At 70.9% G+C, this 57353-nt stretch carries 49 protein-coding genes and 2 pseudogenes (2 of these 51 running past the window's edge); 28 read left to right on the forward strand and 23 right to left on the reverse strand.

Features of this window, described 5'->3' with window-relative positions; all coding sequences use genetic code 11:
* Window positions 1-2772: the 3' portion of a PKD domain-containing protein gene (locus AC1DUE_RS09275; RefSeq protein ID WP_477039115.1), read on the forward strand. Its footprint begins 711 nt before the window's first position; 2772 of the gene's 3483 nt are visible here — the last part of the coding sequence; its start codon lies off the left edge, out of view; the stop codon is at window positions 2770-2772.
* Window positions 2773-2778: 6 nt separating this feature from the next.
* Here the strand turns inward: AC1DUE_RS09275 and AC1DUE_RS09280 are convergent, their stop codons facing one another.
* Window positions 2779-3222, reverse strand: a complete 444-nt coding sequence (locus tag AC1DUE_RS09280; protein ID WP_477039116.1) for a hypothetical protein — start codon at window positions 3220-3222, stop codon at window positions 2779-2781.
* A 69-nt stretch (window positions 3223-3291) separates the two neighbouring features.
* On the opposite strand from AC1DUE_RS09280, the gene AC1DUE_RS09285 reads away from it, so the two are divergent.
* A complete protein-coding gene (locus tag AC1DUE_RS09285; protein ID WP_477039117.1) occupies window positions 3292-3951 on the forward strand; it encodes a hypothetical protein in 660 nt (219 codons plus the stop codon).
* A 3-nt stretch (window positions 3952-3954) separates the two neighbouring features.
* Here AC1DUE_RS09285 and AC1DUE_RS09290 read toward each other — a convergent pair whose 3' ends face one another.
* Window positions 3955-5760 (reverse strand): PKD domain-containing protein, encoded by a 1806-nt coding sequence (locus AC1DUE_RS09290; RefSeq protein WP_477039118.1) that lies wholly within the window; start codon window positions 5758-5760, stop codon window positions 3955-3957.
* Window positions 5761-5904: 144 nt separating this feature from the next.
* On the opposite strand from AC1DUE_RS09290, the pseudogene AC1DUE_RS09295 reads away from it, so the two are divergent.
* A pseudogene (locus tag AC1DUE_RS09295) lies at window positions 5905-6917 on the forward strand (zinc-dependent alcohol dehydrogenase family protein).
* Here the strand turns inward: AC1DUE_RS09295 and AC1DUE_RS09300 are convergent.
* Entirely contained in the window at window positions 6895-7299 is a 405-nt protein-coding gene (locus AC1DUE_RS09300) for a nuclear transport factor 2 family protein (protein WP_477039119.1), read from the reverse strand. The pseudogene AC1DUE_RS09295 and the gene AC1DUE_RS09300 overlap by 23 nt on opposite strands.
* Window positions 7300-7377: 78 nt before the next feature.
* On the opposite strand from AC1DUE_RS09300, the gene AC1DUE_RS09305 reads away from it, so the two are divergent.
* Together AC1DUE_RS09305 and AC1DUE_RS09310 are read left to right on the forward strand one after the other, a co-directional pair.
* Window positions 7378-8322 carry an RNA polymerase subunit sigma-70 gene (locus AC1DUE_RS09305; RefSeq protein WP_477039120.1) on the forward strand — a complete coding sequence of 315 codons (945 nt, stop codon included), beginning with the start codon at window positions 7378-7380 and terminating at the stop codon, window positions 8320-8322.
* 45 nt (window positions 8323-8367) lie between these two features.
* Entirely contained in the window at window positions 8368-8859 is a 492-nt protein-coding gene (locus AC1DUE_RS09310) for a MarR family winged helix-turn-helix transcriptional regulator (RefSeq protein WP_477039121.1), read from the forward strand.
* 6 nt (window positions 8860-8865) lie between these two features.
* On the opposite strand, the gene AC1DUE_RS09315 is transcribed toward AC1DUE_RS09310, so the two are convergent.
* Window positions 8866-9141, reverse strand: a complete 276-nt coding sequence (locus tag AC1DUE_RS09315; protein WP_477039122.1) for a hypothetical protein — start codon at window positions 9139-9141, stop codon at window positions 8866-8868.
* 170 nt (window positions 9142-9311) lie between these two features.
* On the opposite strand from AC1DUE_RS09315, the gene AC1DUE_RS09320 reads away from it, so the two are divergent.
* Entirely contained in the window at window positions 9312-11147 is a 1836-nt protein-coding gene (locus AC1DUE_RS09320) for a bifunctional metallophosphatase/5'-nucleotidase (protein WP_477039123.1), read from the forward strand.
* Window positions 11148-11196: 49 nt separating this feature from the next.
* On the opposite strand, the gene AC1DUE_RS09325 is transcribed toward AC1DUE_RS09320, so the two are convergent.
* The 8 genes from AC1DUE_RS09325 to AC1DUE_RS09360 are packed head-to-tail and all read right to left on the reverse strand — an operon-like array spanning window position 11197 to window position 18898.
* Entirely contained in the window at window positions 11197-11739 is a 543-nt protein-coding gene (locus AC1DUE_RS09325; protein ID WP_477039124.1) for a DUF1269 domain-containing protein, read from the reverse strand.
* Window positions 11740-11795: 56 nt separating this feature from the next.
* On the reverse strand, window positions 11796-12779 hold the full coding sequence (locus tag AC1DUE_RS09330) for a class I mannose-6-phosphate isomerase (protein ID WP_477039125.1): 984 nt from the start codon (window positions 12777-12779) through the stop codon (window positions 11796-11798).
* Window positions 12780-12782: 3 nt separating this feature from the next.
* Entirely contained in the window at window positions 12783-13748 is a 966-nt protein-coding gene (locus AC1DUE_RS09335; RefSeq protein ID WP_477039126.1) for a DUF4432 family protein, read from the reverse strand.
* Window positions 13745-14926, reverse strand: coding sequence for an ADP-dependent glucokinase/phosphofructokinase (locus AC1DUE_RS09340; protein WP_477039127.1), 1182 nt, complete (start codon window positions 14924-14926; stop codon window positions 13745-13747). Before AC1DUE_RS09340 ends, AC1DUE_RS09335 begins: the two co-directional genes overlap by 4 nt.
* Before the next feature lie 23 nt (window positions 14927-14949).
* Entirely contained in the window at window positions 14950-15810 is an 861-nt protein-coding gene (locus tag AC1DUE_RS09345; protein ID WP_477039128.1) for a ketose-bisphosphate aldolase, read from the reverse strand.
* 39 nt (window positions 15811-15849) lie between these two features.
* A complete protein-coding gene (locus tag AC1DUE_RS09350) occupies window positions 15850-16743 on the reverse strand; it encodes a carbohydrate ABC transporter permease (RefSeq protein WP_477039129.1) in 894 nt (297 codons plus the stop codon).
* A 2-nt stretch (window positions 16744-16745) separates the two neighbouring features.
* Window positions 16746-17546, reverse strand: a complete 801-nt coding sequence (locus AC1DUE_RS09355) for a carbohydrate ABC transporter permease (protein ID WP_477039130.1) — start codon at window positions 17544-17546, stop codon at window positions 16746-16748.
* A complete protein-coding gene (locus AC1DUE_RS09360; RefSeq protein WP_477039131.1) occupies window positions 17546-18898 on the reverse strand; it encodes an ABC transporter substrate-binding protein in 1353 nt (450 codons plus the stop codon). The genes AC1DUE_RS09355 and AC1DUE_RS09360 overlap by 1 nt, the downstream gene beginning before the upstream one ends.
* Window positions 18899-19276: 378 nt before the next feature.
* Here AC1DUE_RS09360 and AC1DUE_RS09365 point away from each other — a divergent pair, with 378 nt between their 5' ends.
* Window positions 19277-20095 carry a DeoR/GlpR family DNA-binding transcription regulator gene (locus AC1DUE_RS09365; protein ID WP_477039132.1) on the forward strand — a complete coding sequence of 273 codons (819 nt, stop codon included), beginning with the start codon at window positions 19277-19279 and terminating at the stop codon, window positions 20093-20095.
* A 74-nt stretch (window positions 20096-20169) separates the two neighbouring features.
* Here the strand turns inward: AC1DUE_RS09365 and AC1DUE_RS09370 are convergent, their stop codons facing one another.
* Window positions 20170-20742 (reverse strand): DinB family protein, encoded by a 573-nt coding sequence (locus tag AC1DUE_RS09370; RefSeq protein ID WP_477039133.1) that lies wholly within the window; start codon window positions 20740-20742, stop codon window positions 20170-20172.
* 86 nt (window positions 20743-20828) lie between these two features.
* On the opposite strand from AC1DUE_RS09370, the gene AC1DUE_RS09375 reads away from it, so the two are divergent.
* The 14 genes from AC1DUE_RS09375 to AC1DUE_RS09440 all read left to right on the forward strand — a co-directional run bounded on the left by AC1DUE_RS09375 (window position 20829) and on the right by AC1DUE_RS09440 (window position 36223).
* Complete coding sequence (locus tag AC1DUE_RS09375) at window positions 20829-21152, forward strand: ArsR/SmtB family transcription factor (protein WP_477039134.1); 324 nt, start codon at window positions 20829-20831, stop codon at window positions 21150-21152.
* Window positions 21149-21580: an SRPBCC family protein gene (locus AC1DUE_RS09380; RefSeq protein WP_477039135.1), complete on the forward strand. Its 432-nt coding sequence runs from the start codon at window positions 21149-21151 to the stop codon at window positions 21578-21580. Before AC1DUE_RS09375 ends, AC1DUE_RS09380 begins: the two co-directional genes overlap by 4 nt.
* Window positions 21577-22359 (forward strand): alpha/beta fold hydrolase, encoded by a 783-nt coding sequence (locus AC1DUE_RS09385; RefSeq protein ID WP_477039136.1) that lies wholly within the window; start codon window positions 21577-21579, stop codon window positions 22357-22359. Before AC1DUE_RS09380 ends, AC1DUE_RS09385 begins: the two co-directional genes overlap by 4 nt.
* Before the next feature lie 115 nt (window positions 22360-22474).
* Window positions 22475-23071 (forward strand): hypothetical protein, encoded by a 597-nt coding sequence (locus tag AC1DUE_RS09390; protein WP_477039137.1) that lies wholly within the window; start codon window positions 22475-22477, stop codon window positions 23069-23071.
* A gap of 1 nt (window position 23072) precedes the next feature.
* Entirely contained in the window at window positions 23073-25823 is a 2751-nt protein-coding gene (locus AC1DUE_RS09395) for an MGH1-like glycoside hydrolase domain-containing protein (RefSeq protein ID WP_477039138.1), read from the forward strand.
* 5 nt (window positions 25824-25828) lie between these two features.
* A complete protein-coding gene (locus tag AC1DUE_RS09400) occupies window positions 25829-27010 on the forward strand; it encodes an MFS transporter (protein WP_477039139.1) in 1182 nt (393 codons plus the stop codon).
* A 10-nt stretch (window positions 27011-27020) separates the two neighbouring features.
* On the forward strand, window positions 27021-29162 hold the full coding sequence (gene glgX, locus AC1DUE_RS09405) for a glycogen debranching protein GlgX (protein ID WP_477039140.1): 2142 nt from the start codon (window positions 27021-27023) through the stop codon (window positions 29160-29162).
* Window positions 29163-29585: 423 nt separating this feature from the next.
* A complete protein-coding gene (locus AC1DUE_RS09410; RefSeq protein ID WP_477039141.1) occupies window positions 29586-30713 on the forward strand; it encodes an ABC transporter substrate-binding protein in 1128 nt (375 codons plus the stop codon).
* 32 nt (window positions 30714-30745) lie between these two features.
* On the forward strand, window positions 30746-31504 hold the full coding sequence (locus AC1DUE_RS09415; RefSeq protein WP_477039277.1) for an ABC transporter ATP-binding protein: 759 nt from the start codon (window positions 30746-30748) through the stop codon (window positions 31502-31504).
* Window positions 31494-32414 carry an ABC transporter permease gene (locus tag AC1DUE_RS09420; RefSeq protein WP_477039142.1) on the forward strand — a complete coding sequence of 307 codons (921 nt, stop codon included), beginning with the start codon at window positions 31494-31496 and terminating at the stop codon, window positions 32412-32414. Before AC1DUE_RS09415 ends, AC1DUE_RS09420 begins: the two co-directional genes overlap by 11 nt.
* Window positions 32415-32500: 86 nt before the next feature.
* The gene (locus tag AC1DUE_RS09425) at window positions 32501-33403 is read left to right on the forward strand and encodes a metal ABC transporter solute-binding protein, Zn/Mn family (protein ID WP_477039143.1); all 903 of its coding nucleotides are present in this window, start codon (window positions 32501-32503) and stop codon (window positions 33401-33403) included.
* Entirely contained in the window at window positions 33400-34182 is a 783-nt protein-coding gene (locus tag AC1DUE_RS09430) for a metal ABC transporter ATP-binding protein (protein WP_477039144.1), read from the forward strand. The genes AC1DUE_RS09425 and AC1DUE_RS09430 overlap by 4 nt, the downstream gene beginning before the upstream one ends.
* Complete coding sequence (locus AC1DUE_RS09435; RefSeq protein ID WP_477039145.1) at window positions 34179-35027, forward strand: metal ABC transporter permease; 849 nt, start codon at window positions 34179-34181, stop codon at window positions 35025-35027. The genes AC1DUE_RS09430 and AC1DUE_RS09435 overlap by 4 nt, the downstream gene beginning before the upstream one ends.
* Window positions 35024-36223, forward strand: coding sequence for a YibE/F family protein (locus AC1DUE_RS09440; RefSeq protein ID WP_477039146.1), 1200 nt, complete (start codon window positions 35024-35026; stop codon window positions 36221-36223). Before AC1DUE_RS09435 ends, AC1DUE_RS09440 begins: the two co-directional genes overlap by 4 nt.
* Here AC1DUE_RS09440 and AC1DUE_RS09445 read toward each other — a convergent pair.
* Window positions 36194-37375, reverse strand: coding sequence for a YibE/F family protein (locus AC1DUE_RS09445; RefSeq protein ID WP_477039147.1), 1182 nt, complete (start codon window positions 37373-37375; stop codon window positions 36194-36196). The two genes, AC1DUE_RS09440 and AC1DUE_RS09445, sit on opposite strands and share 30 nt — an antisense overlap.
* Window positions 37376-37482: 107 nt before the next feature.
* Here AC1DUE_RS09445 and AC1DUE_RS09450 point away from each other — a divergent pair, with 107 nt between their 5' ends.
* Window positions 37483-38310: an alpha/beta fold hydrolase gene (locus tag AC1DUE_RS09450; protein ID WP_477039148.1), complete on the forward strand. Its 828-nt coding sequence runs from the start codon at window positions 37483-37485 to the stop codon at window positions 38308-38310.
* Here AC1DUE_RS09450 and AC1DUE_RS09455 read toward each other — a convergent pair whose 3' ends face one another.
* Complete coding sequence (locus AC1DUE_RS09455; protein ID WP_477039149.1) at window positions 38311-39006, reverse strand: esterase/lipase family protein; 696 nt, start codon at window positions 39004-39006, stop codon at window positions 38311-38313.
* Window positions 38993-39376: a MarR family winged helix-turn-helix transcriptional regulator gene (locus AC1DUE_RS09460; RefSeq protein ID WP_477039150.1), complete on the reverse strand. Its 384-nt coding sequence runs from the start codon at window positions 39374-39376 to the stop codon at window positions 38993-38995. The genes AC1DUE_RS09455 and AC1DUE_RS09460 overlap by 14 nt, the downstream gene beginning before the upstream one ends.
* A 47-nt stretch (window positions 39377-39423) precedes the next feature.
* Here AC1DUE_RS09460 and AC1DUE_RS09465 point away from each other — a divergent pair, with 47 nt between their 5' ends.
* Both AC1DUE_RS09465 and AC1DUE_RS09470 read left to right on the forward strand, forming a co-directional pair.
* Window positions 39424-39624 carry a hypothetical protein gene (locus AC1DUE_RS09465; protein WP_477039151.1) on the forward strand — a complete coding sequence of 67 codons (201 nt, stop codon included), beginning with the start codon at window positions 39424-39426 and terminating at the stop codon, window positions 39622-39624.
* A 76-nt stretch (window positions 39625-39700) separates the two neighbouring features.
* Window positions 39701-40027, forward strand: a complete 327-nt coding sequence (locus AC1DUE_RS09470) for a hypothetical protein (RefSeq protein ID WP_477039152.1) — start codon at window positions 39701-39703, stop codon at window positions 40025-40027.
* Window positions 40028-40036: 9 nt separating this feature from the next.
* On the opposite strand, the gene AC1DUE_RS09475 is transcribed toward AC1DUE_RS09470, so the two are convergent.
* The 4 genes from AC1DUE_RS09475 to AC1DUE_RS09490 form a co-directional block, all read right to left on the reverse strand.
* Window positions 40037-42541 (reverse strand): LuxR C-terminal-related transcriptional regulator, encoded by a 2505-nt coding sequence (locus AC1DUE_RS09475; protein WP_477039153.1) that lies wholly within the window; start codon window positions 42539-42541, stop codon window positions 40037-40039.
* Window positions 42542-42697: 156 nt separating this feature from the next.
* Entirely contained in the window at window positions 42698-44017 is a 1320-nt protein-coding gene (locus AC1DUE_RS09480; RefSeq protein WP_477039154.1) for an NAD(P)/FAD-dependent oxidoreductase, read from the reverse strand.
* Window positions 44017-45393: a glucose-6-phosphate dehydrogenase gene (locus tag AC1DUE_RS09485; RefSeq protein WP_477039155.1), complete on the reverse strand. Its 1377-nt coding sequence runs from the start codon at window positions 45391-45393 to the stop codon at window positions 44017-44019. The genes AC1DUE_RS09480 and AC1DUE_RS09485 overlap by 1 nt, the downstream gene beginning before the upstream one ends.
* Before the next feature lie 27 nt (window positions 45394-45420).
* A complete protein-coding gene (locus AC1DUE_RS09490; protein ID WP_477039156.1) occupies window positions 45421-47001 on the reverse strand; it encodes a GMC family oxidoreductase in 1581 nt (526 codons plus the stop codon).
* 123 nt (window positions 47002-47124) lie between these two features.
* Between AC1DUE_RS09490 and AC1DUE_RS09495 the strand changes: the two genes are divergently transcribed.
* The 4 genes from AC1DUE_RS09495 (at window position 47125) to AC1DUE_RS09510 (ending at window position 50578) form a co-directional block, all read left to right on the forward strand.
* Window positions 47125-48519: a cytochrome ubiquinol oxidase subunit I gene (locus tag AC1DUE_RS09495; protein ID WP_477039157.1), complete on the forward strand. Its 1395-nt coding sequence runs from the start codon at window positions 47125-47127 to the stop codon at window positions 48517-48519.
* Between the two features lie 12 nt (window positions 48520-48531).
* Complete coding sequence (gene cydB / locus AC1DUE_RS09500; RefSeq protein WP_477039158.1) at window positions 48532-49545, forward strand: cytochrome d ubiquinol oxidase subunit II; 1014 nt, start codon at window positions 48532-48534, stop codon at window positions 49543-49545.
* A gap of 216 nt (window positions 49546-49761) precedes the next feature.
* On the forward strand, window positions 49762-50217 hold the full coding sequence (locus tag AC1DUE_RS09505; protein ID WP_477039159.1) for a DUF6325 family protein: 456 nt from the start codon (window positions 49762-49764) through the stop codon (window positions 50215-50217).
* A gap of 253 nt (window positions 50218-50470) precedes the next feature.
* Window positions 50471-50578, forward strand: coding sequence for an SHOCT domain-containing protein (locus AC1DUE_RS09510; RefSeq protein ID WP_477039278.1), 108 nt, complete (start codon window positions 50471-50473; stop codon window positions 50576-50578).
* A 105-nt stretch (window positions 50579-50683) separates the two neighbouring features.
* On the opposite strand, the pseudogene pyk reads toward AC1DUE_RS09510, so the two are convergent.
* The 3 genes and pseudogenes from pyk to gltB form a co-directional block, all read right to left on the reverse strand.
* Window positions 50684-52009: pseudogene (gene pyk / locus AC1DUE_RS09515) on the reverse strand (pyruvate kinase); the annotation flags it as partial.
* 98 nt (window positions 52010-52107) lie between these two features.
* Window positions 52108-53574 (reverse strand): glutamate synthase subunit beta, encoded by a 1467-nt coding sequence (locus tag AC1DUE_RS09520; RefSeq protein ID WP_477039160.1) that lies wholly within the window; start codon window positions 53572-53574, stop codon window positions 52108-52110.
* Window positions 53567-57353: the 3' portion of a glutamate synthase large subunit gene (gene gltB / locus AC1DUE_RS09525; RefSeq protein ID WP_477039161.1), read on the reverse strand. Its footprint extends 779 nt past the window's final position; 3787 of the gene's 4566 nt are visible here — the last part of the coding sequence; the start codon falls outside the window, past its right edge; it ends in the stop codon at window positions 53567-53569. Before gltB ends, AC1DUE_RS09520 begins: the two co-directional genes overlap by 8 nt.

The raw sequence follows: 57353 nt of genomic DNA on the forward strand, positions 1-57353 counted from the left end.
TACGGGCTCGCGCGGCTGAACGCGAGCACCGGCGCCTCGCTTCCCATGCCCGTCAACACGCTCGTGCGCAACGGGGGCAACAACGCCGCGATCCTGGACCTGGAGAGCGACGCGACCAGCTTCTACGGCACCGGCTTCACGTTCGGTGGCGGCGGGAACTTCGAGGGGACGTTCGCGGCCGACTGGGCCACGGCGAACCTCACGTGGATGGAGGACTGCCACGGCGACACGTACTCGGCCTACCCGGTCGGCGACGCGGTCTACGCGGCCAGCCACAAGCACTTCTGCGGCAACATCGGCGGCTTCCCGCAGACGACGCCGTGGCAGTTCCACCGCGGCACCGCGCTGTCCAAGGCGGCCATGGGCGTCATCACGCCGGAGTACAACGGGTACGCGGACCACCGTGGCCTGCCGGCGCCGGCCCTCCTGAACTGGTACCCCGACATCAATGCGGGCACGTTCACCGGCAAGTCGCAGGGACCCTGGACCGTCACCGGCTCGGGCTCGTACGTCCTGTACGGCGGCGAGTTCACCGAGGTCAACGGCGTCCCGCAGCAGGGGCTCGTCCGGTTCGCTCCGTCATCGAGCGCCCCGAACGCCGTCGGCCCCGAGTCCACGGCACAGGGCTTCCCGCTCGTCGCGACGCCGGACGGACCCGGAAGCGTCCAGCTGACGTGGCAGACCAACTGGGACCGTGACAACGAGACGCTGACCTACAACCTGTACCGCGCCTCGGAGTCCAACCCGGCGATCTACACCTCGACCGTGACCACACCGTTCTGGAAGCCCCAGGCGATGAGCTTCCGGGACTCGGGACAGGTGCCCGGCTCCTCGCAGCGGTACCGGATCGTCGCGAGCGACCCGTTCGGCAACGTCGCACGGTCCAACTGGATCACCGTGACCGTCGCGTCCGACGGCACACCGTCGACCTACGCCCGCACCGTCCTGAACGACGGACCGTTCGCCTACTGGCGGCTCGGCGAGCCCTCCGGGACCGCCGTGAACGACACCACGGGCTTCCTGCCGGCGACCGCCGCGGCAGGCGTGACCCGCAACGTGCCCGGGGCGCTGCTGAACGACACGAACACCGCGTCGAGGTTCAGCGGGACGTCCACCGGTTACTTCTCGACGACCGATGCCGTGGGCAACGCCCCCGACGTCTTCTCGGTCGAGGCCTGGGTGAAGACGTCGTCCAACCGCGGCGGCCGGATCGTCGGATGGGGCAACAGCGCGAACGGGACCTCCTCGCAGGCCGACCGCACGCTGTACCTCGACAACAGCGGCCGCGTCTTCTTCGGCGTCCAGAGCTCCGCGATCATGACCGTCAACAGCGGCACGGGGTTCAACAACAACGCCTGGCACCACGTGGTGGGCACGTACGGCGCCGGCGCCATGCGGCTCTACGTCGACGGGGTACAGGTCGCTCAGCGCACCGACGTGGTCTACCTGCGCAACATCTGGGGCTACTGGCGCGTCGGTGGCGACCGGCTGACCAACTTCCCGAACCGGCCGACCAGCGACTACCTCAACGGGGACCTCGACGAGGTCGCCGTGTACAACCGGGTGCTCAGCGCAGGTTCGGTCTCGGCGCACTTCGTCGCACGCAGTGCCGTGCCGCCGTCCAACCAGAGTCCGGTCGCCTCGTTCACCGCGACCCCGTCGCTGATGTCGGTCGCCCTCAACGCGTCGGCCTCGACGGACCCGGACGGCACCGTCGTCGGGTACTCGTGGGCGTTCGGCGACGGCACCACGGGCACCGGGGTCACGGCCAACCACACCTACGCGACCGCGGGCACCTACACCGTGACGCTGACGGTGACCGACAACCTCGGAGCCACGGGCACGACGACACGGCAGGTCACGGCGACGCCGCCTGCCAACCAGAGCCCGACGGCGTCGTTCACGGCGTCGAGCAACGGGCTCGGGGTGTCGGTGGACGGCGCGGCCTCGAGCGACCCGGACGGATCGGTGACCGGCTACGCCTGGAACTTCGGCGACGGCGGCACGTCGACCGGAAACCCGGCGAGCCACACGTACGCGGCGGCCGGCACCTACACGATCACCCTCACGGTGACGGACAACCAGGGCGCGACCGCCTCGACGACGCGCGACGTGACCGTCGTGGCACCGCCCGACCCCGGTCAGGCGTTCGTGGTCGACGACTTCGGTCGCACCGTGTCGAACGGCTGGGGTCCGGCGGACTTCGGCGGCAGCTGGGCGGCCGCGACGACGGCGAGCCGCTACTCGGTCGCCGGACAGCGCGGGCTGCACACGCTCGCAGCGGGACAGACGGCCACGTCGACCCTCGACGCGGTCTCGACCACGACGAGCGACACGACGCTCACCCTCAGCGCGGACAAGGCGCCGACCGGGTCGTACGTGTGGCTGAGCGTCCAGGCGCGCCGCGCCGCACCGACGAACTTCTACGGTGCACGTGTCGCGCTGCAGGCGAACGGCACGGTCCAGCTGCACGTGACGCGCGGCAGCGGCACGCCGGTCGCCGGCGGGACGGTCGCTGGACTGACCTTCGCCGCGGGCGACCAGCTCCAGCTGCGCGTCCAGGTGCAGGGGACGTCCCCGACGACGGTGCGGGCGAAGATCTGGCCCGCCGCGCAGCCGGAGCCCGGCGCCTGGAACGCGACCGTCACGGACTCGACCGATGGGCTTCAGGTGCCGGGCTCGTTCGCCCTGTCGACCTACCTGAGCGGCAATGTGACCAACGGGCCGATCGTCACCGCGTTCGACAACCTGCGGATCAACCCGATCCCGTAGGAGCCCTCAGAGCGTGCGCAGCACGAGCAGGAACTGACCGCCTCCCGGTTCGACGTCGGCCGCGACCCGCAGGTCAGGCGCGAACCGGGAGAGACGGTCCTCGAGCCATGCGGCGGCCTCGTCGCCATCGGCACGGGTGGGGCACCGACCCACGACCTCGCGGCCACCCTTGCGCGTCAGGCGCTCGACGGTGGACACGATCGGTGCGGGCTCGACGACGAACAGCGACGGCGACCAGGCCACGACCGGCTTGACCGCTCCCTTGCGCGTGTTGCACGCACGGTGCGCGAGCCGCTCCGACCCCGGGACCGGCTTCTTGCCCTTGGGCGTCGCTCCCCCGTCGATGCTCGGACCGCGGTCGGAGTTCACGGACGCGTCCGGGTCGACCGGCTCGTCGCACAGCCAGCATCGCCAGCCGTCGCGCTCGCCGACCTCGTCAAGGGTGCTCATGCCCGGAGGCTAACGTGCTCGGCGCTCGCAACTGGCGGGCGGGCGGGGTCGGAGTGGGAGGCTGGCGGGGTGACCGAGCCGCCCACGCCCTATCCGACGCTCGGCACGCGCCTCGCACCCCTGAGCGCGGTCGCCGTCGCCGTGCTCGCCCAGGTCCTGATGCGCGACCGCATCGTGCTCGGGCCACCCCTGCTCGTGCCGACCGTCGAGGTCGCGCTCTGCGTCGCGCTCGTCATCGTCGACGGGGTGCTCGTCGCGGAACGCCGCCGAGCGGGCGTGCTGCGCTACGCGCTCGCCCTGGTGCTCGCGATCTCGGCCACGAGCTCCGCGGCGCTTCTCATCGCCGACGTGATCGACGTCGACCCGGTCAGCGTCCAGCAGCTCTTCTCGGAGGGCGTCCAGATCCTCGTGGTGCTCACGGTCGGGTTCGGGCTGCTGTTCTGGCAGCTCGACCGCGGCGGGCCGAACGGTCGCGCCCTGCCGGACCCCGAGCGGATGTCGTTCTGGTTCACGCAGGACGCGATCCGCGAGTACTCGGACCAGTTCGACAGCTGGCAGCCGCGGTTCCTGGACTACCTCTACCTCGCGATCACCAACCTCGTCGCGTTCTCGCCGACGGACACGATGCCCCTGAGCCGGACCGCCAAGATGCTCATGGTCTGGGAGTCGTTCGTCTCGCTCGCCACGTTCGCCGTGGTGCTCGCTCGCGCCGTCAACATCATGACGTGAGCCTCACGACGTGGTGACCAGCGTCTGGGTCGGGCCGTACGTGGTGCCGAGCGCGTTGCGCGCGACCACCCGGTACGCGTACGTGGTCTTCGGGCTGAGTCCGGTGAGTCGTGCCGTCGAGCCGCACTCGTAGGAGACCGCGGACATCGGCACCTCGGCCGTGCGGTGGGCGAACGACGGTCCCCACTCGACCCAGGAGGTCGTCGCGAGCATGTGGGGCGTGACGCGCAGCTTGACCGTGCCCGCGGTGCGGGCGAGGTCGATCGCAGGTGCGGCGCGGACCGACGGCGGCGCCTGCGTGTGGAACGTGCGGCTGAGCACGGTCGTCCCGACCGCGCTCGTCGCCGTCACGGTCCAGGTGTACGTGGTGCCCGGCGCAAGACCGGAGACCGCCTGCGTGAGCTTCTGCGTCGAGGTCTGCGCGCCGACGGCCAGGTCCGCCGAGCCGCCCCCCGCCGACGAGGTCCACGCGATCCGCACCGTCGCGGCCAGCCCCTGCGGACCGACCCACGTCTGCAGGGTCGCGGACGTGCTCGTCACGTCGCGCTCCCCCGCCGTGACGGTCGGCTTCGACGCGGAGCGGACCGGACGTGAGTCGGTCGCGGTCGCGCCGGACGCGTCGGTGACCGTCAGGCGGGAAGTCCAGCTGCCCGCCGCATAGGTGTGCGACACCTTGCCGGGCTGGTCCGTCCCGGAGAGCACCGGGGTGCCGTCGCCCGGGTCGAGCTGCCAGCGCACGACACCCGAGCGGTTGGTCGACGAGGCTCCGGTGCTGCGGGACATGTCGAAGGACACCGCCAGGGGTGCGCCGCCGAGCCTGGTCGACGGGATGAGCCAGGCCTCGGGGCGGCCGTGGGCGGTCGGCGCCGACGCCGCCCCGGCGAAGGCGGACGTCGCCGCGGTCGAGGTCGTCACCGACCACGGGCAGGTCCCGGTGCCCTGGTAGTAGACGGCCGCCTCGAGCTCGGGCCACGAACGGAAGAGGGCGAACGCGTCCGTGAGCCAGGCGGCCTTGCGACCGGGGTCGGCGGCGTCCTCGACCGTCCCGAACTCGGCGAGCACGGGCGTCTTCCCGCGGGCCTTCGCCCACGTCCGGAAGGCGGCGGTGATCGTCTCGAGCGAGCGCCAGTCCTTGATCTTGTTCACCGAGCAGGCGTTCCAGTTGTAGGCATTGAGGCCCACCCGGTCGACCACGTCGTCACCGGGGTAGTAGGCGTCGGCGCCCGCGGTGGAGACGAGCCCGTAGCTGCCGGTCGTCGTGACCCAGGTCCAGAGTGCGTTGGTCGCGCCCGCCGCCCGGGACACCTCGACGTAGTGCCGCCAGGCGGCCCGGAACTCGGTGGGCGTGCCCCACGAGCTCGGGGTGTCCATCTCCTGGTGGAACGCGACGTACACCGGGACGCCGAGCGAGGCGATGCCGGTCGCCTGGGCACGGATCTGCGCGTCGGCGTCCCCGCGCGCGATCGCGGCCCACGTGACGATCGTGTCGTCCTTCTTCTTCGGCCAGATGGACAGGAGCGGCGTCCGGCCGCGCGCGACGGCCTGCGCCACCGGTGTGACCGGCTGGACGTCGTCCCACCGCGAGTACCAGCGCTCGACGTCGAGACGCCGGTCGAGCGTGCCCTCGAACGCCGTGATCGCCGACTCGGCGTCGGGCTGCGTCCCCGTCGTGACGTGCGCGCCGAGCAGGATGCCGCGCGGGTCCGACCGCAGCGGGTCCGTACCGTCTGCGGCCGCGGACGGCGCCAGGAGCACCCCCGCCAGGACGGCGCCGAGAGTGGCGAGGGTGACGAGCGGGCGGAAGGGCATGCGATCGAGCTCCCGGGACGGCGACGTGTCGGGCGCTCGGCGGAACGCCCGTCATGTCCCATCGGCAGCCCGGGCCAATTCCGCAGGATTGGGAGGTACTGGCAGTAACTGCCGCGGGCGGACCGGGCGTGATTCGCTGGTGGCATGCGAGGAGCGATCATCTACGGACCTGGCGACGTGCGCTTCGAGGAGCGGCCCGACCCCGTCGTCGTCGAACCCACGGACGCCGTCGTCCGCACCGTCGCGGCCTGCGTGTGCGGGTCGGACCTGTGGCGCTACCGGGGCATCTCCGACGTGCCGAAGCCGACGCCGATCGGGCACGAGTACGTCGGCGTCGTCGAGCAGGTCGGCGCCGCCGTGACGACCGTGCAACCGGGCGACTTCGTCGTCGGCGGCTTCCTGCACAGCGACAACACGTGCGCCGTGTGCCGCAAGGGGATGCACTCGGCCTGCCTGCACGGAGGCGGCTACGACGGGTGCCAGGCCGAGCTCATCCGCATCCCGGACGCCGACGGCACGCTCATCGCGACACCCGGGCAGCCGGACGCCGACCTGATCCCGAGCCTGCTCTCCCTCTCGGACGTCATGTGCACCGGCTGGCACGCCGCGGTCAGCGCCGGCGTCGGCCGGGGATGAGCGTGGTGGTCGTCGGGGACGGCGCAGTCGGGCTCAGTGGGGTGCTGGCCTCGGCCGAGCTCGGCGCGACGACCATCATCGCGATGAGCCGGCACGAGCCGCGCCAGCAGCTCGCCAGGGAGTTCGGCGCGACCCACGTCATCGCCGATCGCGGTGAGGAGGGGCTCGCCCAGGTCCGCGAGCTCACCGACGGCATCGGCGCCGACGCGGTGCTCGAGTGCGTCGGGACGCATGAGGCGCGCGTCCAGGCGATCGACAGCGCCCGGCCCGGCGCGATGATCGGGCTGGTCGGCGTCCCCCACGGCGACCTCCCGACCGACCAGTTGTTCTGGCAGAACAAGGGCATCCGCGGCGGCCCTGCGCCCGTGCGCGCGTACCTGCCGCACCTGATCGACCTCGTGTGGCGGCGGCAGATCGACCCGGGGAAGGTCTTCGACCTGACGCTCCCCCTGGCCGAGGTGGCCGAGGCCTACCGGGCGATGGACGAGCGGCGGGCCATCAAGGTGCTGCTGCGGCCGTGACTGCGGCGGCGGCTCGCGCTTGCTCGAACGGGAGCCGGTCGAACACGATGCGCACCTCCGTGATCAGTCCGTCCACCACCGTGTGCCGCTCGGCCCCCGGCGCGGACGCGACCAGCACGGTCGACGTGTCGTAGTAGAGGACTGCGACCTCGTCGTCCCCGAACGCCGACAGGATCGCCGACGAGAGGACGGTCCGCGCGAACGGCTCCATGAACGCGCGGAGCCGTTCGGCGCCCTCGAGGCGGCCCGGTGGAGCGACCACCACGACGTCCGGGCTGACGTACGCCATCGCCGCGTCGAGGTTCCCGGCCGTCCAGGCGGCGAAGTACGCCGACGATGTCTGCAGTGCCTTGCGTGTGGCCTTGCCCGTGGCCTTGCCCATGACGGGCCTCCTTCGTGATCGAGCCGACGCAGGTGTAGACACCGCGCGGGTGTCGGACGGAACGCGGATACTCGCGGCATGGCGTCGACCGTCGAGGTGGGACCTGATCACGACGCGGACTTCGCCGCGCTCGTCGCGCCGTACCTGCGTGAGCTGCGCCTGCACTGCTACCGGATCCTGGGCTCCGCGACCGACGCCGAGGACGCCCTGCAGGACGTGCTGCTGGCGGCGTGGCGCGGGCTCCCCCGGTTCGAGGGGCGCTCCTCGCTGCGCACGTGGCTGTACCAGGTCGCGACCCGGACCTGCCTGAACGTGCTGCGTGCCGGCAGCCGACGGCCGGCCGTGCCGGTGCCACCGTTCGACGTGCCCGAGCCGACGAGCCGCGCAGAGATCACCTGGCTCCAGCCGTGCCCGACGTCGTGGGTCGACACCGACCCGACGAGCCGCCACGACGCCCGCGAGGAGGTCTCGCTGGCCTTCGTCGTCGCGCTGCAGCACCTTCCGCCCCGTCAGCTCGCCGCCATCGTGCTCTGCGACGTGCTCGACTTCTCGCTCGACGAGGTCGCCGGCATCCTCGACACCACGCCGCTCGCGGTGAAGGGCCTGCTGCAGCGCGGTCGCGCCGCGCTCGCGCCCCGGCCCGTCGCGACCCCGCCGAGCATCGCGGCGGACGCGCTGGCCGCCCGGTTCGCGGATGCCTTCGTCGCCCGCGACATCGAGGGCGTCGTCGCGCTGCTCGCCGAGCACGCGACCTGGTCGATGCCGCCCGCACCGCACGAGTACCGCGGGGCCGACGACATCGCGGCGTTCCTGGCGGCGAGCTGGGGCTGGCCGGGCAACGGGGACCTGACCCTTCTGCCCACCACGGCGAACGGCCAGCCCGCGTTCGGCTGCTACCTCGGCGGCGCGTGGGGCGGGCTGCTCGTCCTCACGCTCGCCGGCGCCCGGGTCGAGGCCGTGACGCGGTTCCTCGACGATCACCTCTGGCGCCCGTTCGACCTGCCCGTCGCGACGCCGGCCTGAGGCGACGAATGCTTGTAGCGTCAAGTAACGGGTAGGGTCGGTCTCGTGGACGACGACCGCTGGCTCACCGCCGAGCAGCTGCACGCCTGGAAGCAGCTCATCGCGGTGGTGGAGCTGCTGCCGGGATCGCTCGAGTCGCAGCTCCAGCGCGACTCGGACCTCAGCCACTTCGAGTACTTCACGCTCGCGATGCTCTCCGAGGCGCCCGCGCGCACCCTGCGCATGACCGCCCTCGCGGCGCGCACGAACGCGACGCTCGCCCGCCTGTCGCACGTCGTGTCGCGGTTGGAGAAGCGCGGGCTCATCCGTCGCGAACCCTGCGCGCAGGACCGGCGTGCGACGAACGCCGTGCTGACCGAGCAGGGCTGGAGGATGGTCGTCGACGCCGCCCCGGGGCACGTCGCCACCGTGAAGAACCTGGTCATCGATCCGCTCAGCGATGCCGACGTCGCCGACCTCGACCGGATCACCGCGCGCATCCTGAGCCGGCTGGACCCGGACCACCTGCTGGCCCAGCCCGACGACGGGCGCTCCTGATCGCGGTCACCGGCGCGACGGGCACCGTCGGCGGGCTCGTCGCCCGGGGGCTGGACGCTCACGGCGTCGTCCCGCGGCTCGTCGTGCGCGACCCGTCGAGCACCCGGCGAGCAGCGGCGCGGACTCGACGGCGCGGTCGAGACTGGGGAAGAAGATGCGCAGGTCGACCGGCGCCCCGTCGGCCGGACCCAGCGACCGCGCTCCCCAGAAGACGGGCGCGAGCGCCTGGGGCTGCCAGCTGATCGGGCAGCTCGGCGGCGGCGGGGTCGGGATCGGTGCCATGTCACCAGTGTTCTCGCGTCACTCGGACGGGGGAATGCGACCGCCGGGCGAACTGCGGCAGAACTCTGGATCCACCCGATCGCCCCGAGATGTCTCCTTCACCCGATCGGGATACCGTGCGCGACGCACCGCAACCCGGTGCACAGTCGATGCACAGGAGGGAATCCGAGATGGGTATCAGAAGAGGTCTGGGGGCCGGGGTGGTCGCGGCAGCGGCAACGCTGGTCGTCGCGCTCGCCTCACCGGCCACCGCCGGCGATCAGGCCGACGGGCGAGGGCACGGCGGTTCCGACGACTACCACCTGACGGTCATGGGCACGACGGACCTGCACGGCAGCGCGTTGAACTGGGACTACTTCAAGAACGCCGAGTACGACGACAGCGCCCACAACGACGTCGGGCTGGCCAAGGTCTCGACCCTCGTGAACCAGGTCCGCGCCGAGAAGGGGAAGCGCAACACCCTCCTGATCGACGCCGGCGACACCATCCAGGGCACGTCGCTCGCCTACTACTACGCCAAGATCGAGCCGATCTCGAAGCGCACCGAGCACCCGATGGCAGCCGCGATGAACGCCATCGGCTACGACGCCGCGGCCGTCGGCAACCACGAGTTCAACTACGGCATCCCGTACCTGCGGACGTTCGAGAAGCAGCTCGACTTCCCGCTGCTGGCCGCGAACGCGCTGGACGACGGGACCGGCCGGCCGGCGTTCGAGCCGTACGTCATCAAGACCGTCAAGCCCCCGCACGGCAAGCCGATCAAGGTCGGCATCCTCGGGCTCACCAACCCGGGCATCGCGATCTGGGACAAGGCCAACGTCGAGGGCAAGATGCACTTCGACGGGCTCGTCGAGCAGGCCTCCCGGTACGTGCCCGAGATGAAGCGCCGCGGGGCCGACGTCGTGGTCGTCGCCGCGCACTCGGGTGCCGACACGTCCAGCTCCTACGGCGACACGCTGCCGTTCCCGGAGAACGCCGCGACGCTCGTGGCCCAGCAGGTGCCCGGCATCGACGCGATCCTGGTCGGCCACGCGCACCAGGAGATCGCACAGCGCGTCGTGACCAACACCGCCACCGGGAAGCCCGTCGTCCTCTCCGAGCCGCTCAAGTGGGGCGAGCGCCTGTCGGTGTTCGACATCGACCTGTCGTTCGCGCGCGGACGCTGGTCCGTGCAGTCGGTCGGCGCGCAGGTGCTCAACACGAACACGGTGCCCGAGGACCCGAAGATCGTGCAGATGCTGAGCGCCGACCAGGCCAAGGTCGTCTCCTACGTCAACGGCGTCATCGGCACGGCTACCGAGTCCATGTCCGCGGCGACCGCACGCTACGAGGACACCGCGGCGCTCGACTTCATCAACTACGTCCAGGCCGGGGCGGTGAAGGCCGAGCTGACCGGGGCCGACGCCGACCTGCCGGTCCTGTCCATCGCGGCGCCGTTCAACAAGGACGCCGCCATCCCCGCCGGCGACGTCTCGGTCCGCGACATCGCGGGCCTGTACATCTACGACAACACGCTCCTGGGCATCAAGCTCACGGGCGCCCAGGTCAAGGCGTACCTCGAGAAGTCGGCGGAGTACTTCAAGCCGGCCGCCGCACCGGGCACCTACGCCGCGGCCGACCTCACCAACGCGCCCACGGCCACGGCGCCGAACGGCACTCCCGACTACAACTACGACGTCATGGGCGGGTTGGACCAGCCGCTGACCTACGACATCGACCTCGCGCAGCCCGTCGGCAGCCGTATCACCGGGCTCGCCTACGGCGGCGTGCCGGTCACCGACACCCAGGAGTTCGTCGTCGCGATCAACAACTACCGGCAGTCCGGCGGCGGCAACTTCCCGGGCGTCGTCGGCGCACCGGTCGTCTACAACCGGCAGGTCGAGATCCGGCAGCTGCTCATCGACTGGGTGAGCCAGAACCAGGTGGTCGACCCGGCGACGTTCTCGTCGACCAACCCCAACTGGCAGCTGACGTCGGGCGGTACGCCGCTCACGATCACTCCGTGACAACGCGAAGGGCGCCGCACCCACCGGTGCGGCGCCCTTCGTCGTGCCGTCAGGCGTCGGCGTCCTTGGCGGCGGCCTTGATGTCCTGGGCGACGACGTCCTCGATCGCGCCCTCGACGATCCGGTCGGCCTTCTCGAGCGCCTTGCGGATCTTGACCTCGCCGGGGTCGGAGACGAGCGCGAGCAGACCCGAGTGACCGGGCAGGATCGCGTCCTCGAGCTCCTTGGCCAGCTCGCCCTTGTTCTTCAGCTCGCGCACCTTGCCGATGGCTGCACCCGCACCACCCAGCACCGCGGCGCTGCCGATGATCGACGGCGGGAAGATCACGCCGAGCGCGATCCCGCCGACGATGCCCCACTTGAGGCCCGACTTGGTGCTGTGGTCGGTCGCCTTCTGGACCTCGAGCTTGCCGTCCTGCGTGCGCTTGACGACGACGACACCCTCGATCTCGACGGTGCGCCCGTCCTCGAGCTCCTCGAGGACCTGGTAGGCCTCCCAGGCGGTGTCCAGATCGGCGAAGTCGGCGACGAGCAGCGTGTACGCCCCGTCGCTCACGGCGGCGACGACCTCGATGTCGTTGTCCTCAGACATGTGTAGCTCCTTGACGTGAAGTGCATGAATCCGGGCGATCCGACTGTAGCCGCTGGTCAGGCCCGCGGCGGACGGCAACGGATGACCTCCAGGTGCACGCCGCGCAGATCGAGCGGGCCCGCGTCGTAGGGCACCACGAGGGTCTGCCCTGCCTGCAGCTGCTGCGCGCCTGCGAGCGTCCCCGCGCCGGCGACGACGACCAGGACGCTGTAACCCGCGTCGAGGGTCGCGTCGCCCCGGAGCCGTTCCGCGCGGAAGAACGGTGCGGCGTCCGGCAGCAGGTCCCCCGTGGTCGACGCCCTCGCGCCGCGCAGGAGTGCGATCTCTTCGGCGGACCAGCCGCGCCGGTCGACCGCCGCCAGCGCGGCGCCGAAGCCGACACCGAGGTGGCCGTCGAGGGGCCCGTCGATGTCGAAGCCGGTCCACTCGAGCAGGATCGACAGGTCCGTGGGCTCCTGCAGCTCGACCAGGAACGCCCCCTCGCCGATCGCGTGCGGCAGGCCGGCCGGGACGAGGACCGCGTCCCCGGCCGCGAGCGGCACCCGGTGCATCGCGTGCAGCATCGCGTCCACATCCTGCGTGTCCGTCCACCGGGTCAGCTCGTCCACGGAGACGCCGCGCGTGAAGCCGAGGTGGACCGTCGCCGGCTCGAGCATGACCCACGCCTCGGTCTTGCCGTTCGCGAGGCCCAGGTGCTCGGCGGCGAACGCCACGTCCGGGTGGGCGTGCACCGGCAGCCTCTGGCCCGCGTCGAGCAGCTTCACCAGCAGCTCGGGGTTGTCACCGAACGCCGCCACGTGCTCCGGGCCGAGCCAGCCCAGCGGGTCGCGGGCGATCGCGTCGGCCAGGAGGTCGCCTCCGGGCAGCGTCGAGAGGCCGAGCATCGACTCGCCGAACAGAGTCGTGGTCGACGCGACCCAGTCCTCGGGCACGTGGTGCGAGCGCACCTGTTCGCCACGGAACGCCGCGATGCGGTCGCCGCCCGCGTAGAACCGGTCCGGCGGCTGGTTCGCCCGGAGCTGCTGCACCGAAACGTTCATCTCCTACTGCTCGAGGTCGCGCGGAACGACGACCACGCGGACGGCAGTGCGCCACTGCTCCCCCGGCTCGAGGACCGGGGCGCCCGCGAAGGGGCGGTCGCGCTCGGGGCCGAACAGCGGGGCGTTGGTCGGCTCGACGCCGAGCACCCAGGCCCCGGTCGCGGGCCAGCTCCAGGTGCACAGGCGGGGCAGGGTCTGGGCGGACCACTCGACGAGCACGTCTGCATGCGGTCCACCGGTCAGCAGGGCGCGCGCCCAGCCGCCGTCCTGACGCAGGTCCCGGTGCTCTGCAACCACGGGCTCGGCGCCGAGCGACGGCGACGGCATCCGCAGCGGGTGCCGGCCCGGCGGCAGCGGGTCGCGCAGGACCGGTTCCGCCGCGACGACCTCGAGCGCGCCGCCGGGCGCGAGCAGGGGTGCGCCGAGGTTGACGTGGTAGAGCAGGGGCACGCCGGCCGGGGCGTCCCCGACGTTGCGGACGACGTCGATGACCTCGACGCACGGCGACCCCGTCGCCGTGACGATCTCGCGCTCGACGACGATCCGCGGGCCGCCCAACGACGTGTGCGCGACCAGCCCGTGCACGTGCACCTCGACGCCAGACTGCGTGCGCTCGCGCCACCACCGGACCTCGTGCGCGGGCGTCAGGTGGTGCGTGCCGTGCTGTCCCGACGAGCCCCGCGGCGGGCCGATGTTGTCCGGTCCGCAGGTAGCCAGCAGGCCGCCGAGGAACCGCGACTCCCAGTCGCGTCCGGGACCGGGGTCGACGGGGTTCGGGGAGCGCCACGCCACGGGTGTCCCGCCCCACCATGCCGCGCCGAGGTCGAGGCCCCGGTCGGGCAGGACGTCGAGGTGCAGCCCGTCGAGCAGCCGCAGCGACAGGACCCGCTCACCCCGTGCGCTGATTCCTTCCCAGACGCTCGCGACACCGTCCGGCAGGGCAGTGAACCCGTCGTCCAGGAGCGTCACGACAGGGCCGCCAGGAAGCCGCCGACGAAGGTGTCGCCGAGGCCGATCGTCGTCGGGTCGTCCGTGGTCAGCGCGAAGGCGGGGACGCACACCACCCGGTCGGGCAGCGCGCTCTCGATCGCCTCGCCGAACGCGACACCCTCGGGGCTGACCGGCCGCTCGACCATCCCGGCGTAGTCGTCGGCGGTGAACCCGTCGCCGAGCAGGTACCGGACCCCTGCCATCGTCACCCCGCCCCGCAGCGCCGCGCGGTACCGCCAGGCGTGCATGCTGACCGCCAGGGCCCAGTGCTTCGTGTGCACGACGAGCGCTGGGACGGGCACCAGGTGGTGCAGGCTCAGCAGCGCCTCGGCGACCTCCCCCGCGTCCAGCAGGTCGAGCGAGCGCCCGACGTACGCCTGCAGCTCGTCCTCGTTGAGGCTGTACACGTCGATCAGGTCGACCAGCGCCTCCCGCGCGTGCGCGGCCAGCGCCGGGACGTGGAAGCCCGCGTCCTCGTAGACCACGACCGCCCGGTCCGGCAGGAACTCGATCGCCTTGCGCGTCTCGGCCAGGCGCTCGTCGAGCACGGTCGGGTCCTGGATCGTGTTGAAGCCCGACACCAGGAACACGTCAGCGTCCGTCAGGGCCGGCCCGAGGTCCGGGCTCAGGCGGAGCTCCCGGTTGGGCGGGTCGTTGGTGTAGATGATGCGGTTGGGGTGGGCGGCCGTGACATCGACGTCGCCCGCGGCGATGTGCGCCCCGGCCGCAAACTGCACGATCAGGTGCGGGTCGGTCGTGTCCTGCGTCGCGCTGCAGAGATAGTCGACCGATGCCGGCAGGAGCCGGCGCACGTGGTCGTCGATGCTCACCAGGTGCACGGTGCTCGGGATGCCGAGCTTGTCCATGGCGAGCGCGGCCCGGACGCACGTGCCGCCCAGCGTGATGCGCCGCTCGAACCGGGCGGCGAACACCTCGACGATGTCGGAGGAGGCGACGAACCGCTCTCCCCCGACGCCGTCGCGGACGAAGGCCAGCAACGTCCTGAGCAGGTCTCGCTCGGACTCGATCGGAACCGTCGCGCTCACCTCGGCCGCGCGGATGGCGTACTCCAGGACCAGGGCCTCGACGACACGGGAGTCCCACCGGATCTCGTAGTCGACCGTGCCGCCGAGGCCCAGGACGAAGCTGGTGCTCATCTGGGTGTGCTGGTCCTTGTCCGTCAGTACAGGGTCGACTTGCCGGCCGCGTTGAAGAGGTCGATCTTCTGCGCGGCGGTCACCTTCATGGCCTCGATGCAGGGCGGCTGGATGGAGTTGGGCTCCCTCAGCGTCCCGTCGGCCAGGACCTCGCGCATCTTCTGGTGGTAGGCCACCTTGATGTCGCTGGAGATGTTGATCTTGTTCACACCGAGCTTGACGGACTGGCCGATCTCGTCGTCGGGGTTGTTCGAGCCACCGTGCAGCACGAGGGGCACGCGCACCTTGTCCTTGATCTGCGTGAGCAGGTCGAGCTTGAGCTCGGGCTTCATGGTCGACGGGTAGATGCCATGGCTCGTCCCGATCGCGATCGCGAGGCTGTCGACGCCCGTGCGCTCGACGAACTCGACCGCCTGGTCGGGGTCGGTGTAGATGATCTGCGAGGCTCCGTCCTCGGCCTCGTCGTCCATCTTCCCGATCGTGCCCAGCTCGCCCTCGACCGACAGGCCGACCGCGTGCGCCGCGTCGACGACCTTCTTGGTGATCGCGACGTTCTCCTCGAACGGAAGCATCGAACCGTCGATCATCACCGACGTGAAGCCGCACTGGATCGCCGTGAGGATCTGCTCGTAGGTGCCGCCGTGGTCCCAGTGGATCGTCACCGGGACGCTGGAGCGGTGGGCGCGCTGGATGATCGCCGGCATCACGTCCTCGCCGATGTGGCTCAGCTCGTCGGGGTGGATCGCGATGATGACCGGGGACTCCTTCTCCTCGCTGATCTCGATGATCCCGTTCAGCATCGCGTAGTCGCTGATGTTGAACGCCGGCACGGCGAAATCGTTGTCGTTCGCCACGGACAGCAGGTCTACGCCGTTCAGCAACATGGGTACAACTCTCCTTGCTAGTTGGACGTGCGGGTTGAATCAAACCTTGACGGCACCGGCCGTCATCCCACCGATGAAATACCGCTGGAAGAACAGGAAGAGTGCCAGCACGGGAATGCAGCCGAGAATGCTCATCGCCATCATCTCGTTCCACTCATAGGAATGCTGACCCATGAGGAGCTGGATGCCGATGGGCACCGTGCGCATGTCCTCCGTCCGCGTCAGGGTGAGCGCGAAGAGGAACTCGTTCCAGCAGATCATGAACGTGTAGACGCCCACGGAGACCAGACCGGGCACGGAGATGGGGACGAGGATGCGCCACAACGCGGTGAGCGGACCGGCGCCATCGACCTTGACGGCCTCGTCCAGCTCCTTGGGCAGCGTGTTGAAATACCCGGTGAGCATGATGATCGCGTAGGGCAGCGTGAACACCATGTAGGTGAGGATCAGGCCCTGGTAGGTGTTGTAGAGCTTGAGCGCGACGACCAGCCCGAAGTACGGGATGAGCAGGGTGATCGGCGGGACCGCCTGCACGCTGACGATCACGACGCTGAGGATCCGCTTGAACTTGAAGTCGTAGCGGCTGAACGCGTAGGCCGCGAGGATCGCGACGACGAGCGTCAGGAACGTCACCGACAAGGCGACCACGTAGCTGTTGAAGAAGAACCGCAGCTTGGTCGGGTCGGTGAAGATCGTGGTGTACGCGTCGAACGAGAACGACTTGGTGATGAGCCGCGGCGGGTACTGGAAGATCTCGAGGTTCGACTTGAACGAGCTCGAGAGCATCCACAGGACCGGGAAGCCCGCGAACACCGCGCCGACGAGCAGCCCGAGGATCAGGCCGCCCTTCTTGGCCCGACGCGTCCGTGCCTGCTTGACCGTCATGGGCCGGCGCGTCTGGGACGTCACCGGAGGAGAGACGACTGTCGCCATGGTCAGTCCCGCGCTTTCTGGTGCCTGGCGTAGAAGACGGCCAGGATCATCGACAGGAGAAGAATGATGACCGCGGCGGCCGAGGCCACGGAGAACTCGTACCGGCTGAATGCGAGCTTGTACGTGAACGTGCTCAACATCTCGGTGACATTGATCGGACCGCCGCCCGTCGTCATCCAGATCAGCGCGAACTGCTGGGACGTCCAGATGAAGTCCAGCAGAGCCATGCTGATGATGATCGGCCGCAGCTGCGGGATCGTGATGTTGAAGAATCGTTGGACCGCATTGGCGCCGTCCACGCGGGCCGCCTCGTAAAGGTCCGCCGGAATGCCCTGCAGCCCGGCCAGCAGGCTGATCATGAAGAACGGGTAGCCCGCCCAGATGTTGATGAACGTGACCGACATGAGCGCGTGCGACGGGGAGGCCAGCCACTCGACGTCGGAGTTCAGCAAGTAGTTGATGACACCGTTCGGGGCCAGCATCAGCCGCCACAGGACCGCGACGATCGCGACGGTGAAAAGCCACGGCAGGACGTAGATCACGCGGAACAGGCCGACGAGCCTGCTGCTGAGCAGCTTGGTGTTCAGCATCATCGCGAACGTCATGCCGATCAGCAGGTGGGCCGCGACGCTCACGATCGTGAAGAACAGGGTGTTGCGGATCGCGGTGAAGAACACCGGGTCCTGGACCACCTCGAGGTAGTTGTCGAGGCCGACGAACACCGGGTTCTTGTTGGTGATCACGCCGCTCAGGAGCGAGTAGCCGATGACCATGATGATCGGCGTGATCATCAGGACGAGCATCAGGACGACTGTCGGTGCCAGGAAGCCGTACGGCGTGGCCCGGCGCTTGAACAGGGTCCAGCGTGGGCGCTGCCGGGGGACGTCCGCGACCGGGACGGTCGGGCGTTCGAGCTGGGAAGTGGACACGGGCGGATCTCCTCGGGATCGCGGCCGCGCCAGGCGTCGTCTGTGAGGGCCTGGCGCACCGGCAGCCCGGTGAACTCGTTGGCCGGGTAGCCGGCCTTGTAGATGTCGAAGGCGGTCTGGTAGAGCGCGTCGTCACCGAGGAAGTCGGGCGTCGACTGGGTGTTGCCCGGGAACGCCTTGGCCATCGTCGACAGCTCGGAATTCGTCTCCTGCGACATCAGGAAGTCGATGAGCTTCCACGCCTCGGCCTTGTGCTTGCTGTTCTCGGCGACCCCGATGCCCCAGGACGCGTACGGGATGCCGCGCTCTCCGGAGTAGTCGTCGGCTGCCGGGATGGCGGCGATGGAGAACTTCAGGTCGGGGTTGGCCTCACGGATCGTGGTCACGTGGGCCAGCGAGTCGATCATCATGCCGACCCGGCCGTTGGTGAACTCCTCGACCTTGTCCTGCTCCTTCATGGTCAGCGCACCGGGAGCGACGTAGCCCTTGTCGTACATGTCGACAACGAAGTTCGTGGCGCTGGCGACGTCGTCGTTGGTGACGTCCGGCTTGCCGTCCTTGAGCATCGAGCCACCCGAGGCCCAGACCCAGGACATGACGTCGTTCTGGATGCCGTTCGGCGCCTCCATCGACAGCGGCAGGACCCAGCCGTGCACCTCGCCGCCGAGACCCGTGACCGCCTCGGCGGCGGACTCGAACTCGGTGCGGTTGGTGGGCGGCGCCGCCACACCGGCCTGCGTGAGCAGGTCGTCGTTGGTGAACATCGGGTACACGAAGTTCACCACCGGGATCATGTAGGTCGAACCATCGACCTGGATCTGGCTGGCCAACTCGCTGTCGTCGTATCCGTTGTCGGACATGAGCGACGTGAGGTCGGCGAGCGATCCCTGCTTGGCGAAGTCGTTGACCCACGCGCCGTCGAGACCGACGACGTCCGACATGGTGCCGGCCGCGGACCCGGCGACGATCTGCTCCTTCGTCGAGGCGTACGGACCGCTGAGCAGCTTGACCTTGATGCCGGGGTTGGCAGCCTCGAAGTCGTCCATGACCCCGCGCAGCGCGCCGTCCGGAAGCTCGGGCTCCCACCACTGCGCGAACTCGAGCGTCACGTCCCCGCCTGAGGAAGCGCCGTCGTCCGAACCACTGCCACCGCTGCAGCCGGCCAGCACGATCGCGCCGGCGCCGAGGACCGCAATGAAGCGTCCACCGTGAGCTCCGTTGCCCATGACTCTCCCATCGTTGGTTGCCGCATCATGCGACTCCATGCGGACTTCTGCGTGTTTGCTCAACGTAGGCCTGGCCAAATCGGGCGTCAACCCCTGATTCGTGCCGGTCTGCAACTGGTACCCGAATCGTTACCTTGCGGTCAGATTTCGCAACACGTGTCCGTAACTGCAGGTCAGGACACGTATTATTCCTCGTGGCGGCGACCGGGCCCCTAGCTAGCCCGCTGCAGCAGCGTTGCACTTTCGTGCGTAGTTGCGCGGGGCTACCGTCGCAGAACCGCACGTCAGAGGCGATCTCGCGGGGTCGCCCTGGGTCCATGGGGCGCGACAAACCGCAGAACCTCGCAGGTTCGAGCGGTTTTGTGCTAGAAGTTCTGTGTGTCTGCGACCAGCCTGCCCACGTCCGAAGGCGACCGACGCCTCCCTGCCGGCCGCAAGGCCGACCTGGCCGCATTCGTCGGCGAGGTCGGACAGGTCACGGTCGCCCGGCTCGCCGAGCGCTTCGACGTCTCCCCCGACACGATCCGCCGCGACCTCGACCAGCTCGACGCGGACGGTGTGCTCATCCGGACGCACGGCGGGGCGGTCAGCCTCTCGGCCTTGCCACGCGCCGACACCGGCCTCGACGTGCGCCTGCGGCTGCAGACCGCGGCGAAGGAGCAGATCGGCGCGCTCGCGGCCGGGCTCATCGAGGACGGCACGGCGATCATGATCAACGCCGGCACCACGACGCTCGCGCTCGTGCGGCACCTGCGCGACCACCGCGAGCTGACGGTCGCGACGAACAGCCTGCGCATCCCGGCGGAGATCTCCCCGACCGTGTTCCGCGACCTCTACGTGTTCGGCGGCGCCGTCCGGCTCACCGCGCAGGCCACCGTCGGCCCGGTGAGCTTCCAGGCCGCGGTGGGCGACGACCGCGACATCCAGTGCGACCTCGCCCTGATCTCCGTCGGCGCGGTGTCCACGGGCGGCTACTCGACGAGCAACCTCGGCGAGGCCGCGATGATGAACGACATGATGGACCGGGCCTCGAGGGTCGCCATCCTGGCCGACTCCTCCAAGTTCGGCCGGCGGCTGTTCGCGCAGGTGGCCGACCTGGGCCGCGCCACCTACCTGGTCACGGACGCCGCCCCGCCCGCCGAGCTCGCGGACGCCCTGCGGGAGCACGACGTCGAGGTCCTTCTCCCGCCTGCGTAACCCTCGGTCCGCGACGCCGACGGACCGTCGCACCGCACGCGGAGCGCCGGGTCGGTGCGCGCCCCCCTAGGCCGTCAGACTCCCCCGGCCGTCTGCGCCGCGGCCTCGATCTCGGCGACGTAGGCGGCCCAGTCGATCTCCGGGATGTTCGGGTCGTCCGGCCGGCGGCCGACGCTGCCGTCGATGAGCTCGCGCACGATGTCGGCGTGGCCGGCGTGCCGTGCCGTCTCGACCGCCATGTGCACGAGCATCTGGTGCAGGGTCACCCTGCCCTGGTCGCCCCACCACGGGACGGTGCCGACGGCGTCGAGCGGCAGCGCCTCGATCGTCGCGTCACTGTGGGCAGCGCACCGGTGGTGCAGCTCCACGATCTGCTCGCGGCTCTCGTCGGCCGGGACCCACAGGTCCGCGTTGTCGGGCGCACCGTCCTCGAACCACGGCAGGTCGATGCCCGAGGGGCGGTCGAAGACCTCGCCGAAGTACCCGACCTCGACGCTCGCCACGTGCTTGACCAGGCCGAGCAGGTTGGTGCCCGTGCCGGTCATGGGACGGCGGACGCTGTACTCGTCGAGCCCGTCGAGCTTGCTCAGCAGGCTCGCCCTCTGCTCCCGCAGGTACTCGTGCAAGGTCTCTTTCTCGTCGCTCATCCCGCCACTATGGCGGCGCGCTCCCACATCGGCCCATTCACAACTAATGGGTTGTGCAACAGAACGGTTGTGCATACGCTCGGTCCATGCCCGTTCTGGAGGCCGACCTGACGCTCGTGTTCACCGCGCTCGCGGACCCCACCCGCCGCGCGATCCTCGAACGCCTCTCGCACGGTGATGCCACCGTGCACCAGCTCTCCGCACCCTTCGCGATGTCCCAGCAAGCCGTCTCCAAGCACCTGCTCGTGCTCGAGCGTGCCCAGCTCATCTCGCGCTCACGCATCGGGCAGTCGCGCCCGTGCTCGCTGGACGCCGAGCGCCTGGCCGAGGCCGTCCGCTGGATCGAGACCAACCGGCAGGTCTGGGCCGACCGGCACGACCGCCTCGCCGCCCACCTGGAGACGCTGTGACCGAGCTGGCCTTCCGCCGGATCCACCAGGCGACGCCCGAGCTGCTGTTCGACTGCATGACCACGCCCGAGCACCTGACGCACTTCTGGGGTCCCCAGGGCACGACGACCCCGGTCGAGAACATCACCGTCGACCTGCGACCGGGCGGCGCGTTCGAGACCACCATGGTCAGCGAGTCCGACGGCGGGACGTACACGATGCGCGCTGTCTACGTGGAGATCGAACGGCCCGACCGCCTCGTCTGGCAGGACGTCGACACCGACATGCTCACCACGATCACGTTCGTGGACCTGCACGACGGGCGCACCGAGGTGGTCACCCACCAGACGCGTGTGCCCGCACTGTTCGCGAACCCGCAGGCGCAGGCCGGGTTCGTCACCAGCCTGGACCGTTTCGACGCCTACATCCTCGACGGAGCACCCCGATGAGCACCCTGACCTCCCCCGACGGCACCACCATCGCCTACACCCGCGCCGGAGACGGCCCGCCCCTGATCCTCGTCGACGGTGCGATGTGCTACCGCGGCGCGGGCCCGATGGACGCGATGGCAGAGCTGCTGCAGGACGCCTTCACCGTCTACACGTACGACCGTCGCGGGCGGGGCGAGAGCACCGACACCCTCCCGTACGCGGTCGAGCGCGAGGTCGAGGACCTGTCGGCCCTCGTCGAGCTCGCCGGCGGCTCCGCCGGCGTCTACGCGATGTCGTCGGGCGGCGCGCTGGCCCTCCGGACCGCCGCGACGAGACCGAGCCTCACGAGGCTGGCCCTGTACGAGCCGCCCTACACGGCGGAGGCGGGACTGCAGGAGCGCGCGGACCAGTACACGGCCGAGCTCACCGGCGCCCTCGCCGAGAAGCGGACCGGCGACGCGGTCGCGGCCTTCATGTCCTACGTCGGCGTCCCGGCGCCCGTCGTGGCCGGCATGCGCACGCAACCGGGCTGGGACCTGTTCGAGGCCATCGCGCCCACGCTCGCCTACGACAACGAGCTCATGACGGGCAGCCGCGTCCCGGGCGCGATCGCCCAGGCTGTCCACGCGCCGGTCCTGGTCGTCACCGGCGGAGCCAGCCCGCAGTTCCTGCACACCGCCGGGAAGGCCGTCGTGGACCAGCTGCCGCAGGGCGAGCACACGACCCTGGGCGGGCAGACGCACGACGTCGACGCCGCGGCGCTGGCGCCCGTGCTCCGGGAGTTCTTCCTGCGCTGAGGTGCACTGTCTTCATCTGATCCGGATGATGACGTGCACCTCGGCGACGGAGAGTCTGCAGAGGGTGAGTCGTCGAACCCGGAGGCCTCGCATGCGTCTTTCCGTCCGAAGTTCCGTGCCGAGCCTCGTCGTGGTCGCCCTCCTGGCGCTCGCAGCGTGCTCGTCGGACGAGCCCGGCGCGGGACCCACGCCGACTCCTTCCCCCACCCCGACGCCGACCGGGCTGTCGGCGGCGGCGTGGGCCGACAACGTCTGCACGGCGCTGGGCGACCTCACGACCGACATCGGCGCCGTGGCGGACGGCCTGAGTGTGGAGCTGGGCTCCGGCGACGCGCTCGACCAGCTCAAGACGCAGCTGAGCGACAACATCGCGACGGCCGGAGCCTCGCTGGACGACCTCAGGTCGGCGATCGGTGACGCTCCCGACACCGAGGAAGCCGAGGCGTTCCAGGCGAGCCTGCAGACCAGCGCCGACGAGGTCGGCACCGCGACGCAGGAGGCCAGGGATGCCGCGCAGGAGGCCGCCGACGCCGAGAACGTGGCCGGCTTCCTGGGCTCGGCCGGTGCTGCGCTGACGGCGACCTCGGCCGCGATGACCGCCGCGAAGGACTACGCGACCACGCTCCTGACGACGGCCTCGAACTCCGGAGCGACGCTGAAGTCGGCGTTCGCGGACACCGAGAGCTGCACGGCCCTGAACGCGAAGTCCTGACGTGGGCGCCGAGCGGGATCGCGTCAATTCGTTCGGGAAGCTCGAGGACGGGCTGCTCCACGCCAGCGACTGGTACCTGTGGGGCCCGTACCTCAGCGAGCGCCAGTGGGGCACCGTCCGCGAGGACTACAGCGCCGACGGCGAGGCCTGGGACCACTTCCCGCACGACCAGGCGCGCTCGCGTGCCTACCGGTGGGGCGAGGACGGTATGGCCGGCTTCAGCGACATACAGCAGCGCCTCTGCCTGTCGCTGGCGCTCTGGAACGGCTCCGACCCGATCCTCAAGGAGCGGATGTTCGGCCTGACGGGCAACCAGGGCAACCACGGGGAGGACGTCAAGGAGTACTGGTGGTTCAAGGACGCCCTCCCGAGCCACGCGCTCAACCGCTGGCGCTACCACTACCCGCAGGGAGAGTTCCCGTACGAGGAGCTCGTTGCCGAGAACGGCCGACGGGACAAGCTCCAGCCCGAGTACGAGCTGCTGGACACCGGAGCCTTCGACGACGACCGGTTCTGGGCGGTCGAGGTGGAGTACACGAAGGACGGCCCGCACGACGTGCTGATGACGGTGCAGGTCACCAACGCCGGACCCGACACGGAGACCTTGCACGTCCTGCCGACGGTCTGGTTCCGGAACACCTGGTCGTGGGGCGACGACGAGCCCAAGCCGCAGCTGCGGGCGGGCGAGGGGTCGTCGATCGACATCGACCACCCGCTGTTCGGCGACCTGGAGCTCGTCGTCGGTCCCGGACCGGACGGCGTCGCTCCCCCACTGCTCTTCTGCGACAACGAGACCAACGCCGCGAAGCTCTTCGACGTCGACGAGAGCCCGGCCTACCCCAAGGACGGGATCAACGACCACGTCCTGCACGGCGCGGACACGGTCGACCCGCGGCGTTCGGGTACCAAGGCTGCGGCCTGGTACCAGGTCGAGGTCGCGTCGCAGCAGACGGTCGAGCTGCGTCTGCGGCTGCGGCCGCGCGGCGGGGCGCGCCCGGCGCTCGGGTCGTCGTTCGACGCCGTCACCGCGCTGCGCCGCGCTGAGGCCGACGAGTTCTACGCCGAGCTGACGCCGGCGGGCACGAGCGCCGACGAGGCACTCGTCATGCGTCAGGCCTTCGCCGGGATGCTCTGGTCCAAGCAGCTCTACGCGTACGACGTCGGACGCTGGCTCGACGGTGACCCCGGGCAGCCGGTGCCCCCCGAGTCGCGCAAGACCGGGCGGAACAGCACGTGGCGCAGCTTCGACGCCTTCGACATCATGTCGATGCCCGACCCGTGGGAGTACCCCTGGTTCGCGGCGTGGGACCTGGCGTTCCACTGCGTCGCCCTCGCGCACATCGACCCCGCGTTCGCCAAGTACCAGCTCGTCCTGATCTGCCGCGAGTGGTTCCAGCACCCCACGGGAGCGCTGCCCGCGTACGAGTGGTCGTTCGACGACCTCAACCCGCCGGTCCAGGCCTGGGCCGCACTCGAGGTGTTCGCGGTGGACGGGGGCACCGACCTCGACTTCCTGCGGCGCGTCTTCGACAAGCTGCTGGTCAACTTCACCTGGTGGATCAACCGCGAGGACGCCGACGGGTCCAACCTCTTCGAGGGCGGGTTCCTCGGGCTCGACAACATCGGCCCGATCGACCGCGACAGGCTGCCGGTCGAGGGCGTCCTGCAGCAGTCCGACGCGACCGCGTGGATGGGCCTGTACTCGCTGCACATGGCCACGATGGCGTTCGTCCTGCGCCGCCGGGGCAACCAGCCGACGCAGGACCTGACCATCAAGTTCCTCGAGCACTTCGCCCTGATCAAGAACGCCCTGGACGACCAGGGGCTCTGGGACGAGACCGACGGGTTCTTCTACGACCGCATCGCTCTCGACGACGGTCAGCGCATCCCCGTGAAGGTGCGCTCGATGGTCGGTGTGCTGCCCGTCCTCGCCGGGCTGGTGATCGACGAGTCGCTCATCTCGCAGGTGGGGACCCTCGGCAAGGGCTTCGCCAACCTCCTGGGCGATGCCCTGGACCCGGCGAACCTCACCCCGGGCAGCGGCGCCGTCCGGGGCACCCCCGGCGACCGCCGGATGCTGATCGGGGTCGTGGGTGTCGAGCGCATCGAACGGCTCTTCTCACGGCTCTTCGACGAGAGCGAGTTCCTCTCGCCCTACGGCCTGCGCGCCGTCTCGGCCACCCATCGGGACCACCCGTACGTGCTCGAGATCGGCGAGCTCACCGCGAGCATCGACTACGAGCCCGCCGAGTCCACGACCGCGATGTTCGGCGGCAACTCCAACTGGCGGGGTCCCATCTGGTTCCCGCTGAACTACCTGCTCGCGAGCTCCATCAGGGTCTACGGCACGTTCTTCGGCGACGACGCCCGCGTCGAGTTCCCGACGGGCTCGGGTGTGCACAAGTCGCTCACGGAGGTCGCCGAGGACCTGCGGACCCGACTGATCTCGTTGTTCACGCTCGGCGACGACGGACGTCGACCCTGCTACGGCTACGTCCCCCAGTTCCGGGACAACCCGCACTGGCAGGGGCTCGTGCAGTTCAACGAGTACTTCCACGGCGACAACGGGGCGGGACTCGGCGCTACCCACCAGACCGGCTGGACGGGGCTCGTCGCGGACCTGATCCGGCGTAGGCCCGGGTCCGGCGTCGCGTCGCTGAGCGATCTCCTGCACTTGCCCTCCAGCCCGGTCCCTTCCAGCACGGCCCCGCCCGGACCTGCCCCGACCAACCCCGTCCCACCCACGCGGTAGCGGCCATGGCCTCCGCTCTCGAGTCACGGGTCGTCAACGCCGCAGGGTTGGTCCAGGGCATCGTGCTCGTCACGTTCCCCGCCGCCAGCACGATCTTCACGTCGTCCGACGAGTACGACCTGTCGAGCACCCAGTACGGGACGCTGTTCCTGCCGCAGGTCGTCACCGCGATCTCGGGCTCGTTGCTGGGCAGCTCGCTCGCACGACGGTCCAGCACGAAGCGGGTCTGCCTGGCCGGACTGGTCTCCAGCCTGGTTGCGATGATCCTTCTGGTCGTCAGCGCACCCCTCGCCGGCGATCCGGCGGCCTTCCCCCTGCTGCTCGTCGCGACCGCCTTCGTCGGCCTCGGCTTCGGGCTCACCGTGCCCGCGCTCAACACCTTCGCCGCCGCGTTCCACCCCGACCGCGTCGATCGCTCGGTGCTCGTGCTCAACGCTCTGCTCGGCCTGGGCACCGCGCTGGCTCCCGTGTTCGTCGCCGTCTTCGTGGGCCTCGGCATCTGGTGGGGGCTGCCGTTGCTGTCCGTCCTGCTGCTGGTCTTCCTGCTCGTCGTCAGCGCCCGGCTGCCGCTGAGGATCGCCACCACGCAGGCAGCACGTTCCACCGGCTCCGTACCAGCGCGGTTCTGGCTGTTCGCGGCCGCGGCCGTGCTGTACGGCATCTGCGAGACGATGAACGGCAACTGGGCCCAGCAGGACATGACGGGCCGGCTCGGCGCGTCCGCGACCGTTGCCTCGATCGCGCTCAGCGCGTTCTGGGGCATGGTGACGGTCGGTCGGCTCCTCATTGCGGCCGTCCAGCGTCGGTTCCCTGCCGCGAGCGCGTACCGGCTCCTGCCGTTCGTTCTCGCACTGGCCCTCGGGCTGATCGCCGCGCTCCCGGAGGGCAGTCAGGTCGCCGGTGTCGTGGCGTTCGGGCTGGCGGGCCTCGGCTGCTCGGCACTCCTGCCCTTGACCATCAGCTTCGGTCAGGGCCAGCTGGTGACCATGTCGACGGCCGCGGCCGGTGCGATCATCGCGTTCTACCAGCTCGGATACGGCGTCGCCGCCTTCGGCACCGGTCCCTTGCAGGACTCCGGCGTCTCGCTGTCGACCCTCTTCGCCGGCACCGCCGTGCTGGCGCTCGTTCTCGGCGTCTGCGCCTTCGTGATCACCTCGGCCCGGACCACCCGCTCCAGCACCTCGTGAGGACCGCATCGTGAGTGCCAGCGGCACCCTTCCTGTACCTGTCCGGTCGACCCCGGGCTCGGCCTTCCCGCTCGGCTCCACGCTGCTGCCGGGGGGTACCAACTTCGCTGTGGCGTCCGACGTCGCGGTCGGCATGATCCTGTGCCTCTTCGACGCCGACGGCACCGAGCACCAGGTCCCGCTGGTCGACAACGACGCCGGTGTGTGGCACGCGTTCGTCCCGGGGGTCGAGGCAGGCACGCCCTACGGGTTCCGTGCCACCGGTCCGTGGGACCCGTCGAGGGGTCTGCGCTGCAACCCGGCCAAGCTGCTCCTGGACCCGTACGCGCGAGCCATCACCGGCGAGGTGGTCTTCGGCCCGGAGGTCCTCGGGTTCGCCGAGGGGTCCCCCGACGTGCCGAGCCTCCTGGACTCCGCAGCCCACGTTCCCCGCAGCGTGGTCGTCGACCAGTCCTTCGACTGGGAGGGGGACGTCCACCCGGGGACCAACTACGCCGACACGGTCTTCTACGAGGCCCACGTCAAGGGGCTGACGGCCCTGCACCCTGACGTCCCCGCCGAGCTGCGTGGCACCTATGCGGCGCTCGGGCACCCCTCGGTCATCGCCCACCTGGTCGAGCTCGGCGTCACGTCGGTCGAGCTGCTGCCTGTGCACCACAGCGTCCCCGAAGCGTTTCTCGCCCAGAGCGGGCGCACCAACTACTGGGGCTACAACACGATCGGCTACCTGGCGCCCCACGAGGGGTACTCGGCGCACGCGCGCGCCGGTCTGGTCGGCGGGCAGGTGGACGAGTTCAAGACGATGGTCAAGCGGCTGCACGCCGCCGGGCTCGAGGTCATCCTCGACGTCGTCTTCAACCACACCGCAGAGGCGGGCGACGGCGGTCCCACGCTGTGCCACCGCGGCATCGACAACCCCGCCTACTACCGCCTGAGCCCCGCCGACCCGCGCTACTACGTCGACACGACCGGTTGCGGGAACTCGCTCAACGTCGACCATGCGACCACGCTGCGGCTGATCATGGACTCGCTGCGCTACTGGATCCTCGAGATGCACGTGGACGGCTTCCGCTTCGACCTGGCGACCACGCTCGCGCGCGAGGACGGGAGCTTCGAACGCACGGCCTCGTTCTTCGACCTGATCACCCAGGACCCCGTCGTCGGCCGGACCAAGCTCATCGCAGAGCCGTGGGACGTCGGCCAGATGGACAGCTACAGCCTGGGCCGGTTCCCCCCGCTGTGGAGCGAGTGGAACGGTCGGTACCGCGACGGGGTGCGCGACTTCTGGCGCGGCACCGACGGGATGCTCGGCGAGCTCGCCACCCGGCTGTCCGGCTCGTCGGACCTGTTCGGCGGCTCGGTCCGGCGCCCGTCGGCGTCGATCAACCTGGTCACGGTGCACGACGGCTTCACGCTGCGCGACCTGGTCAGCTACGACCAGAAGCACAACGAGGCCAACGGCGAGGAGAACCGCGACGGCTCCACCGACAACCGGTCGTGGAACAGCGGCGCCGAGGGGCCGACCGACGACGAGGCGGTCGAGAAGCTGCGCGGGCTGCGCACCCGCGCGATCCTCACGACGCTGATGACCTCGCTCGGTGCACCGCTGCTGCTCGGGGGCGACGAGCTCGGACGGACCCAGGACGGCAACAACAACGCGTACTGCCAGGACGGCCCGATCGCGTGGGTGGACTGGTCGACGGCTGACCCGACCCTGCTGACGTTCACCCGACGCCTGATCGCTCTGCGCCGGGCGCACCCGGTCCTGCGGCGGCGACGGTTCCTGACCGGCGCGCAGGCCGAGGAGATCGGCTGGTACGCGACCACCGGACAGTTCATGACCGGCGCCGACTGGTCCGACCCCCGCGCGCGCTGCGTCGCGATGTACCTGGACGGCTCGGACGCCCCCGATCGCGACGACCTCGGTGCGCCGCTCGTCGACACCGACCTGCTCCTCCTGGTCAACGGATGGTCGGGCGACGTCGAGTTCACGGTGCCGGACGCCCGCCCCGGGGCGAGCTGGACAGCGGCGCTGGACTCGTCCGAACCGACGGGCGCTCCCGCCGTCGTGGCGCCGCGGAGCGCCGGCGCGCGCGTGTGGGTGCCCGGCTGGTCGGTGCTCGTCCTGACGAGCCCTCCTCCGACGGCGTGACGACAAGTCCCAAATTCCGACCCGCTTAGTCCAATATTCGAGACGTGGGTGTCGCCCCACGCCTGGGACCGCCATCCTCGTCACATGCAGACCAGCCGCGCCGCCTCGACGTGTTGTCACGTCGTCATGGCTTCCGCGTGCCCCTGCTGTCCGCGGAGCATCTGAACCCTCGGCCCCGTCCCCCCTCGGCCGCGCGTTCACCGCCCGGCCCCCGTCACGGACGACGGCCTGGTAGGACCGCGCGCCACCCCCGTCCCCCGCGGAGGAAACGCCCTCATGGCGTCCACCTTGTTCGTTCCTGCCCGAGTCCCAGGCCGTGCCGTCGCGCACGAGCCGGTCCGTGCTGCCGCGCGATGTCGGCGATGTCCGTCGCCCGCCCGCCGCACGCGTTGACCGACCGACTCGATCCCGAAGGACCCTGACATGACCGCTCGCCCCGCGCACCGCGCGCGCCGCCTTGCCGCCACCTTCACCGCCCTGCTCACCGCGGGCGTCCTCGCCTCCCTCGCCGCCTGCTCCTCGGACGCCGGCGCGACCGCCGAGCCGTCGGCGACCGCGACCGACGACGCGCCGGCCGCGCTCGCGGAGGCCCCCGAGCTGCGTCTCGGCTACTTCGCCAACGTCACGCACGCGCTGCCCCTGATCGGTGTGGAGGACGGCACCTACCAGAAGACGCTCGGCGACACGAAGCTGACCACGGAGATCTTCAACGCCGGACCGGCAGCCGTCGAGGCGCTGTTCGGCGGTGCGATCGACGCCGCGTATGTCGGCCCGAACCCGGCCATCAACGCGTTCGCGCAGTCGAACGGCGAGGCCATCCGCATCGTCGCCGGTGCGACGTCCGGCGGTGCGCAGCTCGTCGTGAACGACTCGATCACGACGGCGGCAGACCTCAAGGGCAAGACGCTGGCCACGCCTCAGCTCGGCAACACCCAGGACGTCGCCCTGCGCGCCTGGCTCGACGACCAGGACCTCAGCAGCTCGCTCACGGGTGCGGCCTCGGACGTGAACATCGTCCCGCAGGAGAACTCGCAGACCCTGGACGCCTTCAAGGCGGGCCAGGTCGACGGGGCGTGGCTTCCCGAGCCGTGGGCCTCGCGGCTGGTCGACGCCGGCGCGCACGTGCTCGTCGACGAGAAGGACCTGTGGCCGGACGGCGACTTCGTCACCACGCACCTCATCGTCTCCACCGAGTACCTCGACAAGTACCCCGGTACGGTGAAGAAGCTGATCGAGGCGGAGTACGCGACCAACGAGTGGATCACCGCCAACCCGGACGCCGCCAAGACCGCGGCCAACGCGAACATCGAGAAGCTCACCGGCAAGCCGCTGGCCGACGGTGTGCTCGACCGGGCGTGGGGCAACCTGCGTCTGACGCTCGACCCGATCGCGTCGAGCCTGCAGACGTCCGCGGACCACGCCGTCGCGGTCGGCACCTCCAAGGAGACCGACCTCACGGGCATCTACGACCTCACGCTCCTCAACCAGGTGCTCGAGGCCAACGGACAGAAGGCGGCGGACGACGCCGGGTTGGGAGCAGGCGGCAAGTGACCACCACCGCGACGGCGGCCGGCGGCCCGGGCATCTCCGATGCCCCGGCCGCCGTTGCGGCGCGCCTCACCGACGTCACCCAGCACTTCGGCGAGGCCTCGCGCCCGCCGGTCCTCGAGCACATCGACCTGACGGTCGAGCCCGGGGAGTTCGTCTGCCTGCTCGGCGCCTCCGGGTGCGGCAAGTCGACGCTCCTCTCGCTCGTCGCCGGGCTGGACAAGCCCGTCAGCGGCACGGTCGAGGTGCCGGGCGGCCGGCCCGCGCTGATGTTCCAGGAGCCCGCGCTCTATCCCTGGCTCTCCGCCGGCGCGAACGTCGAGCTGGCGCTGCGTCTGCGCGGCGTGCCCCGCAAGGAGCGCAAGACGGAGGCGCAGCGGCTGCTGTCGCTGGTCCGGCTCGACGGTGCCGCGCCCAAGCGCGTGCACGAGCTGTCCGGCGGCATGCGGCAGCGCGTCGCGCTGGCCCGCGCGCTCGCGCAGGAGGGCGACCTCCTGCTCATGGACGAGCCGTTCGCCGCGCTCGACGCGATCACACGCGACGTCCTGCACGAGGAGCTGACCCGGATCTGGTCGGAGACCGGCCGCGCCGTGATCTTCGTGACCCACAACGTGCGCGAGGCGGTCCGGCTCGGCCAGCGCGTCGTCCTGCTGTCGTCTCGACCCGGTCGGGTGGTGCGCGAGTGGCGCATCGACATCCCGCAGCCGCGTCGCATCGAGGACGCCGACGTGTCCGCGCTCAGTGCCGAGATCACCGAGCACCTGCGTGAGGAGATCGCCCGCCATGGCCACTGAGACCACGACCCCGGTCACGGCCCCGGTCCACGAGAAGCCGTCCGACAGCGCCCTGGCGGCGGGGCTCGACGCGCTCGAGACCCCGATCCTCAACCCGCGCCCGTCGTTCCTGTCCCAGGTCTGGCGTTCGGCCTGGCCCGTGCTCGCCGCGCTCGTCGCCCTCGTCGTCGTCTGGCAGATCGCGTTCGTGCTCGAGCTCAAGCCGCCCTACGCGCTGCCCAGCCCGGCCGACACCTGGCAGACGTTCCTCACCACGGTGCAGGACGGCACGGCGTGGCTCGCGATGAGCACGAGCGTCCGTCGCGCGGCGGTCGGCTTCGTGATGTCGGTCGTCGCCGGTGTCGCGATCGGTACCGCGCTGGCCGCCTCGCCGCTGCTGCGCCGCGCGTTCGGACCGATCATCACCGGCCTGCAGTCCCTGCCGTCGGTCGCCTGGGTGCCCGCCGCCATCATCTGGTTCGGCCTGACCGACGCGACGATGTACGCGGTCATCCTGCTCGGCGCCGTCCCGTCGATCGTCAACGGCCTGCTCACGGGCACCGACCAGGTGCCGCCCCTGTTCCTGCGGGTCGGCCAGGTGCTGGGCGCCCGCGGCTGGACGCGGATCCGGTACGTGCTGCTGCCGGCCGCGCTGCCGGGCTTCCTCGGCGGGCTCAAGCAGGGCTGGGCGTTCGCGTGGCGCTCGCTCATGGCGGCCGAGCTCATCACCGTGTCCATCGGGGGCGGCCTCGGCCAGCTCCTCGACACGGGCCGCAGCCTCAACGACATGTCGCTGGTCATCGTGTCGATCTTCCTGATCTTCCTGGTGGGCATCGCGATCGAGCTCATCGTCTTCTCGCCGCTCGAGCGCTCGGTGCTCCACGCGCGCGGGCTGACGGGCCAGACGTCGAGCACGGGACGTCGCAAGTAGTCCTTCGATGAAATGCTAATGAGAACTGCTATCGTTTTCGATGAAGCAGCCCAGCGGGCTGTCGTCGTTCACGACAAGGAGTCCTCATGCGCTCGCTCCCCCGCCTGGTCGCCCTGACCGCCGGTCTCACCCTCGCCCTCGCGGCGTGCTCGACGACGTCGACCGACGACCCCTCGGACGCGGATGCGCGGCTCAGCGTCGTCGTGTCGACGAACGTCTACGGCGACATCGCACAGCAGGTGGGCGGGGACCTGGTCGACGTCACGTCGATCATCGAGGACCCGTCGGCCGACCCGCACTCGTACGAGGCGAGCACGCAGACCCAGCTCGCCGTGTCCCGGGCCGACCTCGTCATCGAGAACGGCGGCGGGTACGACGACTTCGTCGACACCATGCTCAAGTCGCTCGACGACCGGCCGGCCCTCGTGAACGTCGTGGAGCTGTCCGGGAAGACCGCGGACGCCGGGCTGAACGAGCACGTCTGGTACGACTTCCCGACGGTCGCTGCGCTGGCCGAGAGGCTCGCCGCCGAGCTCGGCACCCTCGACGCCGCGCACGCGGCGCAGTTCGAGACGAACGCGGCCGCGTTCACGGCCCAGGTGACCGGCCTGCAGAACGACGTCGCCGACCTGGCGACGACAGCCAGGGGCAAGGGCGTCGCGATCACCGAGCCCGTGCCGGGCTACCTGCTGGACGCCGCCGGGCTGGTCGACCGCACGCCCGCGGCGTTCTCCGAGGCCGTCGAGGAGGGCACCGACGTCCCGCCGGCCGACCTGCAGGCGACGCTCGACCTCTTCGCGACGCACGCCGTCTCGGCGCTCGTCTACAACGCGCAGACCACCGGCCCCGAGACCGAGCGCGTCCTGCAGGCGGCGAAGGACGCGGGTGTGCCGGTGGTGCCCGTCACCGAGACGCTCCCGGCCGGCCAGGACTACGTGTCCTGGATGACCGCGAACGTGGAGGCCCTGCGCGCGGCCCTCGCCTCGTGAGCACGGTGCTGTCGCTGCGCGACGCCCGCCTCGCCTACGGCGACCGGACGGTCTGGTCGGGCCTCGACCTCGACGTGGCACGCGGCGAGCTGGTGACTGTCCTGGGCCCGAACGGGTCGGGCAAGACGAGCCTGCTGCGCGCGGCCCTCGGGCTCCAGCCGCTCGCCGCGGGCAGGCTGGAGATCCTCGGGCGGTCCGCGCGACGAGGCAGCGGGGCCGTGGGGTACGTGCCGCAGCAGCGGCTCGTCGACCCGGTCACCCCCGTGCGCGCCCGCGACCTCGTGCGCCTCGGGATCGACGGGAACCGCTGGGGGCCGGGCCGGACCAGCCACCGCACCCGGGTCGAGGAGCTGCTCGACGCGGTCGGGGCGCGGCACCTCGCGGACGTTCCGCTGGGGATGCTCTCGGGCGGCGAGCAGCAGCGCGTGCGCATCGCCCAGGCGCTGGGCACGGACCCGGCGCTGCTGCTCTGCGACGAGCCGCTGCTCTCGCTCGACCTGCGTCACCAGCACGGGGTGACAGCGCTGCTCGACCGCACCCGTCAGGCCACCGGCACGGCGATCGTCTTCGTGACCCACGAGATCAACCCGGTCCTGCCGTACACCGACCGGGTGCTCTACCTCGCGCCGGCCGGGCACGCGGTCGGTCGGCCCGACGACATCCTGACCAGCGACAACCTGACCCGGCTCTACGGCTCACCGGTGGACGTCCTGCGCGCGCGCGACCGCGTGATCATCGTCGGCAACGACGAGACGGCCCACCACCCGGTGCCGGCATGAGCCGGTTCGACGACTACGGCGCCCTGCTCGCCCTCGTGCAGAACTCCCTCGTCGCCGCGGTCGTGCTGGGCGTCGTCGGCGGCCTGGTCGGGGTGTTCGTCATGCAGCGCGACCTCGCGTTCGCCGTGCACGGCATCTCCGAGCTCTCGTTCGCGGGCGCCGCCGTGGCCCTGCTGTTCTCGGTGGACGTGGTGCTCGGGTCGGTGCTCGGGTCGCTCGTCGCGGCGACGCTGATCGGCGTGCTCGGCGCCCGGGCACGCGACCGCAGCTCGATCATCGGCGTGCTCATGCCGTTCGGGCTCGGGCTGGGCGTCCTGTGCCTGGCGCTCTACCCGGGCCGGGCGGCCAACAAGTTCGGCCTCCTCACCGGGCAGATCGTCTCGGTCGACGACGCGCACCTGTCGGCGCTCGTCGCCATCTCCGCGGTCGTCCTGGCCGGGCTCCTCGCCATCTGGAGACCCCTGACGTTCGCGGGTGTCGACCCCGACGTCGCCGCCGCCCGGGGTGTCCCGACGCGGGGGCTGTCGATGGCGTTCATGGTCCTGCTCGGGCTCGCGGTCGCCATGGCCGTGCAGGTGGTCGGCGCGCTGCTCGTGCTCAGCCTGCTCATCACACCCGCCGCTGCGGCCGTCCGCGTGAGCGCGTCGCCCGTGGTCGTCCCGGTGCTCAGCGTCCTGTTCGCCGTGACCAGCGCGGTCGGTGGGATCCTGCTCGCCCTCGGCGGGTCGGTGCCGATCAGCCCCTACGTCACGACCGTCTCGTTCGCGATCTACGTGGTCTGCCGGGTCGTCGGGACCCGTCGGACGCGACTCGGCTGGGCGGCCCGGGCCGTCGCCGCCTCATGAGGGCGCGCGCGGTCCTCGCGGCCGTGATCGGGCCGCTCGTGCTGGCCGCCGTCATCGGCATGGCCCTGACCTGGCCTCACGGCACGTCGTCGTCCGCACAGATCGCCGGCCTCGGGGACGACGGCGTCACGTACGAGTCGGCCACGGTCACCGGCACGCGGCAGGAGCAGTGCGAGGCGACCGTCGAGGACCGGCTCCCCGACGGGACGCTCCCCGACCAGGTCGCCTGCCTCAAGGTGCTCGCGACCGTGACGTCGGGGCCGCAGGAGGGCACCGCGATCGAGGTCTGGGCGACCGCCACGACGACGCCCGCCGACGTCCCGGGCGGCACCCGCATCATCGTCCAGCACTACCCCGCCGCGGACGGCTCCCCGCAGACCTGGGCGTGGTCCGACTACGCGCGCGGCGTGCCCCTGGCGACGTTCGCCCTCGCGTTCGTGATCCTCGTCGCGCTCGTCGCGCGGTGGCGCGGCCTGCTCGCGATCCTCGGCCTCGTGATCTCGTTCGTCGTGCTCTGGGTGTACGTCCTGCCGGGCCTGATCGCCGGCGAGAACGCGATGGTCCTGGCCCTGTGCGGGTCGGCCGTGATCATGGTGGTCGTCCTGTACCTCGCGCACGGCGTCTCGTTGCGCACGAGCACCGCCCTGGTCGGGACGCTCACGGGACTGCTCCTCATCGCCGGGCTCGGCGCCCTCGGTGCGCACGCCGCGCACCTGTCGGGCGTCGCGTCCGAGGACGACTTCCGGCTCGCGTCCCTGCTCGGGGACAACGGCGCGTCCGCCTTGCACGGAGTCTTCCTCTGCGGGGTCGTGCTGGCCGGGCTGGGCGTGCTCAACGACGTGACGATCACGCAGGCGTCGGCAGTCTGGGAGCTGCGTGCCGCCGACCCGGGAGCCGGGTGGCGGTCGCTCTTCGACGGCGGCATGCGGATCGGGCGCGACCACATCGCGTCCACGATCTACACGATCGCGTTCGCGTACGCGGGCGCGTCCCTGCCGATCCTCCTCCTGCTGCAGATCTACGACCTGCCGCTCGGCCAGACGCTGACGGGCGGCCAGTTCGCGCAGGAGATCGTCCGGACCCTCGCGGGGTCGATCGGGCTCGTGCTCGCCATCCCGTTCACCACCGCGATCGCCGCGGTCGTCGCCCGGTCGCAGGCACCGTCCTCAGGACACCGGCACAGCCACCGGCACTGAGTCGTCCTCCGGCGCCGCCCTGACCGAACGGCCCGACCGCACGACCCACGCCGCGACGGCCGTCGTGAACGGGATCGCGAGCACCAGGCCGATCGACCCGACGAGCGTGCGGGCCACCTCCTCGGCCAGCTCGCCGCTGGTCAGGGCGTCGAGCATCCCGCGGTCGGACATGCTCACCAGCAGGACGAGCGGCAGGGTGGCGCCGACGTACGCGAAGACGATCGTGTAGACCGTCGACGCGATGTGGTCGCGGCCGATCCGCATCCCCCGCCCGAACAGGTCCTTCCACGACGCGTCCGGCGTCCCCGCGTGCAGCTCCCACACCGCCGACGCCTGGGTGATCGTCACGTCGTTGAGCACGCCGAGCCCCGCGATCACCATGCCGCAGAGCAGGATCGAGCTCATCCTGGCCTGCGGCGCGTACGAGATCAGGTCGAGCGCGTACTCGCCGGACAGGCCGGTCAGGTGCGCCGCGCCGCTCGCCCACGCGGCCAGGAACCCGGTCGCGAGCAGGCCGAGCAGCGTGCCGACCAGCGCAGTCGACGTGCGCAGCGTGAACCCGTGCGCCAGCGGCAGGACGACGAACATGATGGCCGACGCCGTCACGAGGGCCACGGGCAGCGCCGGCTGGCCGTCCAGCAGCGCCGGGAGCATGAAGACCCCGATCACCCCGAGCGAGATCCCGAGCCCGACGAGCGCCCCGAACCCGCGCCAGCGCGCGACCGCGATCACGAGGACACCGAACACGAGTGCCAGCAGGGCGAGCGGCGGGCCGCGAACGAAGTCGGTGAACACGAGGCCCTGGCCCGGCGCGGCCGCGTCGCCCAGGTCCGCCGCGATGATCTCGTCGCCGACATGCACCTCGGGCAGGTACTCGGCGGGGACCTGCACCCAGACGCTCGTCCCGTCCGCGGTGGTCGCCTCGACCTGCTTCAGCGGGTCGTCCTCGCCCGGGTGCACGGCGGCCACCGTCACCTTGGGGAACGTCATGCCCGGCGCGGACGTCTGCAGGACCGGCCGCTGGCCGGACGGCCACAGCACCCAGGCGCCGACCACGGTGAGCAGGAACGCCGGCACGAGGAGGGCGGCGAACACCCGTCGGGCGTGGTGGCGGACCTGCGGCGAGGCGGGCGTGTCGTCGTGGGTGTGCACCGTTCCAGGGTCCGTCGCGCGCCCGGCACCGGGGCCCGGACACGCCGAGAGGACCCTGATCCACGGACCGGCTCGATATCGGGCGGGCGCTCTGTCACGATCAGCACGTGACCAGCACCGACGCGACCTGGACCGAAGCGAGCATGACCCTCGACGGTCGCCAGGTGTTCTACCGGCGCAGCCCCGACGTCGAGGGCGGCATCCCGATCGTGCACGTCCACGGGTTCGGGATCTCCGGGTCGTACCTGATGCCGACCGCGCGACTCCTGGCCGACCGCGGCGCCAACTTCGTCCCCGACATGCCGGGCTACGGACGCAGCGAGCGTCCGCCGCACACGCTCGGGATCCCCGCGCTCGGGCACGCGCTGCTGGAGATGCTCGACACCCTAGGCTTCGAGAAGTCCATCCTCATCGGCAACTCGATGGGTGCCGTCGTCAGCCTCGAGGTCGCGCACGCCGCCCCCGAGCGGGTGCACCGGCTGGTCCTGGTCTCCCCGGCCGGCGGTGTCCACAACCAGCCGCTGAGCCGGGCGCTCAAGCAGCTCGCGACCGACGGCGTGCGCGAGAGCCCGAAGATGGCGCGCGTCGCCGTGCCGGACTACCTGAAGTTCGGCCCGATCAACACGCTGAACCTTCTCGGTGAGCTCACGCGGTTCCCGTCTCTCGAGCGGCTCATCCGCGTCCCGGTGCCGTCGCTGGCGGTCATCGGCTCGAAGGACCCGCTGATGCCCGAGCCCCGGCGCGTCCGCGAGGTCAGCAGCATCTCGCCCGACCACGTCACGGTCGTGCTCATCGAGGGCGCCGCGCACGCGATCAACTTCAGCCATCCCGGCGAGCTGGCGCACGTGATCACGTCGTGGCTGGACGACAAGGAGATCGTCGACGACCCCGACCAGCCCGGTCTGACCCGGGTGCTGCGGCTGCCGCGCGGCTGATCACTCCGTCAGTCGGTCCAGCAGGAGCGCCTGCAGCTGCGGGTCGGCCAGGGGCCGGAAGTGTCCCGGCGTGTCCAGCACGACGTCCTGAGCACCGTCGAGCGCGCTGCCGCCGGGGATGTGCGGGTCCCAGAAGGCGTGGACCGACGTGATCCGGCGGTTCACCTCGACCTCGGCGGCCAGCGCCACGATCGTCGCGTCGGACGGGATGAACGCCCGCACCGAGCGCATGGGGATCCAGCGCGCGTAGACCGAGCCGGCGAACGGCGTGTTGACCGCGACCATCGAGTCGATCCTGCCGTCGGGGTCCTGCTGCAGCATCGCGAGCTTGCCGATCAGCCCGCCCTTGCTGTGCGCGACCAGGACGACGTCGCGCAGGTCGTGCTCGACCAGGTAGGCACCGAGGACCGCCGCGGCCTCGGCGACCGGGCGGCGGTTGTAGCCCAGGGCCGGGACCGTGTGCACGCGGACGCCGTGCGCGAACAGCAGCTCCCCCAGCGGCTTGAGGAACTGCCACGGCTCCCACACGCCGGGCACGAGCACCACGGGCGGCCCGACCGGTGCGTCCGGTGCCTCCCACGCGTCCGCACCCCGCGACGAGGCCAGCTGCCAGCCCAGCACGCTCGCGTAGTCCCGGGCGCGCCACCACAGGTGCCGCACGGCGCCCGGGCGGCGCGGGGTCTCAGGGTCCGGCATGCGGCCATCGTGCCGCATGCCGCGGGATCGGCACGGCCTGGGCGCGGAGCTTGCGGCCCTCGTCCGTGAGCACGAGGAGCAGTGCGCGCTCGTCGGCGGCGTCCCGCTCGCGGCGCAGCAGGCCCATCGCCTCGAGGCGCCGGACCAGCGGCGACGTGGTGGCCGGCTCGAGGTGCAGGTGGCCCGCCAGCTCGGTCAACGAGATGGGGCCGTACTGCCACAGGGCCAGCATCGCCAGGTACTGCGGGTGCGTCAGGCCCAGCGGCTCCAGCAGGGGCCGGTAGAAGCCCACGAGGCTGCGCGCCGCAGCCGAGACCGTCAGGCAGACCTGCGCCTCGACGGCGAGCGGGTCGGGCTGCTCGTCGGACATCGCCCCTCCTCCGGGATATAGTTAGTGCACTAAGCATAGGAGACGATGTGAGCGAGAAGCGCCGCCGGGACGCCACCGAATGGCTCCTGACCTACTTCGGGCCGGCACAGGTGGGCAACATCCGGGGCCGCAGGCGCGCCCTCACCGACGCCGAGCGCGAGCGCGACAGCCAGCTCCGCCAGGAGTTCGTGCGCGTGGTCGGGCCGGACGGTCGCACCTTCCTGGTCGAGCGCGACCACGACGGGTGAACCTGCGCTTCATCCTTCCGAGTGAGGCGCGAGCCTGCCAACGTGGACATTCCGGACATCCACGAGGGGGCAGACCATGGTTCGACTTCGCACCACCCTGACCGCGGCCGCGCTGGCCGCCGGAGCACTCCTGGCAGCCGCCGGGCCCGCGGCGGCCTGTCCCGCGGACCCGCGGGCGAACCCCACGTACTGGGAGTACGGCGGCGTGTACGACTGCTCGCGGACCGACCTGCCGCCCGGCGTGCACACCTGGACCAAGCCGTCGGCGGTGGCGTTCGTCGCCATCAAGCACGGGCGGCAGTACTTCGTGAGCGACCTCGGGGACGCCAACGAGGGTGACCGCACCTACACCTTCGACCGGAGCATCCGGTTCGTCGTCACCTGCCTGTTCACCGACGTCTGACGGGCCCGTTCAGGCGGGGATCAGCTGCAGGGCGCGCGCACGCCGGACCGCTTCGTTGCGACGAGCGGCGCCCAGCTTGCGCAGGATGTTGCGCACATGGGTGCGCACCGTGTTGACCGACACGAACATCGCGGCCGCGATCTCGTCGGTGGACAGCATGGCCGCCAGGTGGCCCAGCACCTCGCGCTCCTTCTCGGTCAGCGGCTCGACGAGGTCTCGCACGGGCTCGGCGCTCATCGGGTCCGGCCGCACCGGCCGACCCTGGGGCGAGCGCGCCGGCGCCCGGACCGCGCCCTCCTCGAGCAGGAGCCGACGCACGTCCGCGGACGCCTCACGGAAGGGTCGTCGCAGCTGTTCCGGCGCGGCGATGCTGAGCGCGCGCTGCACGGCCCGGCGAGCCGCGGCCGGCTCCCCCAGGCTCAGTCGTCGCGACGCCTCGAGCAGCCAGCCCTCGACGCGCGCCGCGAGCGTGGCGCCCGGGTCGGGCTCCGGGTGCGAACCGTCGGCCCACTGGGCCAGGCGCACCTGCCAGAGCAGCCGCTGACCACCGACGCTCGTCCGGTCCGCGAGGGCGGCGTGCCGCTCGAGGGCGGTCGACGGCAGGCCCTCCGCGAGGTCGAGCGCGGCGAGCTCGAGCATCAGCAGGTCGGCGAGCCATGCCGGCTCCTCGGGCGGAACCGCCAGTGCGGCCCGCGCGCCCTCGAGGTCGCCCGCCGCCCGGCGCAGCCGGGCGTCGAGCACCGCGAGCAGCACGCCTGGCACCGGGTCGGCCGTCGTCACCGCGACGGCGCCGGCCCGACGCAGCTGTGTGCGCGCGAGGTCGAACGCGTCGCCCTCGGCGTCCACCCAGGCCAGTGCGAGCTGTGCGCACGGGTCCGCGGCGCCCGGCAGTGCCAGCGCGCGTTCCGCGAGCGTCCGAGCCGTGCGCAGCTGCCCGGAGACCGCCTCGACCAACGCGTGCCGACCCAGTCGGGCGTCGATGCCGCGGTACGCCTGCGCCGCCTCCTCCAGCCGTCCCAGGACGAGGAGCGCGTCGCCGCGGCGGGCCCCGATCGCCGCCGCGAGCCCCGGACCCGCGACGACCGCCTGCGTCGTCCGGTCGGCCGCCGCCAGGGCGTCCTCCGCGTCGCCGGAGCCGGACGCGACGGCCAGGTCGAGGAGGTCGAGGGCTACGGCTGCGGCCGGCGACACGGCCGTCGCCGCGGCCCGGGCCTCGGCCGCCTGGGCAGCCGCCTCGCCCAGGTCCTCGCGGGTCGCCGCGGCAACCGCGCGCACGATCGCGGCGCCGGCACCCGGCGTCCCTGCGGGCATCGGGTCGAGCACGGGCAGCAGGTCGGTGCGCGACGGGCCGAGCAGGCTCTCGGCGACTCCGGCCTCGATCGCGTAGCCGGCCGCGTCCTGCCACGCCCCGGCGCTGGCGGCCTGCCGGGTCGCCTCGTCGAACCGGCCGAGCCCGGCCAGCCACCGCCCGACCCGCTGGTGCAGGTCCTGCGCCCTGACGGGCTCGTCGACGATCAGCTGGTCGTAGAGCAGCTCCCGGACGAGAGGGTGCACGCGGAGCGACCCGGGGTGCTCCGGCACCTCCTCGACGAACGCCCACCTCAGCCGCTCCAGCCGCCGACCGGCGCGCGGGCCGCCCAGGGCGTCGACCAGGCCCGGCGGGAGGAGCTCGACGACGCTGCAGTCCAGCAGGAGGCGGCGGTCGGGGACGTCCAGAGCGTCGAGGACCTCCGTGCGCAGGTACTCCGCGACAGGTCCGGCCGAACCCGTCAGATCGCGAACCGACGCCTCGGCACCGCCCCGACGCGTGGCGTCGAGGACCGCGAACCGCAGGCCCGCGGCCCAGCCCCACGTGCGCAGGTGCAGCGAGCGGCTCGTGTCGCGGGACCGCACGAGCCGGCTCGAGGCGAGCAGGGCGGTCACCTCCTCGGGGCGGAACGAGAGATCGCCTGCCCGCAGCTCGGTGACCGAGCCGTCCAGCCGGTGACGCTGCAGGGGCAGTGGAGGGTCGGTGCGCGCCAGCACCACGAGCCGGAGCCGACCCAGGGAGTGCCGCAGGACGCGCTCGAGGCCCTCGGCGAGGTCCACGGGCACCGGACCGTCGCAGTCGAGCACCAGCACGACCCCGCCGGGGTGCGCCGCGACGTGCGCGCCGACCATCGTCGGGAGCGCCCGACGGTCCTGCTCCCGGTCGCCGAGCGACATCAGCGACGGCACCCGCACCCCGGCGCCGCGCAGGGCGTCGACGATCATCCCCCACGGCGCGGGACCGTCGAGGTCGGTGCGGTCGAACGACACCCACGCGAGCGGCCCCCGGACGGTCGCCGCCCAGGTGGACACGGCCACGGTCTTGCCGGCACCCGCGGGGGCGACGACGAGAGCGAGCGGGACGTCGACGGACAGGGCCTCGGTCAGCCGGGGGCGCTCGAGGACGTGCGGTGCGGGCGCCGGGATGCCGACGGCAGCGGCCGGTGGTCGGTCGACCGTCCCGTGCGGAAACGTGCTGCTGCTCATCGCCCGTCCCCTTCGCGAGTATGCCGACCGCAGGGCACGTCGTGCTGGGTTCCCCCCGGCAAGACCGCTCCGTTGGCCAGTCAAGCCCTCGGAACGAGACGGGACAAGGGTCTACCTACCTCATTCAGGGAAAATGTTCGTGCTGGTCAGGGTCGTTCAGGCACCGCTCGCACCCGCGTTCCGCCGGTACGGGTCGCGATGCGTGTCCACCGGCTGCGTGATGAATGCCCGCTCGCGACGGATGCCTCGGGAGAACGCCACGAGCCACGTCATGATCGCTGTGAACCGGTTGCGATAGCCCGTCATGAACGCGATGTGGATGAAGAGCCAGACCAACCAGCCGAAGCGGCCGGTGAGGTGCAACGGTCCCGCCGAGACCACCGCCCTGCCGCGACACAGGTAGGCCGCGGTCCCGAGATCGAGGTACCGGAACGGTTTCGGCGCCCCTTTGCCCTCGACCTGGTGCCGGATGTGCCGGCCCGCGTAGGCGCCGGACTGCATCGCGACCTCGGCCAGCCCGGGCATGCCGTTCAGGGTCATGACGTCGCCGACCACGAAGATCTCGGGATGGCCCTCGATGGTGCAGTCCGGGCCCACGGCGATGCGGCCGGATCGGTCGTGCTCCGCACCGGAGGCCTCGGCGATCCTGGCCGCCAGCGGGGGCGCCTCGACGCCGGCGGTCCACAGGATCGTGCGCGCGTCGTAGCGCACGTCGTTGCCGGCCTCGCTCACCTGGAGCCCGCCTGCATCCACCGACGTCACCCGCGCACCCATGTGCAGCTCGACGCCGAGGTGGGTCAGCCGCTCGGCCGCCTTGGCCGACAGCGTGGGCCCGAACGCCTTCAGGGGTGCGTCCCCCCCGTCGAACAGCAGGACCCGGGCGTCCTGCGGGCTGATCGTGCGGAACTCCTCGCTCAGCGTCTGCGTGGCGAGCTCGCGGATCTGGCCGGCCAGCTCGACGCCCGTCGGTCCGCCGCCGACGAGCGCAAACGTCAGCCACTGGGTCCGCTCCTCGTCGCTGGACGCGGTCTCGGCCAGCTCGAACGCCCCGAACACCCGGCGCCGGATGGCCAGGGCGTCGGAGATCGTCTTCATCCCCGGCGCGAACTGCGCGTACTCGTCGTGCCCGAAGTACGACTGACGCACGCCTGCCGCGACGATCAGGTGGTCGTACGGCAGCTCGAGGGCGTCGCCGCCGGGGCGGACGGCGTGCACCACCCGTCGCTCGACGTCGACGTCCTCGACCTCGGCGAGCAGGCACTCGACGTTCTTGTGCCTCTTGAGGACGTCGCGCAGAGGTGCGGCGATCTGCCCCTCGGACAGAATTCCCGTGGCGCACTGGTAGAGGAGCGGCTGGAAGAGGTGGTGACCGTTGCGGTCCACCAGCACGATGTCGACCGCGGACTTCTTCAACGAGCGCGCGGCGAACAGGCCGGCGAAACCGCCGCCGACGATCACCACCTTCGGGCGGGCCATCAGCCGGTCGGGTCGTGCCAGACGGCGCCGTCGGGCAGCAGCGCGTCGGCCTGCGCCGGTCCCCAGCTGCCCGGGGCGTAGGCGTGCACCGGGATGTCGCCCGTGAGGATCGGGTCCACCACGTGCCACGCCGCCTCGACGGTCTCCTGCTGCGCGAACAGCCAGCGCTGGCCCTCGAGCGCCGCGCCGATGAGCCGGTCGTACGGTCGCATGTCGCCGGCAGCCTGCTCCGCGAACGAGAGGTCCTCGACCTGCTGGCTCCACCCGGCGCCCGGCTTCTTGCCCACGAGCGTCAGGCCCACCGCGACCTCCGGCCAGATCCGGAACCGGAGCTCGTTCCTGACGGCGGAGTCCTTCAGGCCGAAGATGTCGTGCGGCGGGCGGCGGAACTGGAACGAGATCTCGGTCGACGTCACGGCCAGGCTCTTGCCCGCACGGATCAGGATCGGGACGTCGGCCCAGCGCCACGAGTCGCACGCGAGGCTGACGGCGGCGTACGTCTCGGTCGTCGAGCCCGGCGCCACTCCTGCGACGTCGTGGTACCCGTCGTACTGGCCGAACACCGTGTGCGCGGCGTCGAGCGGACGCAGTGCCTCGATCACCGCCGACTTCGAGGCCGACCACGAGGTGACGTCGGGGCCCGACGGCGGCTCGGCCAGCACGCTGGCGAGCACCTGCAGCATGTGGTTCTGGATGACGTCCCGGATGGCGCCGGTGCGATCGTAGAAGCTGCCGCGGTCGGCCACGTCGAACGCCTCGGCCATGGTGATCTGCACGCTCTTCACGTGCGTCCGGTTGAGCAGCGGCTCGACGATCGAGTTGGCGAACCGCGCGAACAGCACGTTCTCCAGAGGGTCCAGGCCGAGCCAGTGGTCGACGCGGTACACCGAGCCCTCGTCGAACACCTCGTGCATCGTGGCGTTGAGCGCCTGCGCGCTCCCCAGGTCGGTGCCGAACGGCTTCTCCACCATCACGCGCGCCCCGGCGGCCCGCCCGGCCCCCGCGATCCCCTTGGCGATGCGTCCGAACAGCGGCGGCGGTACCTCGAGGTAGTACAGGGCCCGGCTGCCAGAACCCATCGCCTCCGACATGGCCGTGTAGGTGGCCGGGTCGTCGAGGTCGCCGTCGACGTACTTCAGCAGGGAGAGCATTGTCGTCGCCGCGGGCGTCGTCGGGTCCATCCCGTTGAGCCGGAGCGACGCGGCCGCATACTCCCGGAACTGGTCGAGCCCCCACCCGCTCTTGGCCACCCCGATGATCGGCACCGTGAGCACGCCACGGTCGACGAGCCCGACCAGAGCGGGGAACGTCTCGAGCTTGGCCAGGTCTCCGGTCGCCCCGAAGATCACCAGGGCGTCCATGGGTTCGGTCGGCATGTGTACTCGAGCTCCTTCAGGACGGGGTCAGGACAGGCGTGCCGCGATGTGGTCCCCCACGCGCAGCGCGTTGGCGATCGCGGTCAGCGAGGGGTTCACGGCGCCGATGCTCGGGAAGAAGCTCGTGTCGACGACGTAGAGGTTGTCCACGTCGTGCGCCTTGCAGAACGGGTCGAGCGCCGAGCTCGTCGGGTCGGAGCCGAAACGGACGGTGCCGGCCTGGTGCGCGGTCGCTCCGATCGGCATGCCCTTGTGGAAGTAGATGCTGTGGTCGAGGAGGTCGTGGTCCTCCATTCCGAGGGCGGGCAGCATCGACTGGAGCTTGTGGCGCAGGCGCTTGACGCCCTCGATGTTGTTGTCCTCGTCCAACGCCAGGTGGACGCTGTCGTCGGCCCCCAGGGTCACGCGGCTCTCCGGCAGCGGCAGGTCCTCTCCGCACAGCCAGAAGTCGACCGAGTGGTGGGCGACGAGCTCGAGCGGGAACTTCGGCGAGAGCTTGCCCAGGTGCATCGGCGCGTTCGAGCGCACCTGCTCGGCGTCCGCCTTGCCGAGCATCTGGATCCCGCCCAGCGGGAAGTCCCAGTCGTCGGACCCGGCGTACCAGTCGTTCAGCGCGAGCGTCTTCTGGAACCGCGTCGGGTTCGGCGTGCGCGAGAGCCCCATGACCGCGAGGTTGTTGTGCCGCATGTAGTGCCGGCCGACGACGTCCGAGCTGTTGGCCAGCCCGCTGGGGTGGTTGTCGTTCCGGGAGCGCAGCAGGAGTACCGCCGAGTTGACCGCCCCCGCCGACACCACGACGACGTCCGCGCTGAACGTCACCGTCGAGCCGTCCTCGACCTGCGCGACGACCCCGGTGACGGTCCGCCCGGACGCGTCGGTCTCGAGCCGGAGCACCTGGGCGTGCGTGATCATCGACACGTTGTCGTACTCCAGTGCCGGATCCACGCACAGCACCTGCGCGTCGGACTTGGCGCCGAGCAGGCACGGGAAGCCGTCCACCCTGTTGCAGCGGATGCACACGCTCGTCTGCGTGGCGTTGCCGTCCGCGTCCTGCGTGAGGTCCACGCCGATCGGCAGGTGGAACGGGTGCAGGCCCACCCGCTCGAGGTCGTCGCTCAGCTGCTGGATCCGGGGCTCGTGCTTCACGGCCTCGTACGCGTACTGCGCGCTCGCGTGGCCCTCGGTGGGGTCCTCGCCGTGATGCCCGTGCACCTTGTACAGGTGCTCGGCCTGCGTGTAGTACGGCTCGAGGTCGTCATAGCTGATCGGCCACGCCGGGGAGAGGCCCCCGTGGTGCCGGATCTCACCGAAGTCCTCGGGCCGCAGCCGGAAGAGCGCGGCGCCGTAGAACTTGGTGTTGCCGCCCACGTAGTAGTTGACCTCGGGGGGGAACTCCTTGCCCTGGCCGTCGTACCAGAACTCGGGCGCGCGGTACTTGCCGCGCACGAAGACGGCTGACGAGGACCAGTTGTCGATCTCACGCGGAAGGTAACCCCCGCGTTCGAGCAGCAAGATCTTCTTCCCGGTGGGCGCCAGACGATGGACGAGCGTCCCTCCGCCTGCGCCGGACCCGATCACGATGACGTCGTATGTCTGCGCTTCGGCCACGGAACGACCGTCGTCTTCCCGCCTGCCGGCGTCATCGTCCGGCGCGGATGATGACGGTTTGTGTGAAAGACGACGATGATCCCCCGAGGCGCACGACACCGGCCGACCTCCGGAGGACGACGCATGAGCGAGCTGGACCTCGCGCGGACCCAGTTCGCGATGACGTCGATCTACCATTTCCTCTTCGTCCCGGTGACGATCGGGCTCAGCTTCCTGATCGCCCTGCTGCAGACGTCCTGGCACCGCACGGGCCGGCCGGAGTACCTGCGGCTCACCAAGTTCTTCGGGACGCTCCTGGTCATCAACATCGCGGTCGGGGTGGTGACCGGCCTGGTCCAGGAGTTCCAGTTCGGCATGAACTGGTCCTCGTACGCGCGCACCGTCGGCGACGTCTTCGGCGCCCCGCTGGCGATGGAGGGCCTGGCCGCGTTCTTCCTGGAGTCGACGTTCCTGGGCCTGTGGATCTTCGGCTGGAACGTGCTGAGCCCGCGCATCCACCTCCTGACCATCTGGGCGGTGGCGCTCGGCGGCGTGGGGTCGGCGGCGTTCATCATGGCGGCGAACTCATGGATGCAGAATCCCGTCGGGTACGAGATCAACCCCGACACCGGCCTGCCCCAGCTCAACGACATCGCTGCGCTGCTCACCAACCCGGTGTTCCTGCGCGGCTACCTGCACGTGGTCCTCGCGTCGCTGATCACGGGCGCCATCATCATGCTCGCGATCTCCGCGTGGCAGCTGCGCAAGGGCAAGGAGCCCGAGGTCTTCCAGCCGGCGGCGCGCCTGTCGCTGGTGCTCGTCGTTCCCGCGCTGCTGGTCAACATGCTCGTCGGCAGCGAGCTCGGCGTGACCGAGGCCGACTTCCAGCCGATGAAGATCGCCGCGTCGGAGGCCCAGTGGGAGACGTGCCAGCCCTGCTCGTTCTCGGTCTTCCAGATCGGCGGCGGGAAGAACGACCACGACCCGGTCAAGGTCATCGAGATCCCCCACCTGCTCTCGCTCCTGGCCACCAACTCGTGGAACGGCAAGGTGATCGGCCTCGACGAGCTGCAGAGCCAGTACGAGACGGAGTACGGCCCGGGCGAGTACGTGCCCAACGTGTTCATCCAGTACTGGGCGATGCGGGTCATGGCCTACACGGCTGGGCTGCTGCTGCTGTTCACCCTCTGGGGACTGTGGCGGCTGTGGCGAAAGAAGCTGCCGACGTCGACCCTCTTCCTGCGCCTCGCCGTCTGGGTCGCGATCCTGCCGTTCGTCATCAACACCGCCGGCTGGGTGCTGACCGAGAACGGGCGGCAACCATGGATCGTCCAAGGGCTCCTGCTGACGAAGGACGGGGTCTCACCGTCGGTGAGCACCGCCGAGGTCGTGATCAGCGTGGTCGTCTTCTTCCTGCTCTACGCGACACTGACCCTGATCGCCTGGATCCTCATGACGCGCTACGCGCGAAAGGACCTCCCCCCCGGTCCCGCGTCCGAGCCCGAGCAGCCGGTCGACGTCCCGGCCATGACCTTCTGAGCGGGGAAACTCATGACGCTTCCTGAGCTGTGGTTCATCCTCATCGCCGTCCTGTGGACGGGCTTCTTCATCCTCGAGGGCTTCGACCTCGGCGTCGGCATGCTGCACGGGCACATCGGCGGGTCCGAGGCCGGCAAGCGCGCGGCGGTCGGGACGATCGGCCCGCTCTGGGATGGCAACGAGGTGTGGTTGGTCGTGGCCGCGGCCGCGATGTTCGCCGCGTTCCCCGCCTGGTACGCCACCACGTTCTCTGCGGCGTACCTGCTGGTGGTGCTCCTGCTCGTCGCGCTGATCGGTCGGGGCGTGTCCTTCGAGTACCGGGGCAAGCACGACTCGGCCGCGTGGCGCCGGACGTGGGACGGCCTCATGACCGTCGGCAGTGTCGTCGTGCCGCTCGTCATCGGCATCATCCTGGGGAGCCTGCTCAACGGACTGCCCGTCGACGAGGACCAGGAGTTCACCGGCTCGATCGTCGATCTTCTCCAGCCGTACCCGATCTACTTCGGGCTGACCCTCGTCGTGGTCTGCCTGCTGCACGGGTCCGTCTTCCTGTGGCTCAAGACGAGCGACGACCTCGAGGAGCGCAGCGCACGGTTCGCCTCCCGCATCGCGCCCCTCGCGGCCGTCGTCGTGCTCGCATTCGTGGTCTGGACGCACGTCGTGGCCGACAAGGGGGTGCTGATCAACGTCCTGCAGGTCGTCGCCGTCGTCGCGGTGGTCGCTGCGTGGTGGCTGGTGCACGAGAAGGCCGCGGGCTGGGCGTTCGTCGCGACCTGCGTCACCATCGCCACCACCCTGCTGGGGTTGTTCGTCGACCTCTACCCCCGCCTCCTGGTCTCCACGACGAGCCCGTCCAACGACCTGACGGTGGTCAACTCCGCCTCGGGCGACTACGCGCTCAAGCTGATGACGATCATCACCGTCGTGTTCCTCCCGCTGATCCTGCTCTACCAGGGGTGGACGTACTACGTGTTCCGTGCGCGCGTGCGGACCGAGGACTTCGAGAAGCAGGACGCCCACTACTAGACCCGCGTCGTCGGGATCCTCCGGCCGAACGCCACCGTCTCCACATGCGCGCCTCGTGCACGTCCTCTGCACGGATGAGGGCCTCCGGCGTCCGGGCGAACCACCTCGGGCGTCGGTGTGAGTCGTCCCCTGCGGCCGGATATGCGCGCTAAGGTCGCAATGTTCTGCCGCACCATCCATGCCAGGGCGTACAGCGCGACGAAAGGACTGCCCACCATGACCGACGACCTCGCCGGTACCGAGAGCCTCGAAGAGACTGGTCCCATCGACTATCTCGTCGTCGAGTTCCCCCGGACCAACTTCACCGGCGAAGCGTTTCCGCTGCTGCTCGACCTGGTCGACAACAACACGATCCGCATCCTCGACCTCGTCTTCGTGCTGAAGGACGGCGACGGGAACGTCGGCGCGATCGAGCTCGACCAGCTCGACGGCGGCGGCTTCGACCTGACGATCTTCGCCGGGGTCCACTCCGGCCTGATCGGTGACGACGACGTCGCCGAGGCCGGCGAGGCGCTCCTGCCCGACACCGCGGCCGCGGTCCTCGTCTACGAGAACGTCTGGGCGGCACCGTTCGCCGCCGCGCTGCGCCGGGCCGGGGGCCAGCTCGTGGCGAGCGGCCGCATCCCCGTCCAGGCCATCCTGGCGAAGCTGGACGAGCTCGACGCCGAGTGACCCACCCCCCTCACCACCCGAGAAAGGCCAGACCATGCCAGGACTGATCCGTGGTGTCGCCCGGACCGCCGTCATCGCCGGCACCGCGACCCATGTCTCCAACAACGTGTCCCGCCGCCAGGCGGGCCGCTGGAACGCGAAGGAGCAGCAGCAGGCCGCCCAGCAGGCGCCGCAGTACGCGGAGCCGCAGTACGCGCCGCCGCCCCCGCAGCCCGCCTACGCCGCTCCGGCGCCCGCCGCCGCACCGGCCGACATGGACGCCAAGCTCGCCCAGCTCGCACAGCTCGGTGCGCTGCGCGACGCCGGCGTCCTGAGCGACATCGAGTTCGAGGTCCAGAAGAACAAGATCCTCACCTCCTGAGGACCGCCGTACCGCACGCCCGGGGACGTCTCGTCCCCGGGCGTGCGTGTGCCTGGACGCAGCTCTGAGGCGGTCCCTGCGCGACGAGAGGCCCGGAGGACGTCCTCCGGGCCCCGCGAGGCCGTTCGCACGCAGGGTCGAGTCGACCTGGTTCACCATCTCGTCGGTGCTCTCGACCTGCGGCGACCGGTAGGTCTGGACGCCCCAGCTCAGCGAGAGCGTGTTGCGCACGTCCTCGACGGGCGTGAACGCGAGCAGCGGGATCGCCGAGCGCAGGCGCGACATCCGGCGCGCCGAGTCGCCCGACTGCGTGAACGTGACGAGGTACTTCACGTCGAGCGTCTCGCCGATCTCGGCGGCCGCGCGCGTGATCGCGCCACCGCGGGTGTGCGGCGTGGAGCCCAGGGGCGCCATCCGCTCGCGGCCCATCTCCTCGGTCGCCTCGATGATCCGCGCCATCGTGCGCACGGTCTCGATCGGGTAGTCGCCCACCGAGGTCTCGCCCGAGAGCATGACGGCGTCGGCACCGTCGAGCACCGCGTTGGCGCAGTCCGAGGTCTCGGCGCGGGTCGGGCGCGGGCTCGTGGTCATGGACTCGAGCACCTGGGTGGCGACGATGACCGGCTTGGCGTTGCGACGGGCCAGCTCGACGGCGCGCTTCTGCACCAGCGGGACCTGCTCGAGCGGCAGCTCGACGCCCAGGTCGCCGCGGGCGACCATGATGCCGTCGAACGCGGCGATGATCTCGGCCAGGTTCTCGACGGCCTGCGGCTTCTCGATCTTGGCGATGACCGGGACGACCCGGTTCTCCTCCTCCATGATCCGGCGCACGTCGGTGTAGTCCTCGGCGGAGCGCACGAACGACAGCGCGATGATGTCCGCGCCGACGCGCAGCGCCCAGCGCAGGTCGTCCTCGTCCTTGTCGCTCATGGCGGGGACGGAGACGGCGACACCGGGCAGGTTGAGGCCCTTGTTGTTCGAGACGGGTCCGGGGACCTCGACGCGGGTGACCACGTCGTTGCCCTCGACGGCCGTGACGCGCACGAGCACCTTGCCGTCGTCGATGAGGATCGGGTCGCCCACGCGCGCGTCGCCGGTCAGGCCCTTGTGGGTCGTGGAGACGCGCTCCTTGGTGCCCTCGACGTCGTCGGTCGTGATCGTGAACACGTCACCGACCGCCAGGCTGTGCGGACCGTCGACGAAGCGGCCCAGGCGGATCTTGGGGCCCTGCAGGTCGACCAGGACGGCGACCGAGCGGCCGGACGCCTGCGCCGCTGCGCGGACGTTGTCGTACACGCGCTGGTGCACCTCGGTGTCGCCGTGGCTGCGGTTGAGCCGCGCCACGTCCATCCCGGCGTCGACGAGTGCCTGGATCTGCTCCGCGGACTCCGTGGCCGGGCCGATGGTGCAGACGATCTTTGCTCTACGCATGGGGCGAGCCTATGCCTTCCGTGTTTTTCGTGGCTGACCGCACGCCCCGGTCCGGCCCCCAGGGCCGGGCGGTTGTCGACGCCGGTCGAAGGGGTGGTCTAGGGGCGCAGCGCCACCGTGGAGGCGGTCACCGGCGAGGGCAGCTCGGTGCTGCCCGAGAGGTAGGTGTCGACGGCGGCCGCGGCGGCGCGGCCCTCCGCGATCGCCCAGACGATGAGCGACTGGCCGCGGCCGGCGTCACCGGCGACGAACACACCGGGCACCGAGGTGGCGAAGTCGTCGGACCGTGTGACGAGCCCGCGCGAGGTCAGCTCGATCCCGATCTGGTCGGTCAGCGGCGTCGTCTCCGGCCCGGAGAAGCCCATCGCGACGAGTACGAGGTCCGCCGGGATCTCGCGCTCGGTGCCGGCTTTGGGCACGCGCCGGCCGTCGGAGAGGTACTCGGTCGTCGCGAGCTTGAGCCGGTTGACCGTGCCGTCCTCGTCGCCGAGGAACTCGACCGTCGACGCCAGGTACGCGCGGTCGCCACCCTCGGCGTGCGAGGACGAGACCTCGAAGAGGATGGGGTCGGTCGGCCACGGCTGGTGCTCGGGACGGTCCTGCGGCGGGCGCTTGCCGATCGCCAGCGTGGTGACGCTCGCGGCGCCCTGGCGCAGCGCGGTGCCGAGGCAGTCCGAACCCGTGTCGCCGCCGCCGATGATGATGACGTGCTTCCCGGTCGCGGTGATCTGGTCGGCCACCTGCTTGCCGGCCGCGACCCCGTTCGCCTGGTGCAGGTACTCCATGGCGACGTGCACGCCTGCGAGCTCCTTGCCGGGCACCGTCAGCTCGCGCGGCACGGTGGCGCCGGTCGCGATGACGATCGCGTCGTACCGCGCCTGCAGCTGCGGCCAGGTCACGTCGCGGCCGACCTCGACGCCCGGGCGGAACCGCGTGCCCTCGGCCTCCATCTGCTCGAGGCGGCGGTCGATGTGGATCTTCTCGAGCTTGAAGTCGGGCACGCCGTACCGCAGCAGGCCGCCGATCGCGTCGTCCCGCTCGTACACGGCGACCGTGTGGCCGGCGCGCGTGAGCTGCTGGGCGGCGGCCAGGCCGGCCGGACCCGAGCCGACGACCGCGACCGTGTGGCCGGTGAGGCGCTGCGGGACCTGCGGGGTCACCAGACCCTGGTCGAACGCCTCGTCGATGATCGAGACCTCGACGTTCTTGATGGTGACCGCGGGCTGGTTGATGCCCAGCACGCAGCTCGACTCGCACGGCGCCGGGCAGATGCGACCGGTGAACTCCGGGAAGTTGTTGGTCGCGTGCAGCCGGTCGATCGCGTCCGACCACTGACCGCGCCACACCAGGTCGTTCCACTCGGGGATCAGGTTCCCGAGCGGGCAGCCGTTGTGGCAGAACGGGATCCCGCAGTCCATGCAGCGGCCGGCCTGCTCCTTGAGGTAGGGCTGCCCCTCCTGCAGGTGCTCGTGCACGTCCGCCCAGTCACGCAGGCGGATCTCGACGGGACGGTTGGGCGGGAGCTCGCGGTCGCGGACCTTGAGGAAGCCACGGGGGTCAGCCACGGGCCACCTCCAGGATCGTGTCCCACACGCCGGGCGCTGCGGGGTCGAGGCCGTCGGCCTCGGCCTGCGCGAGCGCGCGACGGACGCGGGCGTACTCGGTGGGCAGCAGGCGCGTGAACCGCGCCCGGGTCTGGGGGAAGTCCTCGAGCAGCTGGGCCGCGACCGGCGAGCCCGTCTCCTCGTGGTGGGCGCGCAGCAGCTGTTCCACCAGCGCGGCGTCCTCGTCGTCCAGCGGGTCGAGCGCGAGCTCGTTGGTCCGCACGGCGTCCAGGTTCACGAGCGCGGGCACCAGGTCCAGCACGTAGGCCGTGCCGCCCGACATCCCGGCTCCGAAGTTGCGACCCGTCCGGCCGAGCACCAGGACGGTGCCGCCGGTCATGTACTCGCACCCGTGGTCGCCCACGCCCTCGACGACGAGCGTCGCGCCGGAGTTGCGGACGCCGAACCGCTCGCCGACCAGGCCGCGCAGGAAGATCTGCCCGGTCGTGGCGCCGTAGCCGATGACGTTGCCCGCCACGACGTTGTGCTCGGAGGAGAGCACCGCGTTGCGGTCGGGACGGATCGCGATGCGCCCGCCCGAGAGGCCCTTGCCGACGTAGTCGTTGGCGTCGCCGAACAGCCGCAGCGTGACGCCGCGCGGCAGGAACGCGCCGAACGACTGGCCCGCCGAGCCCGTGAGCGTGACGTCGATCGTGTCGTCGGCCAGACCCGCGCCGCCGAACCGCTTGGTCACCTCGTGGCCGAGCATCGTGCCGACGGTCCGGTTGACGTTGCGCACCGGGAGGGCGATCCGGACCGGCTCGCGGCGCTCGAGGGCGTCCGTCGCCAGCGCGATGAGCCGGTTGTCCAGCGCGCGGTCCAGGCCGTGGTCCTGCAGCTTGGTCTGGTGCAGCTCCGTACCGGCGACCGGCGACGGCACCGCGAGCACCGGGGCGAGGTCCAGGCCCTCGGCCTTCCAGTGGTCGATCGCCGCGCGGGTGTCCAGCAGCTCCACGTGGCCGACGGCCTCGAGCAGCGTGCGGAAGCCCAGCTGCGCGAGCAGCTCGCGGACCTCCTGCGCGATGAACTCCATGAACGTCACGACGAACTCGGGCTTGCCGGTGAACCGGGCGCGCAGCTCGGGGTTCTGCGTGGCGACGCCGACCGGGCAGGTGTCGAGGTGGCAGACGCGCATCATGATGCAGCCCGAGACGACCAGGGGCGCCGTCGCGAAGCCGAACTCCTCGGCGCCGAGCAGCGCACCGATCACCACGTCGCGGCCGGTCTTGAGCTGGCCGTCGACCTGGACGACGACGCGGTCGCGCAGGTTGTTCAGCACGAGCGTCTGCTGGGTCTCGGCCAGGCCGATCTCCCACGGGGTGCCCGCGTGCTTGAGCGAGGTCAGCGGGGAGGCACCCGTGCCGCCGTCGTGACCCGAGATGAGCACGACGTCCGAGTGCGCCTTGGCGACGCCCGCGGCGATCGTGCCCACGCCGAACTCGCTGACGAGCTTGGTGTGGATGCGTGCCCTCGGGTTCGCGTTCTTGGCGTCGTGGATCAGCTGCGCCAGGTCCTCGATCGAGTAGATGTCGTGGTGCGGCGGCGGCGAGATGAGCCCGACGCCCGGCGTCGAGTGCCGCGTCTTGGCCACCCACGGGTACACCTTGTGACCCGGCAGCTGACCGCCCTCGCCCGGCTTGGCACCCTGCGCGAGCTTGATCTGGATGTCGTCCGCGTTGGTCAGGTACTCGCTGGTCACGCCGAAGCGGCCCGAGGCGATCTGCTTGATCGCCGAGCGGCGCACCGGGTCGTTGAGACGGTCGGAGTCCTCGCCGCCCTCACCGGTGTTCGACTTGGCGCCGATGCTGTTCATCGCCACGGCGAGCGTCTCGTGCGCCTCCGCCGAGATGGAGCCGTAGGACATCGCGCCGGTGTTGAACCGCTTGACGATCTCGCTGACCGGCTCGACCTCGTCGAGCGGTACGGGGGTCCGCGCGCCGTCCTTGAACGCCAGCAGGCCGCGCAGCGTCATCAGGCGCGACGACTGCTCGTCCACCCGGCGCGTGTACTGCTGGAAGATGTCGAACTGCCGCGTCCGCGTCGAGTGCTGCAGGCGGAAGACGGTCTCGGGGTCGAACAGGTGGTCCTCGCCGTCGCGACGCCACTGGTACTCGCCGCCGACCGCGAGCCGCAGGTGCGCCTGGCGGTTGCCGCTGGCCGGGTACGCGTCGGCGTGCCGGGCGGCGACCTCCGCCGCGATGACGTCCAGGCCGATACCGCCGAGCCGGCTCGTCGTGCCCGTGAAGTACCGGTCGACGAGGGCCTGCGACAGGCCGATGGCCTCGAAGACCTGGGCGCCGCGGTAGGACGCGATGGTCGAGATGCCCATCTTCGACATGACCTTCAGGACGCCCTTGCCGAGCGCCTTGATGAGGTTGGCGACGGCCTTGGTCTCGTCGACACCCGGCAGGTAGCCCGAGCGCGCGAGGTCCTCGACGGTCTCCATCGCGAGGTATGGGTTGACCGCGGCCGCGCCGTAGCCGATGAGCAGCGCCGTGTGGTGCACCTCGCGGACGTCGCCCGCCTCGACCACCAGCGAGATCATCGTGCGGGTGTGCCGGCGCAGCGTGTGGTGGTGCACGGCGCTCAGCAGCAGCAGGGACGGGATCGGCGCGAGGTCCGCGTCCGAGTTGCGGTCGGAGAGCACGATGAAGCTGACGCCGTCGGCCACCGCCGCGTCGACCTCGGCGAAGATCTCGTCGAGCCGCGCCTGCAGGGCCTCTCCCCCGCCGCTGACCTTGTACAGGCCGCGGATGATGGTCGACCGGAAGCCGAGCGACGGCTCCTTGGCGACGTGCACGATCTTGGCGAGCTGGTCGTTGTCGATCACCGGGAACGGCAGGATCAGCTTGCGAGCGTGGCCGGGGCCGTCCTCGAGCAGGTTGGGCTCGGGGCCGATCGCCCCGCCGATGGCCGTGACCAGCTCCTCGCGGATGGCGTCCAGCGGCGGGTTGGTGACCTGCGCGAACATCTGCGTGAAGTAGTCGAAGAGCATGCGCGGGCGGCTGGACAGCACCGCGACGGGCGTGTCCGACCCCATGGCACCGAGCGGCTCCGCACCGGCGGCGGCCATCGGGCTGAGCAGGATCTTCAGCTCTTCCTCGGTGTAGCCGAACGCCCGCTGGCGACGACGCACGGAGGCCGCCGAGTGCGCCACGTGCTCGCGCTCGGGCAGCTGCGCCAGGTAGACCGAGTTCTCCCGCACCCACTGGGCGTACGGCTTCTGCGCGGCGAGCGTGGACTTGATCTCCTGGTCGTCGATGATCCGGCCCTTGCCGGTGTCGACGAGGAACATGCGGCCGGGCTCGAGGCGGCCCTTGGCGACGACGGTGGCGGGGTCGATGTCCAGGACGCCGGCCTCCGACGCGCACACGACGAGGCCGTCCTCGGTGACCCAGTACCGGCCGGGACGCAGACCGTTGCGGTCCTGCACGGAGCCGATCAGGGTGCCGTCGGTGAACGTCATGGCGGCCGGGCCGTCCCACGGCTCCATGAGCGTGGAGTGGTACTCGTAGAACGCGCGGCGGGCGGGGTCCATCTGGGCGTGGTTCTCCCACGCCTCCGGGATCATCATCATCACCGCGTGCGGCAGGGAGCGTCCGGACAGGTGCAGCAGCTCCAGCACCTCGTCGAAGCTGCCGGAGTCCGACCCGCCCGGCGTACAGACGGGCAGGAGCGGGGCGAGGTCGCCCAGCTCGTCGCTGGCGAGCGTGCCCTCGCGGGCCGCCATCCAGTTGCGG

The organism is Cellulomonas sp. P4_A2 (assembly GCF_056402515.1).

Bases quoted from the DNA above. Each gene is read 5' to 3' on its own strand.
- AC1DUE_RS09435 (WP_477039145.1), top strand. From the start codon at position 34,179: ATGAGCCGGTTCGACGACTACGGCGCCCTGCTCGCCCTCGTGCAGAAC.
- AC1DUE_RS09455 (WP_477039149.1), bottom strand. From the start codon at position 39,006: ATGCCGGACCCTGAGACCCCGCGCCGCCCGGGCGCCGTGCGGCACCTG.
- AC1DUE_RS09325 (WP_477039124.1), bottom strand. From the start codon at position 11,739: ATGTCTGAGGACAACGACATCGAGGTCGTCGCCGCCGTGAGCGACGGG.
- cydB (WP_477039158.1), top strand. From the start codon at position 48,532: ATGACGCTTCCTGAGCTGTGGTTCATCCTCATCGCCGTCCTGTGGACG.
- AC1DUE_RS09420 (WP_477039142.1), top strand. From the start codon at position 31,494: ATGGCCACTGAGACCACGACCCCGGTCACGGCCCCGGTCCACGAGAAG.
- AC1DUE_RS09340 (WP_477039127.1), bottom strand. From the start codon at position 14,926: ATGAGCACCAGCTTCGTCCTGGGCCTCGGCGGCACGGTCGACTACGAG.
- AC1DUE_RS09315 (WP_477039122.1), bottom strand. From the start codon at position 9,141: ATGGCACCGATCCCGACCCCGCCGCCGCCGAGCTGCCCGATCAGCTGG.
- AC1DUE_RS09350 (WP_477039129.1), bottom strand. From the start codon at position 16,743: ATGGCGACAGTCGTCTCTCCTCCGGTGACGTCCCAGACGCGCCGGCCC.
- AC1DUE_RS09475 (WP_477039153.1), bottom strand. From the start codon at position 42,541: ATGAGCAGCAGCACGTTTCCGCACGGGACGGTCGACCGACCACCGGCC.
- AC1DUE_RS09425 (WP_477039143.1), top strand. From the start codon at position 32,501: ATGCGCTCGCTCCCCCGCCTGGTCGCCCTGACCGCCGGTCTCACCCTC.
- AC1DUE_RS09370 (WP_477039133.1), bottom strand. From the start codon at position 20,742: ATGAGCGACGAGAAAGAGACCTTGCACGAGTACCTGCGGGAGCAGAGG.
- AC1DUE_RS09360 (WP_477039131.1), bottom strand. From the start codon at position 18,898: ATGGGCAACGGAGCTCACGGTGGACGCTTCATTGCGGTCCTCGGCGCC.
- AC1DUE_RS09330 (WP_477039125.1), bottom strand. From the start codon at position 12,779: ATGAACGTTTCGGTGCAGCAGCTCCGGGCGAACCAGCCGCCGGACCGG.
- AC1DUE_RS09300 (WP_477039119.1), bottom strand. From the start codon at position 7,299: ATGGGCAAGGCCACGGGCAAGGCCACACGCAAGGCACTGCAGACATCG.
- AC1DUE_RS09355 (WP_477039130.1), bottom strand. From the start codon at position 17,546: ATGCTCGTCCTGATGATCACGCCGATCATCATGGTCATCGGCTACTCG.
- AC1DUE_RS09510 (WP_477039278.1), top strand. From the start codon at position 50,471: ATGGACGCCAAGCTCGCCCAGCTCGCACAGCTCGGTGCGCTGCGCGAC.
- AC1DUE_RS09290 (WP_477039118.1), bottom strand. From the start codon at position 5,760: ATGCCCTTCCGCCCGCTCGTCACCCTCGCCACTCTCGGCGCCGTCCTG.
- AC1DUE_RS09400 (WP_477039139.1), top strand. From the start codon at position 25,829: ATGGCCTCCGCTCTCGAGTCACGGGTCGTCAACGCCGCAGGGTTGGTC.
- AC1DUE_RS09495 (WP_477039157.1), top strand. From the start codon at position 47,125: ATGAGCGAGCTGGACCTCGCGCGGACCCAGTTCGCGATGACGTCGATC.
- AC1DUE_RS09385 (WP_477039136.1), top strand. From the start codon at position 21,577: ATGAGCACCCTGACCTCCCCCGACGGCACCACCATCGCCTACACCCGC.
- AC1DUE_RS09470 (WP_477039152.1), top strand. From the start codon at position 39,701: ATGGTTCGACTTCGCACCACCCTGACCGCGGCCGCGCTGGCCGCCGGA.
- AC1DUE_RS09410 (WP_477039141.1), top strand. From the start codon at position 29,586: ATGACCGCTCGCCCCGCGCACCGCGCGCGCCGCCTTGCCGCCACCTTC.
- AC1DUE_RS09460 (WP_477039150.1), bottom strand. From the start codon at position 39,376: ATGTCCGACGAGCAGCCCGACCCGCTCGCCGTCGAGGCGCAGGTCTGC.
- AC1DUE_RS09375 (WP_477039134.1), top strand. From the start codon at position 20,829: ATGCCCGTTCTGGAGGCCGACCTGACGCTCGTGTTCACCGCGCTCGCG.
- AC1DUE_RS09305 (WP_477039120.1), top strand. From the start codon at position 7,378: ATGGCGTCGACCGTCGAGGTGGGACCTGATCACGACGCGGACTTCGCC.
- AC1DUE_RS09345 (WP_477039128.1), bottom strand. From the start codon at position 15,810: ATGTTGCTGAACGGCGTAGACCTGCTGTCCGTGGCGAACGACAACGAT.
- AC1DUE_RS09485 (WP_477039155.1), bottom strand. From the start codon at position 45,393: ATGCCGACCGAACCCATGGACGCCCTGGTGATCTTCGGGGCGACCGGA.
- AC1DUE_RS09505 (WP_477039159.1), top strand. From the start codon at position 49,762: ATGACCGACGACCTCGCCGGTACCGAGAGCCTCGAAGAGACTGGTCCC.
- AC1DUE_RS09440 (WP_477039146.1), top strand. From the start codon at position 35,024: ATGAGGGCGCGCGCGGTCCTCGCGGCCGTGATCGGGCCGCTCGTGCTG.
- AC1DUE_RS09480 (WP_477039154.1), bottom strand. From the start codon at position 44,017: ATGGCCCGCCCGAAGGTGGTGATCGTCGGCGGCGGTTTCGCCGGCCTG.
- AC1DUE_RS09280 (WP_477039116.1), bottom strand. From the start codon at position 3,222: ATGAGCACCCTTGACGAGGTCGGCGAGCGCGACGGCTGGCGATGCTGG.
- AC1DUE_RS09320 (WP_477039123.1), top strand. From the start codon at position 9,312: ATGGGTATCAGAAGAGGTCTGGGGGCCGGGGTGGTCGCGGCAGCGGCA.